The sequence below is a fragment of the Acinetobacter sp. HA genome (genome assembly GCF_000264725.1).
Lineage (GTDB): Bacteria > Pseudomonadota > Gammaproteobacteria > Pseudomonadales > Moraxellaceae > Acinetobacter > Acinetobacter schindleri.
In genome coordinates this window covers 1-57,671 of sequence record NZ_AJXD01000001.1, presented here as the reverse complement: position 1 = coordinate 57,671, position 57,671 = coordinate 1, and the positions used below count along the sequence as shown (strand labels likewise).

General features: G+C 41.9%; 47 protein-coding genes, 2 tRNA genes and 4 pseudogenes (1 of these 53 running past the window's edge). 20 read left to right on the top strand and 33 right to left on the bottom strand.

What is annotated here, in order from left to right:
* Positions 1-535, bottom strand: partial view of an NADP-specific glutamate dehydrogenase gene (gene gdhA, locus HADU_RS00255; RefSeq protein ID WP_004893590.1) — the 5' end (the start) only. It extends 809 nt beyond the left edge of the window; only the first 535 of its 1,344 coding nucleotides appear in the window; its start codon is at positions 533-535; the stop codon falls past the left edge of the window.
* 347 nt (positions 536-882) lie between these two features.
* On the opposite strand from gdhA, the gene HADU_RS00250 reads away from it, so the two are divergent.
* Positions 883-1,674, top strand: a complete 792-nt coding sequence (locus HADU_RS00250) for an RnfABCDGE type electron transport complex subunit B (protein WP_005221308.1) — start codon at positions 883-885, stop codon at positions 1,672-1,674.
* 4 nt (positions 1,675-1,678) lie between these two features.
* Positions 1,679-2,383, top strand: coding sequence for an endonuclease III (nth, locus tag HADU_RS00245; protein WP_034591925.1), 705 nt, complete (start codon positions 1,679-1,681; stop codon positions 2,381-2,383).
* Positions 2,384-2,448: 65 nt separating this feature from the next.
* Here nth and HADU_RS00240 read toward each other — a convergent pair whose 3' ends face one another.
* From HADU_RS00240 to HADU_RS00225, 4 genes are all read right to left on the bottom strand, one after another.
* Positions 2,449-2,661, bottom strand: coding sequence for a hypothetical protein (locus HADU_RS00240; RefSeq protein WP_005221304.1), 213 nt, complete (start codon positions 2,659-2,661; stop codon positions 2,449-2,451).
* 86 nt (positions 2,662-2,747) lie between these two features.
* The gene (adk, locus tag HADU_RS00235) at positions 2,748-3,407 is read right to left on the bottom strand and encodes an adenylate kinase (protein ID WP_004810758.1); all 660 of its coding nucleotides are present in this window, start codon (positions 3,405-3,407) and stop codon (positions 2,748-2,750) included.
* Between the two features lie 84 nt (positions 3,408-3,491).
* Positions 3,492-4,808: a membrane protein gene (locus tag HADU_RS00230; RefSeq protein WP_004810761.1), complete on the bottom strand. Its 1,317-nt coding sequence runs from the start codon at positions 4,806-4,808 to the stop codon at positions 3,492-3,494.
* Positions 4,809-4,874: 66 nt separating this feature from the next.
* On the bottom strand, positions 4,875-5,393 hold the full coding sequence (locus tag HADU_RS00225; RefSeq protein ID WP_008301943.1) for a hypothetical protein: 519 nt from the start codon (positions 5,391-5,393) through the stop codon (positions 4,875-4,877).
* 240 nt (positions 5,394-5,633) lie between these two features.
* On the opposite strand from HADU_RS00225, the pseudogene mrdA reads away from it, so the two are divergent.
* Both mrdA and rsmD read left to right on the top strand, forming a co-directional pair.
* Positions 5,634-7,681 (top strand): annotated as a pseudogene (gene mrdA / locus HADU_RS00220) (penicillin-binding protein 2).
* 3 nt (positions 7,682-7,684) lie between these two features.
* Positions 7,685-8,236, top strand: a complete 552-nt coding sequence (rsmD, locus tag HADU_RS00215; RefSeq protein ID WP_004810767.1) for a 16S rRNA (guanine(966)-N(2))-methyltransferase RsmD — start codon at positions 7,685-7,687, stop codon at positions 8,234-8,236.
* A gap of 85 nt (positions 8,237-8,321) precedes the next feature.
* On the opposite strand, the gene HADU_RS00210 is transcribed toward rsmD, so the two are convergent.
* On the bottom strand, positions 8,322-8,525 hold the full coding sequence (locus tag HADU_RS00210; protein ID WP_004810769.1) for a hypothetical protein: 204 nt from the start codon (positions 8,523-8,525) through the stop codon (positions 8,322-8,324).
* 246 nt (positions 8,526-8,771) lie between these two features.
* Between HADU_RS00210 and HADU_RS00205 the strand changes: the two are divergent.
* From HADU_RS00205 to HADU_RS00195, 3 genes and pseudogenes are all read left to right on the top strand, one after another.
* Positions 8,772-9,508 (top strand): annotated as a pseudogene (locus HADU_RS00205) (sulfite exporter TauE/SafE family protein).
* A 92-nt stretch (positions 9,509-9,600) separates the two neighbouring features.
* On the top strand, positions 9,601-10,362 hold the full coding sequence (locus HADU_RS00200) for a 3-oxoacyl-ACP reductase (protein WP_004810773.1): 762 nt from the start codon (positions 9,601-9,603) through the stop codon (positions 10,360-10,362).
* Positions 10,363-10,513: 151 nt separating this feature from the next.
* Positions 10,514-10,834: a hypothetical protein gene (locus tag HADU_RS00195; RefSeq protein ID WP_004810776.1), complete on the top strand. Its 321-nt coding sequence runs from the start codon at positions 10,514-10,516 to the stop codon at positions 10,832-10,834.
* Positions 10,835-10,901: 67 nt separating this feature from the next.
* Here the strand turns inward: HADU_RS00195 and HADU_RS00190 are convergent, their stop codons facing one another.
* The gene (locus HADU_RS00190; RefSeq protein WP_004810777.1) at positions 10,902-11,489 is read right to left on the bottom strand and encodes a 1-acyl-sn-glycerol-3-phosphate acyltransferase; all 588 of its coding nucleotides are present in this window, start codon (positions 11,487-11,489) and stop codon (positions 10,902-10,904) included.
* 191 nt (positions 11,490-11,680) lie between these two features.
* Between HADU_RS00190 and HADU_RS00185 the strand changes: the two genes are divergently transcribed.
* Entirely contained in the window at positions 11,681-13,036 is a 1,356-nt protein-coding gene (locus tag HADU_RS00185) for a hypothetical protein (protein ID WP_050977181.1), read from the top strand.
* A 46-nt stretch (positions 13,037-13,082) separates the two neighbouring features.
* Here HADU_RS00185 and HADU_RS00180 read toward each other — a convergent pair whose 3' ends face one another.
* Positions 13,083-14,237, bottom strand: a complete 1,155-nt coding sequence (locus tag HADU_RS00180; protein ID WP_008301939.1) for a helix-turn-helix transcriptional regulator — start codon at positions 14,235-14,237, stop codon at positions 13,083-13,085.
* A gap of 212 nt (positions 14,238-14,449) precedes the next feature.
* Here HADU_RS00180 and HADU_RS00175 point away from each other — a divergent pair, with 212 nt between their 5' ends.
* On the top strand, positions 14,450-14,932 hold the full coding sequence (locus tag HADU_RS00175; RefSeq protein WP_034591921.1) for a copper resistance protein NlpE: 483 nt from the start codon (positions 14,450-14,452) through the stop codon (positions 14,930-14,932).
* Between the two features lie 75 nt (positions 14,933-15,007).
* On the opposite strand, the gene groL is transcribed toward HADU_RS00175, so the two are convergent.
* Entirely contained in the window at positions 15,008-16,642 is a 1,635-nt protein-coding gene (groL, locus tag HADU_RS00170; RefSeq protein WP_004810785.1) for a chaperonin GroEL, read from the bottom strand.
* A gap of 71 nt (positions 16,643-16,713) precedes the next feature.
* On the bottom strand, positions 16,714-17,004 hold the full coding sequence (gene groES, locus HADU_RS00165) for a co-chaperone GroES (protein WP_004810787.1): 291 nt from the start codon (positions 17,002-17,004) through the stop codon (positions 16,714-16,716).
* 1,220 nt (positions 17,005-18,224) lie between these two features.
* Here groES and HADU_RS00160 point away from each other — a divergent pair.
* From HADU_RS00160 to HADU_RS00155, 3 genes and pseudogenes are all read left to right on the top strand, one after another.
* On the top strand, positions 18,225-20,054 hold the full coding sequence (locus HADU_RS00160; protein WP_004893548.1) for a phosphoenolpyruvate carboxykinase (GTP): 1,830 nt from the start codon (positions 18,225-18,227) through the stop codon (positions 20,052-20,054).
* 309 nt (positions 20,055-20,363) lie between these two features.
* Positions 20,364-20,560: pseudogene (locus HADU_RS15750) on the top strand (alpha-ketoglutarate permease); the annotation flags it as partial.
* 198 nt (positions 20,561-20,758) lie between these two features.
* The gene (locus tag HADU_RS00155; protein WP_008301936.1) at positions 20,759-21,181 is read left to right on the top strand and encodes a hypothetical protein; all 423 of its coding nucleotides are present in this window, start codon (positions 20,759-20,761) and stop codon (positions 21,179-21,181) included.
* 48 nt (positions 21,182-21,229) lie between these two features.
* Here HADU_RS00155 and HADU_RS00150 read toward each other — a convergent pair whose 3' ends face one another.
* Positions 21,230-21,898: a class I SAM-dependent methyltransferase gene (locus tag HADU_RS00150; protein WP_004893542.1), complete on the bottom strand. Its 669-nt coding sequence runs from the start codon at positions 21,896-21,898 to the stop codon at positions 21,230-21,232.
* Between the two features lie 261 nt (positions 21,899-22,159).
* Positions 22,160-23,008, bottom strand: a complete 849-nt coding sequence (gene folD / locus HADU_RS00145) for a bifunctional methylenetetrahydrofolate dehydrogenase/methenyltetrahydrofolate cyclohydrolase FolD (RefSeq protein ID WP_008301933.1) — start codon at positions 23,006-23,008, stop codon at positions 22,160-22,162.
* A 153-nt stretch (positions 23,009-23,161) separates the two neighbouring features.
* Here folD and HADU_RS00140 point away from each other — a divergent pair.
* Positions 23,162-23,235, top strand: a tRNA-Cys gene (locus tag HADU_RS00140).
* Positions 23,236-23,245: 10 nt separating this feature from the next.
* Positions 23,246-23,331, top strand: a tRNA-Leu gene (locus HADU_RS00135).
* A gap of 142 nt (positions 23,332-23,473) precedes the next feature.
* On the opposite strand, the gene HADU_RS00130 is transcribed toward HADU_RS00135, so the two are convergent.
* Together HADU_RS00130 and HADU_RS00125 are read right to left on the bottom strand one after the other, a co-directional pair.
* Positions 23,474-23,656 carry a hypothetical protein gene (locus HADU_RS00130; RefSeq protein WP_008301931.1) on the bottom strand — a complete coding sequence of 61 codons (183 nt, stop codon included), beginning with the start codon at positions 23,654-23,656 and terminating at the stop codon, positions 23,474-23,476.
* A 352-nt stretch (positions 23,657-24,008) separates the two neighbouring features.
* Positions 24,009-25,001, bottom strand: coding sequence for an NAD(P)H-quinone oxidoreductase (locus HADU_RS00125; RefSeq protein ID WP_008301929.1), 993 nt, complete (start codon positions 24,999-25,001; stop codon positions 24,009-24,011).
* Positions 25,002-25,259: 258 nt separating this feature from the next.
* Between HADU_RS00125 and HADU_RS00120 the strand changes: the two genes are divergently transcribed.
* Entirely contained in the window at positions 25,260-27,656 is a 2,397-nt protein-coding gene (locus tag HADU_RS00120; RefSeq protein ID WP_008301927.1) for a glycerophosphodiester phosphodiesterase, read from the top strand.
* 46 nt (positions 27,657-27,702) lie between these two features.
* Here the strand turns inward: HADU_RS00120 and HADU_RS00115 are convergent, their stop codons facing one another.
* From HADU_RS00115 to cysD, 5 genes are all read right to left on the bottom strand, one after another.
* Positions 27,703-27,960, bottom strand: coding sequence for a DUF2798 domain-containing protein (locus HADU_RS00115; protein WP_008301926.1), 258 nt, complete (start codon positions 27,958-27,960; stop codon positions 27,703-27,705).
* 32 nt (positions 27,961-27,992) lie between these two features.
* Positions 27,993-28,511: a PadR family transcriptional regulator gene (locus HADU_RS00110; protein ID WP_008301924.1), complete on the bottom strand. Its 519-nt coding sequence runs from the start codon at positions 28,509-28,511 to the stop codon at positions 27,993-27,995.
* 241 nt (positions 28,512-28,752) lie between these two features.
* Positions 28,753-29,019: a hypothetical protein gene (locus tag HADU_RS00105; protein ID WP_008301922.1), complete on the bottom strand. Its 267-nt coding sequence runs from the start codon at positions 29,017-29,019 to the stop codon at positions 28,753-28,755.
* 144 nt (positions 29,020-29,163) lie between these two features.
* Positions 29,164-30,777: a sulfate adenylyltransferase subunit CysN gene (cysN, locus tag HADU_RS00100; protein ID WP_004893527.1), complete on the bottom strand. Its 1,614-nt coding sequence runs from the start codon at positions 30,775-30,777 to the stop codon at positions 29,164-29,166.
* A 144-nt stretch (positions 30,778-30,921) separates the two neighbouring features.
* The gene (gene cysD / locus HADU_RS00095) at positions 30,922-31,836 is read right to left on the bottom strand and encodes a sulfate adenylyltransferase subunit CysD (RefSeq protein WP_008301918.1); all 915 of its coding nucleotides are present in this window, start codon (positions 31,834-31,836) and stop codon (positions 30,922-30,924) included.
* Between the two features lie 321 nt (positions 31,837-32,157).
* Between cysD and HADU_RS00090 the strand changes: the two genes are divergently transcribed.
* The 4 genes from HADU_RS00090 (at position 32,158) to pgaB (HADU_RS00075) (ending at position 37,088) form a co-directional block, all read left to right on the top strand.
* Positions 32,158-32,700 carry a hypothetical protein gene (locus tag HADU_RS00090; protein WP_008301916.1) on the top strand — a complete coding sequence of 181 codons (543 nt, stop codon included), beginning with the start codon at positions 32,158-32,160 and terminating at the stop codon, positions 32,698-32,700.
* 582 nt (positions 32,701-33,282) lie between these two features.
* Positions 33,283-33,918, top strand: coding sequence for a YqiJ family protein (locus HADU_RS00085; RefSeq protein ID WP_008301914.1), 636 nt, complete (start codon positions 33,283-33,285; stop codon positions 33,916-33,918).
* An 82-nt stretch (positions 33,919-34,000) separates the two neighbouring features.
* The gene (locus HADU_RS00080; RefSeq protein ID WP_008301911.1) at positions 34,001-35,707 is read left to right on the top strand and encodes a flotillin family protein; all 1,707 of its coding nucleotides are present in this window, start codon (positions 34,001-34,003) and stop codon (positions 35,705-35,707) included.
* A gap of 178 nt (positions 35,708-35,885) precedes the next feature.
* Positions 35,886-37,088: a poly-beta-1,6-N-acetyl-D-glucosamine N-deacetylase PgaB gene (pgaB, locus tag HADU_RS00075; RefSeq protein ID WP_034591915.1), complete on the top strand. Its 1,203-nt coding sequence runs from the start codon at positions 35,886-35,888 to the stop codon at positions 37,086-37,088.
* On the opposite strand, the gene pgaD is transcribed toward pgaB (HADU_RS00075), so the two are convergent.
* The 14 genes and pseudogenes from pgaD to sdhC form a co-directional block, all read right to left on the bottom strand.
* A complete protein-coding gene (gene pgaD, locus HADU_RS00070) occupies positions 37,066-37,647 on the bottom strand; it encodes a poly-beta-1,6-N-acetyl-D-glucosamine biosynthesis protein PgaD (protein WP_008301905.1) in 582 nt (193 codons plus the stop codon). The genes pgaB (HADU_RS00075) and pgaD overlap by 23 nt on opposite strands.
* A gap of 1 nt (position 37,648) precedes the next feature.
* On the bottom strand, positions 37,649-38,911 hold the full coding sequence (pgaC, locus tag HADU_RS00065; protein ID WP_008301903.1) for a poly-beta-1,6-N-acetyl-D-glucosamine synthase: 1,263 nt from the start codon (positions 38,909-38,911) through the stop codon (positions 37,649-37,651).
* Positions 38,908-39,213, bottom strand: a complete 306-nt coding sequence (locus HADU_RS15745) for a hypothetical protein (protein WP_008301902.1) — start codon at positions 39,211-39,213, stop codon at positions 38,908-38,910. Before HADU_RS15745 ends, pgaC begins: the two co-directional genes overlap by 4 nt.
* Positions 39,214-39,263: 50 nt before the next feature.
* Positions 39,264-40,661: a poly-beta-1,6-N-acetyl-D-glucosamine N-deacetylase PgaB gene (gene pgaB, locus HADU_RS00060; protein WP_008301901.1), complete on the bottom strand. Its 1,398-nt coding sequence runs from the start codon at positions 40,659-40,661 to the stop codon at positions 39,264-39,266.
* Positions 40,662-40,711: 50 nt separating this feature from the next.
* Positions 40,712-43,165, bottom strand: coding sequence for a porin (locus HADU_RS00055; protein WP_034591912.1), 2,454 nt, complete (start codon positions 43,163-43,165; stop codon positions 40,712-40,714).
* 149 nt (positions 43,166-43,314) lie between these two features.
* A complete protein-coding gene (gene sucD, locus HADU_RS00050; protein ID WP_008301898.1) occupies positions 43,315-44,205 on the bottom strand; it encodes a succinate--CoA ligase subunit alpha in 891 nt (296 codons plus the stop codon).
* 11 nt (positions 44,206-44,216) lie between these two features.
* A pseudogene (gene sucC, locus HADU_RS00045) lies at positions 44,217-45,382 on the bottom strand (ADP-forming succinate--CoA ligase subunit beta).
* 181 nt (positions 45,383-45,563) lie between these two features.
* Positions 45,564-46,994, bottom strand: a complete 1,431-nt coding sequence (lpdA, locus tag HADU_RS00040) for a dihydrolipoyl dehydrogenase (RefSeq protein ID WP_004893506.1) — start codon at positions 46,992-46,994, stop codon at positions 45,564-45,566.
* Positions 46,995-47,061: 67 nt separating this feature from the next.
* Positions 47,062-48,276 (bottom strand): 2-oxoglutarate dehydrogenase complex dihydrolipoyllysine-residue succinyltransferase, encoded by a 1,215-nt coding sequence (gene odhB, locus HADU_RS00035; protein ID WP_004810833.1) that lies wholly within the window; start codon positions 48,274-48,276, stop codon positions 47,062-47,064.
* Positions 48,277-48,294: 18 nt separating this feature from the next.
* Positions 48,295-51,117: a 2-oxoglutarate dehydrogenase E1 component gene (locus tag HADU_RS00030; protein ID WP_008301892.1), complete on the bottom strand. Its 2,823-nt coding sequence runs from the start codon at positions 51,115-51,117 to the stop codon at positions 48,295-48,297.
* A gap of 838 nt (positions 51,118-51,955) precedes the next feature.
* Positions 51,956-52,666 carry a succinate dehydrogenase iron-sulfur subunit gene (locus HADU_RS00025; RefSeq protein ID WP_004810837.1) on the bottom strand — a complete coding sequence of 237 codons (711 nt, stop codon included), beginning with the start codon at positions 52,664-52,666 and terminating at the stop codon, positions 51,956-51,958.
* A 14-nt stretch (positions 52,667-52,680) separates the two neighbouring features.
* Positions 52,681-54,579 (bottom strand): FAD-binding protein, encoded by a 1,899-nt coding sequence (locus HADU_RS00020; protein WP_004810838.1) that lies wholly within the window; start codon positions 54,577-54,579, stop codon positions 52,681-52,683.
* A gap of 12 nt (positions 54,580-54,591) precedes the next feature.
* Complete coding sequence (gene sdhD, locus HADU_RS00015) at positions 54,592-54,954, bottom strand: succinate dehydrogenase, hydrophobic membrane anchor protein (RefSeq protein ID WP_004810840.1); 363 nt, start codon at positions 54,952-54,954, stop codon at positions 54,592-54,594.
* Entirely contained in the window at positions 54,954-55,352 is a 399-nt protein-coding gene (gene sdhC / locus HADU_RS00010; RefSeq protein ID WP_008301879.1) for a succinate dehydrogenase, cytochrome b556 subunit, read from the bottom strand. Before sdhC ends, sdhD begins: the two co-directional genes overlap by 1 nt.
* 1,002 nt (positions 55,353-56,354) lie before the next feature.
* On the opposite strand from sdhC, the gene gltA reads away from it, so the two are divergent.
* Entirely contained in the window at positions 56,355-57,629 is a 1,275-nt protein-coding gene (gene gltA, locus HADU_RS00005) for a citrate synthase (RefSeq protein WP_008301877.1), read from the top strand.
* The last annotated feature ends 42 nt before the right edge of the window (positions 57,630-57,671 follow it).

The window sequence follows — 57,671 nt, the reverse complement described above, 5'->3', positions numbered from 1 at the left end:
CCATATAACCTACTTCACGGCCGCCTACACCAATGTCACCCGCAGGGATATCAGTATTAGAACCAAGGTGACGGTAAAGCTCGATAATTAACGCTTGGCAGAAACGCATGATTTCGCCTTCTGACTTGCCTTTAGGATCAAAGTCAGAACCACCTTTACCACCGCCCATAGGCAAAGTAGTCAAAGCATTTTTAAACGTTTGTTCAAAGCCCAGGAATTTCAGGATTGAAAGGTTCACAGATGGGTGGAAACGCATACCACCTTTAAATGGACCAATCGCTGAGTTGTACTGTACGCGGAACGCACGGTTTACTTGAGTTTGACCTTGGTCATCTACCCAAGAAACGCGGAACTGGATCGCACGCTCTGGTTCAACTAGACGTTCTAGTAAACCGTGAGCTGCATATTGTGGGTTCTTTTGAATGAACGGCCACAAGCTTGTCATCACTTCTTCTACAGCTTGAAGAAATTCTGGTTGATGTGCATCACGTGTTTTAACGTAATCTAGGAACTCATTAAGTGTGTTGTATTTCAACGCTTAATCCTCAGCAGAAAATGGATCAAAATTGGTCAAATTTACAATCAATGTTAAATTTTGGCGCAAAATATTAAATATCTTTTGTAACCAATCCACAATAGTTTTTTTGAAAAAATATGAAAATTAATTTTATAACAGTTATTTATATTTATTATGAATTAAATTTTTAGATAGCAAAATATCAGTGGAATCAAAGTCTAAATTCTTATTTATGCATGATAATAATGCATATTGGTTACCTTAATTGTGCACAAACAAGCCGATCAAAATATGCTAAAATTTGTAATTCTGACATATTTTGTTTCACCTCCTGAAATGCTCACTGTGAGCGGCTTTGAAATATCATGAATTCGCAGATTTCCCTCATCCAATCCATTGATGCGTTATTGCCACAGACCCAATGCGGTTTGTGTGGTCATCGTGATGGCTGCCTACCCTATGCTCAGTCCATTGCCGAGGGAGAAGAAGCTAACAAATGTGTACCCGGTGGACAGCCGGTGGCAGATGCCCTCGCCAGATTGTTAAATCGTCCTAAACTTAGTGCTGAGCCAAGTGTCTGGCCCATTCAGGCTGATGGGCGTCCTCAGCGCATGAAAGCAGTGATTCGTGAAGATGAATGCATTGGCTGTACCAAATGCATTAGTGCCTGCCCGGTCGATGCCATTATTGGCTCAGGCAAACTGATGCATACGGTACTGACAGATTTGTGTACTGGCTGCGAACTGTGTATTCCACCCTGCCCGGTCGACTGTATTGATCTAGTAGAAGATACCCATCCACTCATGTCAGAGGAACAGCATGTGCAGGAACAGAATGATCTGCGCCAACGTTACTATGCACATATCCAACGTGAGGAAAAACGCCGCATTGACCGTAAAGGTCCTGTGGTACGTGCTGAAATCAATACCGAACTATTTGCCGAGTTCTCTGCACAAAGTCGAAATGTACCCGTGATTGAAATGGTGGAAAAGCCAAATGAGGATGGATTGATCCGGGACGCCAAAACTACGATTGAACTGGCCAAACTGCGTACCCAGATCAAAAAGCTCGAAAAACAGCTGTCTGTACGCGAAGATACAGGTAAACGCACCCAGCTTGCCGAACTAATGCAGCAATTACAGGATTTACAGGGATAAGATGATGACAAGCATGAGCGGAAAGCCTGTAAAGAACATGACCAGAAAACAGATTCAGACTTTTTTTGAACGCTTACGTGAACAACGTCCGAATCCAAAAACTGAACTGAATTATTCTAATCCTTTTGAATTGCTGGTCGCAGTAACGCTGTCAGCCCAAGCCACAGATGTCAGTGTCAACAAAGCCACAGACAAACTGTTTCCAGTCGCCAATACGCCGGAGGCAATTTATGCTCTAGGTGTCGATGGTTTGAAGGAATATATCAAAACGATCGGTTTATATAATTCCAAAGCAGTCAATGTGATTAAAGCCTGTGAAATGCTGATTCAGAAGCACAACAGCATCGTACCGGACAATCGTGCAGACTTAGAAGCCCTGCCGGGTGTAGGTCGTAAAACGGCGAATGTAGTGCTGAACACGGCCTTTGGTCAACCGACCATGGCGGTCGATACCCATATTTTCCGGGTCGGTAATCGTACCGGACTTGCGGTTGGTAAAAATGTGCTGGAGGTTGAACACCGTCTGATCAAAGTCATTCCCAAGGAATTTATCATTGATTCACATCACTGGCTGATTTTACACGGTCGTTATACATGTATTGCACGCAAACCAAAATGTCATGAATGTGTGGTCGCTGATGTCTGTAACTGGCCGGACCGTTTTGACTTTGGTGCATTGAAACCAATTGCAGTTAAAAATACTGACTGATCCCTTAAATGAAAAAGCTGAACTCTGGTTCAGCTTTTTTTGTCTCGTTCAGCAGATAAGAATGCTTATTTTTGCTTTTCCTCTAACTGCTGTTGCATTTTTTTGCGCTGCTCTAATTCAGCCTGTAATTTCGGGTGCAATTGTCGCTCTGGGGTTTTGTCCCTATTTTCGATTTTTTCCTGCTTCTGCACTTTGTTTAGCATTCGGTAGCTCATGACCAGAAGGCCTGCTAGAACAACCAAGAACACCACCATGAGCAATAACAAACCAATTTTCACAGTCGCAATTCCTTTAAAGATGCAGAAATAAAAAGAGCCCTAATATGACTTAGGGCTCCCTGAATGTCAAAATTATCGTGAAATGATTATTTTGACTGATCCAGAATCGCGAACAGATCCGCTTGAACTTGTTCAATTGGACGTAGACCGTTCAATTTGTCATAAGTTGGTGCATTTTCACCTGATGCAGCACGGCCTTGATAGAAGCCAACCAGCTGTTCAGTTTCAGTATGGTAAGAACCTAAACGTTTACGAATGGTTTCTTCCTGGTCATCAGGACGTTGAACCAGATCTTCACCAGTTTCATCATCTTTACCTTCCACTTTTGGTGGGTTGTAAACAATGTGGTAAACACGACCAGAAGCCGGGTGCTGACGGCGGCCAGAAAGACGTTGCACAATTTCTTCGTCCGGTACATCAATTTCAATCACGTGATCGATGTTGATACCTTCGTTTTCAAGTGCTTCAGCTTGTGGAATAGTACGCGGGAAGCCATCAAAGATGCAGCCATTTACACAGTCAGGCTGTGCAATACGTTCTTTAACCAGACCGATGATCAACTCATCAGAAACCAAACCGCCATTGTCCATGACGCTTTTAGCTTTTAAACCTAATTCAGTTCCTTCACGAATTGCAGCACGGAGCATATCACCGGTTGAAATTTGTGGGATATTGTAGCGCTTACAGATCAACTGAGCTTGTGTACCTTTACCTGCTCCAGGTGGTCCGAGTAAGATAATGCGCATATATAAACATCCTCATTTTTTAACAATGTATAGGACACCAAATGTCTGGACATCCCCAAAGGTATCCAGCATTTCAGCGTCTCGTTATAAGAAAGCCACAAACAAATGGATTAAACCCGCGACAAAACCGGTTACTCCACCCAATACAATCAGAATCCACTCATCTTCCTGAAACGCAGGTCGTAAAAGATTCTGAAACTCCTTCGGTGTTAACTCGCGTATGCGGTCTCTAAACATTTGATAGATTTTCTGTGCACGGCTCGCATTAAACGCAGGGTCGCATACAGGCACCATCGTAATTTCAATTGAGCGATCGATCAAGTCTGTCTTGAGTTTTGCATACTCTCTTGGCCCCAAGGATAGCTGTAAAGAGGTGCGAACCAATGGAGTTTCCATAATTTCGTTAATGTGACGCTTGACGATCCGGCGGGTTTTTTCTTTCTTACCACCATACATCATTTCTGTCATGATCGATTTTAACGTAATCAGATCTTCTGTCACTACACTTGCGAAGACGTCAGAGACTTCTTCCTGACGTTTCATAAAAGCACCTTGTATGTTATAGGTGCCAATACGTGGAATAACCGGTTTGATCCATGGAAACTTGCGGCTCTGCGTGCGGGTGAAGAACTGCGGGTATTTCACATAGTGTGGTTCTATCGGATTGAAGACCATCCAGATGGCAATCCAGTTGGTCAGGAAACCCCAAATTGCTGCCCAGAATGGTACGGTCCAGTGCCAAGGCACCACGAACCATACGATCATCTGGAACAGACCAAAGAACATACCAATTAAAGCACTGATATGCCAGATAAAGTTAATTTCTTTCTGTCCAACCTTCAGGAACATACGTACCATCAGACGGCGGTCACCCTCCATTTGACTGACCACCATGTCACGCATATCCACAAGTGACTCGACGTTCATGGTCAGCTCAGTCACTAATTCGCGCAACACATCCGGCAACTGCTTGTGTGCCTGAGAATAAATACGGCGCTTGATGGAATACGGCAAGTTTTCCCACAAAACTGCATTACGGTCGATCATGACCTCATCAATCAGATGTTCAAGTTCGAAACCGACCTGTTCACCGATGATGCGTGCCATATCATCCGGGTCCATCGCCTGTAGAAATTCCTGGATCGATCCCAGTTTAGACAAGGTATTGTCTGTGATAATTCCTGAAATTCTTCCTGCTTTGCGTGGCACAATGCCCTGCCAGCCGACAGGCAATGGACCAATGTGGAATCCCCAGAACGTGATTGGATAGAACACCATTTTCAGGGCCATCCATACGTGTGCCCAGGTAACGAATGCAGTGACAGGAATGATACTGAGCACAGCCCAGAAATCTGGACGCATCAGAAAGGCTTGCCACAACTCGTTAACGTACTCAAGCATGTATAACTTCCATATTTAATTCTTTGTTCACAGAATACAATTTTCTTATCAAGTCGAATATTTTCTCTATAAACCGATACTTAAAGTATAGGAAAATTGTAGTTGAGGTTCGATTTCGGCCACAACATGTCCACTTCGGCTTTTCATTTCCTCACCAGTACCGATTCCAACACTGAAGGTACTGATTCGTTCTGAACTCAGCATGACATAGGATAAATCTACCCCGCCCCCCAGACGTGCTTCATATTCTCCATCTACCTTCTTACTCTGGATATGTCCGGCATAAGCCCCGACATAATACCCATTTTTATCTTTTCCTGTGAGGTGTGCCGGGTACCGAAAGCCAACTTGTGCACCAAATGGCTTGTCATCGTCCAGAAAAACACCACCTTTGACATATGCGATTCCATACGGATTCACCCACTCAGTATTCAGATGAATCATATTCCGGGTAAATCCTGCCCCCACATTCCAGGTACTTGCCTGACTATCGCTCAGTTTTGCTTCAGATCTATACGTAGAATCATCTGCATAAGCCGTATTTGCGATGAAAGCAAATGCCAGCAAAGGGTATAATTTATTCATTCCTTTTCACCAATATCCTTGATTCATTATAGTTTTAAGGTATCGTCCTTTTTTTATTCAATTTGGACTTTAGCAGAATTATCAACACAGTTGTATACAACTGCAGACAATTTTAATGTCTGCAAAGTCAACGTTTAGCAGATGGGTAGCCCACTCGTATTTCAATATCCAAACCAGGTCAGTTGGGTTAGAATAACGCACTTTCATTCCTATCCGTGTTCAGGTCTAAGTCGATCTCGTATGAAGCAGCATTTTCCATTAAAAAATGTACAGCAAGAAAAACGCATTTATCGCAATCGTGTGTTTTTCTCGATTGGCTTGGTCATCATCTGCATGCTGCTACTAATCAGCCGCTATGCCTATTTGCAGATTGTCAGCTTCGATGAGTTCAACACGGCTTCTGACCAGAACCGTATCCGCCTGCAACCACTTGCGCCTGCACGTGGCTATATCTATGACCGTAACGGCGTCCTTTTGGCAGATAACTATCCGGTATTTACCGCGACCTTAAGTCGTGCCGATGTTGAGGATATTGATGATACGATTAAGCGCCTGATCCCGATTCTGGAACTGAACGAAGAAGATATCGAGCGTTTTAATAGCCGGATTAAAACCGCAAAAAAAACAGAACGTGTTTCTATCAAACTGAATCTGACCGAAACCGATATTGCCCGCTTTAGTGAAATTAAGCACCTGTTCCCAGGGGTAAAAATTGATACCCAGATGACCCGTTACTATCCACATGGTGAATTGTTTGCACATGTGATTGGTTACGTGGGTCGTATTAATGACAAAGAATTAAAAAGTATTGATAAGGACCTTTACGCGGGTACCAACCTGATCGGGAAAATCGGGGTCGAAAAATCCTATGAGGAGCTACTCCACGGTGTTCCAGGAAATGAATCAGTCGAAGCAGATGCACATGGTAATGTGCTGCGTCATCTTGGACGTAAGGATCCAGTACGCGGGAATGACCTGTTTTTATCTTTAGATTATGGCCTGCAAATGGTTGCTTCCGAGCAACTGGCGGGACGTCGTGGCGCTATTGTTGCCATGGATCCAGGTACAGGGGAAATTTTAGCACTGGTTTCTAGCCCAAGTTTCAACCCGAACCTGTTTGTAACCGGAATCAGCACCAAAGATTATTCTTACTTACGTGATAACCTTGATCAGCCGTTGTATAACCGGGCGGTGCAAGGAACTTATCCTCCAGGTTCGACCATTAAACCGATGTTTGGCCTGGGTGGCCTTCATTATGGCCTGGTCGATTGGGATACAGCGATTTCCGATCCAGGTTATTTCACTTTGCCGGGTGATAGTCACCGTTTCCGCGACCACAAGAAAACTGGTCATGGTACTGTAAATCTGCATAAAGCCCAGGTGGTTTCCTGCGATACCTATTTCTATGTCATGTCCTATCGTATGGGTATTGAACAGATGAATGGCTGGATGCGTCAGTTTGGTTTTGGTGAAAAACGGGGGTAGATTTACCAAGTGAAAGCTCTGGTCTGTACCCAAGTCCTGAATGGAAAATGCGTACCCGCAAATCTAAATGGTCACGTGGTGAAACGATTTCTGTGAGTATTGGTCAGGGTGCCTTTACAGCAACACCATTACAGCTAGCGATGGCAACAGCAATTACTGCCAACCATGGCAATAAAGTCGTACCGCATGTCCTGCGCGAAAGCCGTGGCGCCAAAGCATTTAAAGTCCATAATGGTACCCATGGCAAGATCGATTTTAATGGTAAAGAAGAAGACTGGTTCAAAATGCGCGACGCCATGGTTGATGTTATTCAGTCGGGTACGGGTCGCGGTATTAAAGGCGGCCTGCAATATAGTATTGCCGGTAAAACCGGCACAGCACAGGTAAAAAGTATTGCCCAGGGTAAACGTTACAATGAAGCCCTGCTAACTGATCGCCAGCTTGACCATGGTCTGTTTGTCGGTTTTGCTCCTGCAGAAAAACCTGAAATTGCCATTGCAGTCATTCTGGAGAATGGCCGCGGCGGTAGTGCCGCCACTGCACTCGCTCGTCCTATTTTTGATTACTGGTTACTGCATAAAAATAAGAATCCGGTACGCCCACTCAATCATCAATTAAGTGGGGGACTGATGACCGCCGGTATTAAACCTGGCGAGCTACCAAGTGGTGCAAGTATGCTTAGCCCTGATGCTGCGGCAACACCTAACAGCACGGATGCACCACAAACTTCCTCAAACGCAACATCGAATACATCTCGTTCGAGCTCATCTGCAAACTCTGCACCAGCTGTAGAAGGAGATTAATATATGAAAAATCAGCTACGAATTATTGGTGGTGACTGGAAACGCCGTCAGCTAGCCTTTGCCAGTATTGACGGTTTACGTCCCACCCCAGACCGTGTCCGTGAAACCCTGTTTAACTGGCTGATGTGGGATGTACAGAATGCCAAGGTGCTGGATATCTGTGCCGGTTCTGGTGCTTTGTCCTTTGAAGCACTTTCCCGCGGTGCGACTAGCGTGGTGATGATTGAACCGGATCGTACTCAGGCACAATTTCTGAACCAGAATCTGGAGCTGCTTCAAGTCACCAAAGCACGTGCACAACTGAAAGTAACCACGGCGCAACAGGCTTTGCAAACTTTGAAAGATCAATTTGATCTGGTCTTTTTAGACCCGCCTTACAGCTTGGACTTATGGACTTCTCTGGCTGAACTTGCTGATCCGCTAATCAAGCCTGAAGGCCTGATTTATGTCGAAGCAGATCGGGATTTAAATACTTTGCAGCTCCCCTCTTCTTGGCAACTGATTAAAAATACCAAAGCTGGGACAGTACGTGCAGGCTTATATCAGAAAAAGTAAATGAATATTTGCACAATAAATATTAATAAAGGATTCCTGTATGGAATCCTTTTTTGTGAAATGTAAGTTATAAATAGCTGATCTCTTAACGGCGATCACGCCAGTCACGGTCTTCCCGATCACGTTTCCAGTCACGATGATCTCTATCTTTCCAGTCCCGGTCACCATGGTTACGGTCATAATGTCCATTACGGTCTCGATGGCCACGATAATCATCATCCCAAGGATCGACCATACAACCGGTTAAAGCCACTGCCAGCACAGATGACAGTAATATCATTTTTTTCATTTTCATCACCTCTTCCTTCCTGCACTCTGCCAGTATCAGGCGATTTCATGGAGAGTGCACGCAGCCATTGTTGCTCTCCTGTACCGATTTGTTTGCTTTTTATTCACCATCAAAACAATTCAACTATCTTCAAATAAATTATTTATCTGAAATTCGACTAAGCTGTGCACAAATACAGCTAAATATTAGCTTGGCTTTTTCAGCAATCTTTTGAATACTGCTGGCTTTATTTACTGACTGATCAGAATGACTTGGCTGTTATTTATTTTAGGCGCAATGATCGCAGGATTTGTACAAGGTCTTACCGGTTTTGCCTTCGCTTTAATTGCCATGTCATTTTGGGTATGGGTACTCAGTCCTCAAGTTGCTGCCCCCTCCTTGTGTTTGCTTCGATTTGGAGCCATGTCATTTCATTATCGAATGAAAAAAAGCATGTTCATTTGTATAAAGCACTTTACTTACCGTATTTAATTGCCGGACTGATCGGCGTCCCGCTCGGCACCTGGTTACTGAATATCATTGAGGCACATACTTTCCGTATCTTACTGGGTATGTTCCTCGTTATCTGGTGTCCACTCATGTTGTTGAATCCTCAGATCCGACTAATTCGACATTCAGGCAAAGCTGCAGATGCCAGTATCGGTTTGGTAGGTGGCATTTTAGGTGGCTTGGGGGGATTTTGTGGTTCCGTACCTTCTGCCTGGTTAATGCTCAAACAGCTCCCCAAAGATCAGCAGCGCTATATTTTACGTCATTTTAATTTCGCCATTCAGATGTTTACCTTGGCAGCCTATCTATATCAGGGCAATTTAAATCAGAGTCACTTGCCCTATATGGCTTTACTGATTCTTGCAGTCAGTATTCCTGCTATTTTGGGTACACGATTATTCCATCACATTTCAGAACTGCACTTTAAGCAAATTGTTCTTGGACTACTCTTCAGTTCAGGATGTTTCCTGCTGCTTAAAGAGTTGATCCATTAAACTGTTCCAAAAAGGCCAAAGCCTTGTCCTACTTTGCTTTCAGCCAGTTTACTGCTAAGGTAACTTGAATGATTTTTCTGTAGAAATGAGCTATGCAAATTCGTGATCAAATTGTACTTGTGACTGGCGGTGCACGTGGACTTGGCCTGGCAATTAGCCAGCTTCTGATTGAAGAAGGTGCACGTATAGTGGTGAACTATCTTAGTAGTAAAACGCAGGCTGAAGCTTTACAGAAGCAGTATCCCGATCAGGTATTTACCTATCAGGCAGACGTTACTCAAGTAGATCAGGTCAAAGCCCTGTTTACCGCAAGCAAAGCACATTTTGGTGAAGGCATTCATTCGGTTGTGAACAATGCCTTGGTACAGTTTGAATTTAATGGTGATAATCGTCCCAAGGTAGAAGATTTGTCTTGGGAGATGATGTCGCATCAATTCAGTGGTGCTGTTCAGGCTTGCCTCAATACGACTCAGGCGGCGCTAGAAGATATGAAACAGGCACATTTTGGCCGGATTGTGAATATCGGTACCAATCTGGTTCAAAATCCGGTGGTGCCTTATCATGACTATACGACTGCTAAAGCCGCGCTACTGGCATTTACCCGTACTACTGCGCAGGATCTTGGTCAATATGGAATTAATGTAAATATGCTTTCAGGCGGCCTATTACAAACCACAGATGCCAGCAAAGCCACACCTGATTTTGTGTTTGATCTGATTGCTCAGTCAACGCCATTACGCCGTGTCATTACCCCTGAAGAATTCGCGTCGGCAATCTTGATGTTCTTGTCTCCTTATTCACGCGCTGTCACGGGGCAAAACCTGATTGTAGATGGAGGCTTAGTCAAAGGTTAATCAACCTTGATACATGATCATAGAATCGTTCAATACTGAATCCGATTGTACGATGCCTCATATTTTAACCAACTGTTCAAAAAAAACGGTTTTGAAACTCGAAATACCTTTTAAAATATCGAAACCTTTCAAAACCGTTTGACTTCTCCCTATGAAAGCCTTAGCAGTATTGAGCCTGACTCTGCTACTGACAGCTTGTATGTCACATGATGCCCAAAAAGCCGAACACATTTTAAAACTCTTCCATTGTAAGGGTATTGAACCTTCACAAATGCAGCATAATAGTGTGACTCAATATTATGAGCATTCTCTGTATAGCTCAAAAAGCAAAGCAGAGGCTTATATAGAACAGTATAAAAATGGCGAGGAATCTTTTGAAATCTCGCTCTCTGAAATCGTGAATCAGCAATATGAACTATACAAATCGGCCTGTCAAAATCTGGGGGGCATTCCAGCCAAAGAAGCATTCTGATCTTTAAGGCAATATGAAATAAAATCTTAATGCTAAAAAAACAGGAGTATTCTCCTGTTTTTTCATTTTAACTCGCTTTGTAATATCGCTGATCTACACTAAATTCTTTAGGAAATTTGGCCTGGATGCCTGCATAGAAATCCATGATCTCAGCCATATCTTCCTCAAAATCCCCTGTGGGATGAATGATTTTTCCTACACCCGCCTTCTTTTGTTCATAATCCATATAAGCCAGTGCAATCGGGACGCCAGCATTTACCGCAACATAATAAAAACCGGTTTTCCATTGCTCCTGACGGGCACGTGTTCCTTCAGGTGTAACCAACATGACCAGTTCAGGATGCTGCTTAAACAGGTCTGTCATCACCTGAACCATACTTGGACGCGGCTCACCTGCCTGCTTGGGACGGCGATCAATTCCGATTCCCCCCATCGCACGTACAAAAGGACCCAATGGGAACTGCATGTAGCTGTCTTTAATGGTAAGACGTACATTGACACCTAATGCCTTCAGCGCTAGCCGTGCATATAATGCATCCCAATTACTGGTATGCGGTGCGGCAATCATGACACATTGGCTCAGGTTTTCAGGCCAGTGATTATCTGTTTCCCAGCCCATCAATTTAAGTGCTTTTTCAGCTAAATTCTTAAACACAGTTCAATCGCAAAATAAATAAAAAATTATGTGATAGTGTACCAATATTAGAGTTTAATTCGCTTTGTAATCGATTGTAAATACATTATTTGATGCACTTTTTATACAATTAACCTCCCAATATTGGGATATTCCTTAATCATTGGCTTCCCTAGACTCAGGTGGACAATTATAAACCACCCATGGGGTCAATGATGAAAAAAACTATACTCGCAGTAATGCTTTCCACCCTTGCATTAACCGCATGTAATGATGATGACGATGACCATCACTCACCAGGAAATGGTGGCAACCCACCTGGAACACAGCAAGGTATCTTGACTGATGGCCCAATTGAAAACGTCCGCTATGAAACATCAAGTGGTGTAAAAGGCTCTACCAATGCGGAAGGTAAATTTAATTATAATACAGGTGATACAATTAGATTCTTTATCGGAAACCTTCAGCTAGGTGAACAGGATGGAGTTCCAGCTCAAGCACGGATTACTCCGACAGATCTTTATGAGAATGATCCGGACATCCCTGGAAATGAAGATGAAGAATTAGAAGAAGCTTTAACAATCTTCCTGCAATCGATTGATGCAGATTATATTACACCGCCAACAGGTGCTCCCGCAGATTATAATGCTCATGATAATGGTATTCAAATTACTCAAGATGTCATTAATCGAATTAACACAGCTTTCACCTCTGCAACTACATTCGAGACAGCACTAGAGGATTCTGATAACAGTATAACAACCCTTATTCAAGACCAATTACAGCTTAGCGACGTAACTCCAGTTACTCCTGATGAAGCTGCAGCTAATATTCAAGAAGCTTTCTATAAAGATATTGCTGGCACATGGCAATTAGGCTCTGCAGATAAATCGGACAAAGTCATTCTAGTGGTTTATACCGATGGTAGTTACAAACTGGGCGAAGCTGATAATGCAGATGATGATGGAGAACCAGGTTATGAACTTGGGAATCTTCAGTGGAACTGGAAAGGTGGTGTTATCACACCTGTGATTGATGAAAATGGTGACACCAATGGATCATGGGGGCTTTCAGATTCAGAAGGTGACGAAGGTTATACCCTAACTTTTGACGGTACAAACTTAGTTCTTACTGAAACTGGTTTGGATGAAGATGATACCTCTACCCTTACACGAGTAGAAAATTCAACCAATGGCCTCGTAGGTACGTGGGAGCTGGATGATACTCATGTACTGGTATTCTTGAACGACGGCTACTACTTCCTGATTGATACTACAGGAGGAGAGGATTGTGGCCCAGAGGGTATTGAATATGGTCAATATACTACTTCGAACAACACCCTCACAGTCACCGATAACTTGTTCGATACAAATGAAAGTTGTGGTCTATATGATGGTCAAAACTCTCCATTCGTTCTTGGAACCTATACAGTTAATGCAACTACCATGACATTAACCCCAACAGGTGAACCTGCTATCACTTTCACTCGGGCTGATTTCCAGCGTGATCCAGAACCCGCTCCTGAGCCACAGCCACAGCCACAGCCACAGCCACAGCCAACAACGTAATATCTCTTGGTATAACTTTAAAAAGCCAGGTAATTAACCTGGCTTTTTATGCAATATGCTGAAACTGTAACGTACAGTTCATTAACTTATGTATCAGCTCAATCTGGCTATTCACTTCTAGCTTTTCATAAATCTTTTTCATATAAGTTCTAATGGTTTGAATACTGAGTTGCATCTGTTCAGCAATCTCTTCAGGTTTATAACCATTGATCAGGTATTCACATAATGCGATCTCCCGACATGTCAGCTGATAATGCTGCCTTAAATAACTTTGTGACAAGATGTGATATTGATTTCGATCCGTCAAAAATATTGCAACTTGATATCGTCTCGATTCTTCAATAGGTGTCATTGACTGTTTCGACCAAGGTACGATCGTCAGCATGATGCAATGACCTGTTGCATCCTCTACAGTCATTACTCCACCGATTTTACTTATTCCCCCACTCCCCTGCTGTAAAGACCCTCTGATAAGTTGTTCTAATTGCAGATGATAGGCTCTATTAAGCTTCAGATGATTGTACTGATCTATTTCAATTTCCTGATTCTGCCTCAGCATTTTTTTTGCTTCAATATTGGCAAACTTTATCTCGAAATTCTCAAGTAATAATACAATCCCGACCTTTAGAGCATTCATGGCCTGATAAGCATTGTACTTATCCTGAATAACTAAACTGAACTGACGATAAATCTGTAGCGCTCGCCTTAAATGAATACTGATACGCTTCAGAAAATCCAGTTGCTCTTTACCATAAGGGATGGCCTCAGGTGCCCGGTGAATTCCCAGTACTGCCCAACTAAAATCACCGCGATCCAGCAATACACCTGCAAGATGTAAAATACCGGTAGGCTTTAAACATTTTTCATAAAAGATATGCTCTTCCGAGCCTTTCATGGAGGGATAATGCTGACAATTGATCTGTAAAGCCTCTCCCACTGCAATCTCATTCCATAGCGGCAGGTGCAGCTTCATATCAATGACTTGAATACGTTCATCCCGATAAGCTGCTAGACCTTCATAAGGAATATTATAGGTATGGACAAAGTTGTAAGCTGGGTTGAGCTGATCCATCGCAGTAAAGATGGCTGTCTTACTTTGTGTGTATTCCACTAACTCATGCATAACCTGAGTCCATAACTGAGGATCCAGTGCTGCATCATAGATATGCGCAATAATGTTATTTTCTTTATCCAAATCCATCATTGCCCTCATTATTATTTTTTAAACCTGTGAAAGCACTATTTATTTGAGATGATAGTGATTTTATTTTTTATTATTTTAGCAATTCCTTTACCTCATCACACGTGCAGAGTGAATTTCACTTAATCAATACATCATTTACAAAGTTGTACTACCCTTATGATTTTTAAATTTTTATGTTGAATATTAGCAAATGCAAAACGGGCATAAAAATGAAAAAGTCTCTCCTTATCGTCGCAATGACCACAATCACGCTAGGTTTAAGTGCCTGTTCTAAAACCCAAGAACCCTCTAGCAATGAAAATATGGATTCAGAAAATTCTGCTCAGATGAATACGCCAGCGACATCACGCAGCTTACCTGCAGGCGATACTGCAGAAACTTCTCTTGACTGGGCGGGCGAATACGAAGGAACTTTCCCATGTGCGGATTGTGAAGCCATTAAAGTTGAGTTAGAACTTCATCCTGACAAAACTTATGAGTTGAAAGAAGAGTATGTTTCCGATACCAAAAGCACAGAAACCAAAACCAAAGGAAGTTTTAGCTTTGACCCTAAAATGACTTCAATTATTACACTGGATGAAAAAGGTGAAAATCGTAAATTCTTTGACGGTGAAAATTTCTTAGAAGCTCGAGATATTCAAACTGGCGAGAAAATTAACAGCAATCTGAATTACAGATTAATCAAACATTAATATTTTTAAGCTAACCTGAATGAAAAAAATCCCCGCAAATGCGGGGATTTTTTAGATCAATGACCGGTTGATGAATTACATCATGCCGCCCATACCACCCATACCGCCCATATCAGGCATAGCAGGTTTGTCTTCTGGGATATCAGTGATCATACATTCAGTTGTCAACATTAATGCAGCAACAGAAGCAGCATGCTCAAGCGCAGAACGTGTTACTTTTGCTGGATCAAGAATACCCATTTCAAGCATATCGCCGTATTCGCCAGTTGCAGCGTTGTAACCAAAGTTACCTTGGCCATTTTTCACTGCATTAATCACAACTGAAGGCTCATCACCAGCATTAGATACGATTTGACGAAGTGGCGCTTCAATTGCACGACGAAGAATGCTGATACCTACGTTCTGGTCATCATTTGCACCCTTCACACCGTCAAGTGCAGCTGCAGCACGTACCAGTGCAACACCACCACCCGCAACAACACCTTCTTCAACCGCTGCGCGAGTTGCGTGAAGTGCATCGTCTACACGGTCTTTCTTCTCTTTCATTTCAACTTCAGTTGCAGCACCGATTTTGATAACAGCAACACCGCCAGCCAATTTAGCTACGCGTTCTTGAAGTTTTTCTTTGTCGTATTCAGAAGTAGATTCTTCGATTTGCGCACGGATCTGTTGAACACGGTCAGAGATCTGAGCTGCATTACCAGCACCATCCACAATCACTGTGTTTTCTTTAGAAACTGTTACTTTGTGCGCAGTACCCAAGTGTTCAAGAGTCGTTTGGTCTAACTGCATACCGATTTCTTCAGAAATCACAGTACCGCCAGTCAGGATCGCGATGTCCTGCAGCATTGCTTTACGACGGTCACCGAAGCCAGGTGCTTTAACAGCACATACTTTAATGATACCGCGCATATTGTTGACAACCAGAGTTGCAAGCGCTTCGCCTTCAACATCTTCAGCAATGATCAGAAGTGGTTTACCAGTTTTCGCAACTGCTTCCAGTACAGTGATCAATTCACGGATGTTACTGATTTTCTTGTCAACCAATAGGATGTATGGATTTTCAAGTTCAGCAGTTAGCGTGTCTTGTTTGTTTGCGAAGTATGGAGAGATATAACCACGATCAAACTGCATACCCTCTACAACGTCAAGTGCATCTTCGAAGCCTGAACCCTCTTCAACAGTGATCACACCCTCTTTACCTACTTTTTCCATTGCTTGCGCAATCAGTTTACCAACAGTAGTGTCAGAGTTAGCAGAGATCGAACCTACTTGCTCAATTGCTTTAGAATCAGAAGCAGGCTGAGCAGTCGCCTTGATTTCAGCAACTAAAGTTTTCACTGCAATATCGATACCACGTTTCAGATCCATTGGGTTCATACCCGCAGTTACTGACTTGATACCTTCATTTAAGATTGCTTGAGCAAGAACAGTCGCAGTTGTGGTACCGTCACCAGCGATGTCATTGGTTTTTGAAGATACTTCGCGAACAAGTTGAGCACCCATGTTCTCGAACTTGTCTTTTAAAGTAATTTCTTTCGCCACAGTTACACCATCTTTAGTGATATGTGGTGCACCGAAAGAACGGTCGATGACAACGTTACGGCCTTTAGGACCAAGGGTAACTTTTACAGCATCTGCAAGGATGTTCACACCAGCGATCATTTTCGCACGAGCTGAATCACCAAATTTTACGTCTTTAGCTGACATATTTGACTCCGAGTATTTTTAATAGCTTTACAAAATCTGATATGGAATATGTAAGACTGTTTTAGCGAAGATTAACCTTCAAGAACCGCTAAAATGTCAGATTCTTTCATGATAAGTAGTTCTTCCCCGTCTACTTTTACAGTTGTACCTGCATAAGTGCCGAACAATACTTTGTCGCCAACTTTAACGTCTAACGCGCGTACGCCATTGTCAGTGATTTGACCATTACCAACTGCAATAATTTCCCCTTGCGCTGGTTTTTCTGCTGCAGAACCTGGAAGTAAAATACCGCCAGCTGTTTTAGTTTCTTCTTCAACACGACGAATAACAACGCGGTCATGTAATGGACGAATGTTGCTCATTTTTAACTCCATCAGACTAAGTCTTTTTGATTACTGATGACGACTTAGTTATTCCCTGGTCGTCATCAAAACTTTTAGATGTCACTTTTATGGAGATGGAATAAATCGCTTCAAGGGTAAAACTGAAAAAAAATTCATTTTTTTTATTTTTTTATCATGTGCATATACTTTTGCTGCTTTTTTCTTCAAGGCCAGTCTGAAATTAGAGCATAGCCTTCAGTTTTCAGAATTTTTCATCTTTCTATAAGCTTCTTTAAGAACGTGGTGAAGTATAATAGTGCTTATATTTGAACAGTCAGTAGATACAGCGCTACTCCTCTTTCCTATCTGATAAATAATTTAAAATAAGCAGTGCAAACACCTTAAACTCATCTTCTATATAAAGCTATTTCTTGGAATGACCTAGTTATATAGATAATTTTTTCCACATAATGAATACTATTTATATAGTGCTTCAGCCTTGTACAGGATGATCATTTCTATGCCCACATTCGTTGAAGATACTTACCTGGAGAATACTGTTATTGGCTTCATAGAGCTAAGCCTAAAAGATCAAGGTTGACTTTCTAATACCTACCAATCGTAAGTTACTAACCAATTAAAAATTAATCTTAAAGTGGTTTTTCTTAGGCGCTTTAAGAAAGCAGAAATTATAAATTTTATTTTTAAAATCAAAAATTTAAAATCACAATAAGCTATATAGCAAAGTTCAATCATGATCTTAAATAGAAATGACTCCAACATTCTATAACCACAGCCTTTTATGTGATAGAAATTAGATATATATGGTTTATAATAGTTCGGAAAATCATCAGCATTGATTATTTTTCTGGCAAACTGTCTAAATGCTAAACAGATGTCATTCAGTACTATGCAAAATTCAAATTACCCTCATTTATTTAATCAATGATAAGAGTCATTCCTAGAAAAATAATAAGTAAATGTTTTTTATAATTATATTTATTAAAAATATTAACCATAATTAAAATAAATACAAGATTACTCTGCAATGTTATTTTATATACTACTGTTTTTTAAATACTTATTTAAAATATTGCATTATGTGACAATTTAACTCTAACCCTGCTTTGGTCTTATTTTTTTTGTCATTTTATGCTTTAATACAGCCACTTTTTTTTCATATTTCATCTGGGCGATGTTTTCATCACCCAGACTATACTTTGTACATAGTTTTGTACACTTTTGAGATAGGCCTCACCATGACCCAAGTGAACGCACCAGAATTCGTTCGTCACCCTAAGCTTATTGCTTGGGTGGAAGAGATTGCTAAATTAACAAAACCAGCAAAAATTGAATGGTGTGACGGTAGCGCAGAAGAGTATCAACGTTATATCGACTTGATGATCGCTAACGGCACAATGCAAGCGCTTAACCAGGAAACTCATCCAGGTTCTTACCTTGCAAATTCTGATCCTTCTGACGTTGCTCGTGTTGAAGGTCGTACTTATATCTGTTCAGAAAACAAAGAAGACGCTGGCGCGACAAATAACTGGGAAGCTCCAGCTGAAATGCGTGCCCGCCTAAATGGCTTATTTGACGGTTCAATGAAAGGTCGTACTTTGTACGTTGTTCCTTTCTCTATGGGTCCTTTAGGTTCTCATATTGCACACATCGGTATCGAACTGACTGACTCTCCTTATGTTGCTGTTAGCATGTCTAAAATGGCGCGTATGGGTAAAGCGGTTTATGACGTTTTAGGTACTGACGGCGAATTCGTTCCATGTGTACACACTGTTGGTGCACCATTGGAAGAAGGTCAAAAAGACGTTGCTTGGCCATGTAACCCAGACAAATGGATCGTACATTATCCAGAAACGCGTGAAATCTGGTCTTACGGTTCCGGTTACGGCGGTAACGCATTGCTAGGTAAAAAATGTCTAGCTTTACGTATTGCATCTTACATGGGTCGTCAACAAGGTTGGTTAGCTGAACACATGCTGATCCTTGGCGTGACGAATCCACAAGGCGAAAAACATTACATCGCAGCTGCATTCCCTTCTGCGTGTGGTAAAACAAACTTCGCGATGCTGATTCCACCAGCGGGCTACGAAGGCTGGAAGATTGAAACTGTAGGTGACGATATTGCCTGGATCAAACCAGGTGAAGACGGTCGTCTATATGCAATTAACCCTGAAGCTGGTTTCTTCGGTGTAGCGCCTGGTACAAATACCAAAACTAACCCGAACTGTATGGCGACACTTCATAAAGACGTGATCTATACAAACGTTGCTGTGACTGACAACGGCGAAGTATGGTGGGAAGGTCTGACTAAAGAAGCGCCTGCAAACCTGACTAACTGGAAAGGTCAACCACACACTGGCGAAGAAAAAGCAGCTCACCCGAATGCTCGCTTCACCGTTGCTGCGGGTCAATGCCCTTCTATCGACGCTGACTGGGAAAATCCAGCAGGCGTTCCAATTTCTGCGTTCATCTTCGGTGGTCGCCGTGCGGACACAGTGCCTCTAATCTCAGAAGCATTTGACTGGGTAGACGGTGTTTATAAAGCTGCAACTATGGGCTCTGAAACTACTGCTGCTGCTGTTGGTCAACAAGGTATTGTTCGTCGTGATCCATTCGCCATGCTTCCATTTGCTGGCTACAACATGGCTGACTACTTCACTCACTGGTTAGAAATGGGTGAGAAAGTTGGCGAGAAAGCTGCTGCTGCTGGTAACAAGCTTCCAGGTATCTACAACGTGAACTGGTTCCGTCGTGATGCTGAAGGCAACTTCGTATGGCCTGGTTTCGGTCAAAACATGCGTGTTCTTGAGTGGATCATCGATCGTTGTGAAGGTCGTGCAACTGCTGTTGACACTCCAATTGGCCGTGTTCCAACTTACGAACAGTTGAACTGGACTGGTACCGACTTCTCTAAAGAGCAGTTTGACCTTGTAACTTCTCAAGATAAAGATCAATGGATCAAAGAACTTGAAAGCCATACTGAATTGTTCGAAAAACTAGGTGACCGTATGCCAGAAGCGTTGAAAAAACGCCAAGCTGAATTACTGGAAGCTGTTAAATCTGCATAATTGCTGGTTTAATTTAAAAAAGGTCGCATAAGCGGCCTTTTTTTATTGCTGGTTATTCATTAAATTTAAGTACTTTCATTTTTCCAATTTCTGTAGTTATTAGATCTCTCTAATACCTCTTAAATTATTCAAGAACAACATTTGATCAATAAAAATTATATTAAAAATCAATAATTTAATATAAAATTAAATAATTTAATGTTTTGAATTATCAAAACTATCTCTCTTGTTTTATTAAGACTCAAGTTCTATAAAAAATTAAAAACCACATCAGCATAAGACACTGTAATTATTTAACTTTACTTCGATAAAACATGTGTCAACTCTATTCTCGGTGGTTTCACAGGAAACCTGGTCGAATGCACGACTGGTATGTTTATGCAGCCTTTACTTTATATTTTGCTTCGTAAGTTTCCCCTAAGGACGATGACACCGTAAAGCTGTTGCTGTTTTACCTTAGTTTTTTTAATGCGCCGATTGGCGCATGGATTATGGGAATTTATGCATATTGCTGACTTATATCTTCATGAAAGACACTAAAAAATACAGCATGATTACTGATGACTAATTAATGCTTGAGCTGTTTAAGCTTTCTGAGTGGAAACATTCAGAAAGCTTTTTTATTGGATTTTTAAGTTTACTGCCATTTTGTCTTTTCAATGCTATGGCATACTTGCTGTATAAAAAAATGGGAAATCATCATGATGAAAAAAACAGTTTTTCTACTAGGTTTGGGTTTCGGCACTTTGGTGCTTACTGCCTGCCAAAGCACACCTCAACCTTATAACGGTCAATCTGGTTACGAAGTCATTGAGCAAAGTGCAAATACTGCAACATTGCGCTATACACTTTCTGGTCGTACCAGTCAGGATGAAGGAAAATTGCAGGCTGCTTGCAGACAGGCACTTGGTACTTCTAAAAACTGGAATGTAAGCGTACTCAGCAGTAATGAGATTAGTAATACTGCATTACCAGATGAACAGTATGGTCGCCAGCTCGGCAATAGCCGTACTCAAATCAGCTTAAGCAACACACCTGACCTGTACAATACTGAAAATCCAGGCGCGCGTGATGCCCTGAATGCCCGCCCAAGCACATTACGCGTGATTCAATTTACCTGTTCTTAATCTTTGAAATATAAGAAAGGGCTTAATGCCCTTTTTTTATTTTCCGATTCAAAGTGTCTTATAGAAACTGACGTTTCTGAATTCTGGAGATTCATCCAGATCCGGCCAAGTCGTAGCACTACGCTCATCCAGTTTTTCGTATTGGGGATGACTAAAGTTTTTCACGCGACTGTCTGCAACCCACACTTCAGGCGCAAATTTTAAAAACTCATCCAGAAAGAAACGGTTGCATTGGTCATAAAGTACGTCGGCGGCTAACAGGATATCCACCTGTTCTGCCTTATACAGATCATTCAAGTATTCAAGCTCAACACCATTCAACTCAGCATTGGCATGACATGCATCTAAACTCACTTGATCGATGTCACAGCAAATCACACGCTTAGCACCTGCCATTTTTGCTGCAATTGCAACGACACCTGAACCTGTACCAAAATCCAACACGACTTTATCTTTTACATGATGTGGTTCTGCCAGCAGCCACTGCGCCATCGCAAGACCAGATGCCCAGCAAAAGATCCAATACGGCGTATCATTCCAGATACGACGGATGACTTCATCATCCAGCTTATCAGTTGGAAATACTGGCGGAATTAGCCAAAGTGAAATAGGTGTATCCGGCAATTGCTGTGCATGCAGTTCACAATGTGGAATCACATCATGCAAGGCTTGTAGAAGATGCTCAGGAGCTTTAGGAAATTGGAAAGTACAGCTCATATAAAAGCCTTGGTGCAAAAAATCTTTTATTGGAATTTATAAATTAACCAGAATACATGACCATGTCATTCGCAGCTGTCCGAGGCCACCTAAAATTTGATTCGCTCTGTTTCTGCGACTTATTCATCGCTAAAGGAATAAGACGAGTTCTGCGAATGACAAATGGTTTTGGTTACTTTTGCCGAAACAAAAGTAACGATCGAGCTTCTTAAATCTGTAGTCACAATGGTAAGACTCCACCGCAACTACTTTTAATCTCAATTAACCTAAAGCTTTCTCAGCAGCTTCAACCGTTTGACGAATCAAAGTGGTAATGGTCATAGGGCCTACACCACCTGGAACTGGCGTGTAAGCAGAAGCAATTTCTTCGATACCAACTAACTGGATATCCCCTACACCACCGCCATCACGTGGATGGAAGCCAGCATCAACCACTACTGCACCTGGTTTGATCCAGTCTTTTTGAATCAGTTCAGCTTTACCTACCGCACCAACAATGATATCCGCTTGTTTCACAAATGCTGGCAGGTTTTGAGTACGTGAATGGCAAATCGTCACAGTGGCATTCGCTTCAAGCAGCATCGCTGCCATTGGTTTGCCCAGAATTGCAGAACGGCCGACAACAACAGCATGTTTACCTGCAATTTCAATATTGTTTTCTTTCAGAATGGTCATGATGCCAGCAGGTGTTGCAGAACCATATGCCGCTTCACCCATCGCCATACGGCCATAGCCAAGGCAAGTTACGCCATCAACGTCTTTTTCAAGCGAGATTGCATCGAAACAAGCACGCTCATCAATTTGCGCAGGCACTGGGTGTTGTAACAAAATACCGTGAACATCTGGATTGGCATTGAGTTTTTCAATTTCTGCAAGAAGTTGTTCAGTTGTGGTTTCTTTTGGAAGCTCAACTTTCAATGAATCCATACCGACACGACGGCAAGCATTGCCTTTCATACGAACATAAGTTGCAGATGCACCATCGTCACCTACCAAAATAGTCGCAAGAATTGGAGTACGACCTGATTTTGCTTTCAGCGCTTCCACGCGAGTTAACAAGTCAGCTTCAATTTGCTTCGCCAATGCACGACCGTCTAGAACTAATGCCACGGCACTTCTCCCAAGTGTTGATATGAATCAATTTTGCACATTCTACATGATAATTCTTAATATTTTCCGCCATATGCTGCTTTTATGCGCATATGAATGAATACACTATTGTTTTTTTTTCAGAGCTTGATAATATACGCATCAACAAGACGCGGCGGGGTGGCAGAGTGGTCATGCAGCGGACTGCAACTCCGTGGACGCCGGTTCGATTCCGACCTCCGCCTCCATCTTGTTAAAGCCCGAGTGGTGAAATCGGTAGACACAGGGGATTTAAAATCCCCCGCCCACAAAGCGTGCCAGTTCGAGTCTGGCCTCGGGCACCATTCTTCTACTACTGAAGATGGTGCAAATAAAGAATCCAGCGAAAGCTGGTTTTTTTATGCCTGAAATTTAGTGAAATCTATTTACAGCCGAAATCAATAAAATAGATTTGCCTTCTGCGAGGGTAAGATAGCTTGAATCGGCTTAACGACGTTTGCGTTTAGGCTTAGACAATTTGGTCATATAACTTTCAAGATTTAATAATGCCAAATAGAAAATTTTAGCCTGCTGTGTCGTAACCCGGTTAAATAATCTGGCTTGAATCACTTGTGTTAGTGCTCGAGTTTGATGGATCCTTTTAAATGGTCCTTTTGCAATCATCATCATTATTACTCTCTTGGATAAAGGAGAACAAGGTGACTATTGGATAAACAGTCTCTATAAGGATTGCAAAAACCTGACCATTTTTTACTTAAAGTTCAAAAACATAACTACCGTTCGTCGGAATTAATAAAACAGCTCCCAAATAAAAACCCTAAATATTTGTTATTTATATATTTTTATAAAAAAGACTTTGAGAAAATTTTCACATAAATAAGTATGTTTTCTTTCAAGTTTAAATGCTATAAATTTCAGCTGTTATTATATTGCTAAAAACTGACATACCTTGTCATTTTTTGCACAAAAAAGGGAGGGAAGCCATTAGCCCCCTCCTTTAAGTATTTTAATAATATGTGAACTAGATCACTTCTACCACAATTTTTCCGATATGTTCGCCTGTATCCATAGCTGCATGTGCATCCTGAATCTGATTAAATTTGAAAGTCTTATAAATCATTGGCAAACATTCACCTTTTGCCCATAAAGGTGCTACATGCGTTTTCAGACCTTGTGCAATTTCAGCTTTTTCCGCTGTGTTACGCGCACGCATGGTTGAACCGGTAATCGTCAGGCGCTTCATCATAATCTGACCCAGCTTCACTTCCTTAGCCTTAGCTCCCCCCAAGAATGCGATATACACCAGACGACCATCACGGCGTAACAGATTCAGGTTTCTCTCCAGATAGGGCGCACCAACCATATCCAGAATCACATCTACACCAGCATTGTCTGTCGCTTCATTAATTACCTGCTCAAAGTCCTGAGTTTTGTAATTAATTCCTGTGGTCAGATGTGAAATCGCCTGGATTTTTTCGTCACTACCTGCTGTGGCAAAGGTTTTAATACCCAGTGATTTACATAGCATGAGTGCCGTAGTCCCAATCCCACTGGTTCCACCATGCACCAGCACCGTTTCTCCTGCCTTGGCTTTACCCATCTGGAATACATTTGCCCACACCGTAAAGAAGGTTTCCGGAATAGCAGCGGCCTGAACAAAGCTTACGTTTTCAGGAATATTCAAAGTTTGGCTTTCAGGTACGACGCAATATTCTGCATAGCCCCCACCATTGGTCAGGCCACACACCTTGTCACCGACTTTAAACTGATTTACGTCACTTCCAACTGCAACCACTTCACCGGCTACTTCCAGACCTGGAACAGGCGTCACCCCTTTTGGCATCGGGTACAAGCCCTGACGCTGCAAAATATCCGGACGGTTAATTCCAAAGGCATGAACCTTGACCAGCACCTCATCGGCCTTCGGTTCAGGAATGACAACCGTTTCATAAGCGAGTTTATCCACTCCACCCGGTTCTGTAATGATGACGTGTTGCATAGTTTTTTGTGACATAGATCATTCCGCATGTATTAACTGTTTCCTAACCCTATTTGAACATAGATAATTCCAGCTTTAAAGCCAAGTCGGACTTATGTCGAAGACCTGGCCATCATTAAGAAAAATGCATGGCATTGAGATCTCACCTTATTCTTTAAAAAAGAAATTTTAATCTGTAAGAATTATTTTCATTTATGACAAATCCATATAAATGTCATGTTCTGCTTTTAATTTCTCAAATTCAAATATAAATGACTTGAGAATATTAAAAGTATGAAACCTGCTCATCTCTACCTGTCTATTTTGCTGTCCTTGGGCCTCACCGCATGTTCTGATGATGACGACAAGAATTTAGGCTCCTCACAGCCACCGGTAACCCAGCCAGATCAGCCGGCTCCTGAGCCCAATATTCCTGATGAAGAAGTTCCCATTCCAGAGGTTCTACTGGATGAGAATTTTGATAAATGGGCGGCTCTTCCTGGCGACTGGATACAACCTAAAAATAACGCGGGCCAGGTATATCTTGAAAATGGCGACTTGTATATCGATGGTCGTGCTCATAGCACACAAATGACAACCCTGCATCTGCCAGAGAAATTCCAGCAATTACGCAATTACCGTATCGATATGGAATTTTCATTTGAAGAAGCACTCAATGAAGCCCGCTGGGGCAGTATCATCTACCGAGGCGCAGATCAGTTCGCTGATCCGTCTTTTACCCCCTATTATCAGTTTGCCATGCGGGTTGCTACTACGAGTGCTAGCGGTCTGGAACTATCTTTACGCATGCCGACCAATAGTTGGAATGTGCTACAGAAATCTGCTCATAGCGAAGATATTGGCCTTCAGAAAACTCATAAGGCCAGCGTTGTAGTGTATGGAAATCGTGTACGGCATTATCTGGATGATCAACTGGTATTGGATAGCACCTTGCCTTATAACCTGGCTCAAGGCAGCATTGGTTTATCTAGTGCCGGCTTATTGATGAAAGTAAGCCACCTCAAAGTCACTGAACAACTCGATGCCTTGCCTGAATCCAATAAAGTCACTGACATTATTGACCAGCAACTCCCGGTTTCAATAGCACCGACTTTAGCCCAGGCTGCACCGCTTAATGGCCCAGTCTCGACCGCGGCTACCCATGTTGCTTATCAGCTTGATGCAGATCTTAATTTACTAAGCAACAATCAGAAAGTAAGCCACCTGACTGATTATCTTAAAGATACCCAGCGTCGAACTTTACCTTTACTCACTATCCAAAATTCGGCAACCGTTCAGGCACTGAAAGGACTGACAGAAAATTATAATCTGGCTGATATCACCCTCATTTCCGATAATGTAGATTTACTGCGTCAGGCCCGTATTGATTTACCGATGCTCCGAACAGCTCTGGATTATTCCAAGCAGACCGGGCTGGGTTATAACAGCAAAGATATCGTGACCATCGCCCACAATACCAATGTAGCGCTGTCCAAAATCGTCATCTTGCCACCACAATTACTAACACGTGAAGCAGTTAGTCATCTACAACGTTTATTGATTACGCCTTGGGCCAAGAGTGACAGTGCACAGGTCTTAGACGCAGCAAAAATTCTAGCTACAGGTGTTAATGGAATTTATAGCAACCATCCTGACCTATATAAAGAAATTATGCAGCGCATGGCACCCAACACCCTGTTGCGTAAGCCGCTGATTACCGGACATCGCGGTATCCCGGCGCAAGACGATGAAAACACACTGGAGGGGACTCTCAAAGCGATCACTGTAGGTGCTGATGCAGTAGAATATGACGTGTATCTGACTAAAGATGATCATGTCATTCTTATGCATGATACCTCTGTGTTACGCACGACTGGTGTCAACCGCAACATTGAGGATATGACACTGGCAGAAGTACGTGAGCTCAGAACACTGAACTATAACCGTCAGATTCCTACCATGGATGAAGTGCTGGCTGAGGTGAAAAAATATCCACATGTCACCAACTTCATTGAAATTAAAAGCTACAAGCCTGAGATCGTACCAAAGATCAAAGCACTGCTAGATAAACATGATGCCTATGATCAAGCTATTGTGATCAGTTTTAGTGGCGACCAGATTTTACAAATGAAGAATGTGCTTCCAGGTGTATCAACCGGTTTCCTTACCAGTACTCCAGCCGCACAAAGCGATTTGGTCAATACACGGCGAATTCTGGATGCAACTCAACAGTATTCATCCACTTTCAATCCGTCTTTTAGCGGCTTGAGTGCGAATTTAATGCGTGCTGCCTCCCAGCGCGGAGTCACTTTCTGGCCGTGGACATTCCGTTTAAACAAGGATGATTTTAATCGCATGTATGTCCAAGGAACACATGGTCTTACCACAGATTATGCACATGATGCATCCAATTTTGTGGTAAAACTGAATACGCCAAAACAGCTCAATGCTACAGCAGGTCAAGCTCTGGAAATTCCAGGTGAGATTCAGACACAAGTTGGCAGTAAATCCTCTTATATCTTTAAAAATATGCTGGTTCTGCCTGGCTCGGCTAAATATACGCAAAATGGTCAGAATGTAACATTTGTAGAGAAAGGCACAGCTTATGTGATGCCGCGTTATGACTATACAATCGCTCCAAATTATACATACACCCTGTATGCAGAACCTGTAACTGTCACTATCCAATAATCGTTTTATAAGCAAAACACCCAATTCACGAATTGGGTGTTTTCATTTAAAGATTTCCTTTAGGCACATCCACGAATTTCATTAGGGTACGACGTACTAAGGGCAGCACCACCAAAATTAATGGAAATGCCATCAGCCATGACATGCTCCAGGCATGCAGCCATAATGAAATAAACTGATCACTCCAGCCTTTATTCAGCAGCATGTTAAAGCAGGAAATTGCACCACTCATAATGCCGGAAAGGATCAAGGGCATGAGCCAATTCAAATGTTTGGCATGAAATTTGGGAACTATTTTTTTCATCATTTTACCTGATTTTTAAATCGTGAATCGGATTACAGACGTGTGATGTTTATGGCTGCTTGATCAATCTGTTCTGCAATTTCACGTATTTGGATTTCATTAAGTTTGCTATGTTGAATCTTTAAACGCAGTGAGGTTTTTAAATTTTCCATCGCATGTTTAATATCAACATATTGTTCATTCGATTGAATTTGTTTACGCGTATTAAAACGGTCTAGTACCTTTTGTAAGGTTTGCTGACGTTCTTTGAGATGTGCCTGACCTTTTTCAGTAATGTGATACTGCTTGCGCCCATCAGCACGCATAGTCATTTGCGTATATTGCTGTTCTTCCAGATAATTAATGGTTGGGCAGATTGTGCCGGTGCTCGGCTTGTAGTTTCCGCCCACTAAAGCAGCCACTTCTTTGATAATGTCGTAGCTAAATTTGGGCGCTTGAGCAATAAAATGCAGCACCAGCAATTTCATTTCACCTGCTTCAAACAGGCGTTTGCGAGGTTTTGGAGAGTTCTCTTGTTCTTCTGTTAGGACAGAATTAGGAATTCTAGACATAGCAAAGATATATCTTAAAATTAATTAAGATATATCTTATCATACTTAAGCAAAGCGATAAAAGTCAGATTTAAAGATAAAGAAATTGGACAAAAAATGTTTTTTGAAGAACATCAATATACAGGCTCATTCCTAGTTAAGATCAATATTGAAAAATTAATGGAAAACCCACAATGTGTATTGTTACCGCCTTATATGAATGCTTAAATGTGGATGATTGATAATCTCACACATTAGAATTTTAACGTTTATATTCCCTTACCATCCGGTCACTTACATCCTCCGGATAACAAAGTGGCGCATATCCACCCGCTCGGTTATAAGCACTACGCTTACCACAACGACTACCATTACTCGCTGTATTATAAGGACATGGGCAATTGCCCGAATAACTCTCAATTGATTCTTTAATAATCTTCTGCTTGATTGCTTCAACGCTTTGGCTACTCTGTTTGGCTTCAACTCCAAAAGTCATACACAAGCCAGCCAGCAATAATAATTTTTTCATAAATCCCCCATCTAGGGAGAATTGTATTTAGTAACTAATAAATTGAAAGATCACATTTTGACTAATTGAGCGATTTTCATGCAAACAAAATTTATGCAATAAAAAACCCGCTTTTCAGCGGGTTTTTCTAAAATCAGTCCAGTCTTATAGACGAACCAATTCCACAATTTTCTCAGCAAGTTCTTCAGCAGATTCCTGAGCAAAAGTCACATCTGTACCTTCAGTTACCTCAGTCACCACAACCACACCAGTTTCACGAACCAGCGCAACTTGATCAGCTGAAAGACCGACTTTCGCAATCGCAACCACACCTTGCTGAATTAACAGGCTTTCAAGTGCTTGAGCATTTTCAAGCGCTTTAGCAGATACAGATACCGCAGCTGGTTTTTGACCCAAACGTGCAGCACGATCTTCAGCAGTCACAGGATTGGTATGTGCAGTCCATTCGATTGCATCTTCAATCATGCCCGCACCAACAGTGACGTTGCTTAAACGGTCAATGAAGATAAACGAACCAGTATGACGGCTTTCACGGTAACGGTCGAATACCACTGGCGCATCAAACTCGATTTGAACATCAGCAATTGCGTTCAGATCCAGCTGCTCTACCTGAGTTTTCTCAAGTGTATTGACGTTTACACGGTAGTTGATCTCTGCAACTTTTGCAGGAACCGTTTGCGTACCTAGCTTAACGTTATACAACTTACCTTTAACCAATGGCTGGTCATTCATCCATACCACAGAAGCACGAACCGAACGTGAAGCTAAAGGCTGATCACCCGCTTTAACCAGCATATTGCCGCGAGAAATATCAATCTCATCGTTCAAGGTTAAAGTCACTGCCTGACCTGCAAATGCACGTTGCAAATTGCCGTCAAAAGTTACAATTTCCTTAACTGTAGATTTCTTGCCTGATGGTAAAGCAACAATCTCATCGCCTACAGCCACTTCACCCAGCGCTATAGTACCGCAGAAACCACGGAAGTCGAGGTTAGGACGGTTAACATACTGAACCGGGAAACGGAATTCTTCCTTATCTGCGCTGTGGGTAATTTCAACAGTTTCCAGAGTACCCATCAGGGTCTGGCCTGTATACCACGGCGTATTTTCAGACTTGTTCACCACGTTATCGCCATTCAGGGCAGAAATCGGTGTGAAGATAATATTCGCTGGCGTACGGTCACCTAACTGGTTCACGAAGTTAGTATAGTCTGCCTTGATCTCGTTGAAGCGAGCTTCAGAGAACTCCACTAGGTCCATTTTGTTGATCGCAACAATAATGTTCTTAATACCCAGCAGGCTGGCAATAAAGCTATGACGGCGAGTCTGAGTCTGTACGCCATAACGTGCGTCAATCAGGATAATTGCAAGATCTGCAGTAGACGCACCTGTCGCCATGTTACGGGTATATTGCTCATGTCCCGGAGTATCCGCGATGATGAACTTACGTTTTTCAGTAGAGAAATAACGGTAAGCGACATCAATGGTAATCCCCTGCTCACGTTCCGCTTGCAGACCATCTACCAGCAAAGCCAAGTCAGGTGCATCGCCAGTCGTACCGACTTTTTTAGAATCACGTGTTACAGCTTGCAACTGATCTTCATAAATCAATTTTGAATCGTAAAGCAAACGACCGATTAAAGTAGATTTACCATCATCAACGTTACCGCAAGTCAAGAAACGCAGTAAGTCTTTATTTTCATGTTGTTTTAAATAGCTCAGGATATCCTGGCTGATTAATTCAGATTGATGAGACATCGCTCAAACTCCACAAATGCTTAAGAAATCGGTTTAATCTTGAATTCCTCTAAGTCTCCCTCTGATAAAGGGAGATTTGGCTCCGTTCCGTTGGGAGTTCCCCTTCTTTATCAAAGAAGGGGTTAGGGGAAGATTTGAAGATGCTTAGAAGTAGCCTTCCTGCTTCTTCTTCTCCATTGAACCTGCCTCATCATGGTCAATCATACGACCTTGACGCTCAGAGCTGGTTGCAAGCAACATTTCCTGGATAATTTCCGGCAAGGTGTTGGCAGTGGATTCAACTGCACCCGTTAATGGGTAACAACCTAAAGTACGGAAACGTACCGATTTCATTTGTGGAACTTCACCTTCTTTTAAAGGCATACGCTCATCGTCCACCATAATCAGCGTACCATTACGCTCAACGACTGGACGTTCAGCAGCTAAGTACAATGGAACAAGTTTGATATTTTCTAGGTAAATATATTGCCAGATGTCCAGCTCAGTCCAGTTAGACAATGGGAATACACGAATACTTTCGCCTTTGTTCACTTTACCGTTGTAAAGGTTCCAAAGTTCTGGACGCTGGTTTTTCGGATCCCAACGGTGTTTCGAGTCACGGAATGAATAAACACGTTCTTTGGCACGTGATTTTTCTTCGTCACGACGTGCACCACCAAAAGCAGCATCAAACTGATATTTGTCCAAAGCCTGTTTCAAGCCTTGGGTTTTCATAATGTCAGTATATTTAGAGCTACCATAGTCGAATGGGTTTACGCCCGCATCACGACCTTCTTTGTTCTGATGCACGATCAGATCAAAGCCATGAGTTTTTGCCATGTTGTCACGGAAGGCAATCATGTCTTTGAATTTCCAGCCCGTGTCTACATGAAGTAGCGGGAATGGAAGTTTTGCAGGGTAAAACGCTTTTAATGCTAGATGCAGCATTACCGCGGAATCTTTACCAATCGAATAAAGCATGACTGGGTTTTCAAACTCGGCAGCAACTTCGCGAATGATGTGAATACTCTCAGCTTCAAGCTGTTTAAGATGAGTAAGTCTTTCCTCATTTAATGACATGGACAACCTGCGTATTACACGTGTACTTATTACACTTTATAAAATTTATATTCATTATAGTGATTAAGTTTTCATAACGTTTTCTTGTTTTGTGCTATCCATATATCAAAACATCATATAAAACTTCACTGATATCTATTATTAGTTTTATTCAATCTAGTGATTTTTAATGCTTTGAATTTTAGTATTTTCTTCTATTTAGCTTTTTAAACCTACTATTTTTTAGCAATAACTTCATAGATAAATCATCTAAAGTACCTGTTCCCAACGGTAGCAAAACCATCTAGAGTAATCCTAGTACCTATGGATCTAAATTTAGACATGCCATTTACTCAATATACCTTAGACACTTTAAAGACCCGTCTTGAACAGGCCAAACTGGCTGGCTATATCTATCAGCATCAACAGCACATGCTGGTATTACAAGAACCCTTTGCTGATGATGGTAATGCTTTAAACGTCTATATAGAGCATGAACTGACTGCAGATCAGATTGGTCTACAGTTCGGAGTGCGCCTGCAAGACAATAATGCTGAATACGTTATCGGCCTGACGCATAGTAACCAGAATCCGAAATATGAAATTGGTGCAGGCAATCTGAAAGGTGACCAGAAAGCCTTCAACCTTTTATATGCTTTTTATAACTACCCTAAAGCATTTTATCTGGTTGCCCTGCCTTTAGCCGCAAATAGCCAAACACTTGAACAGACACTTGAAGACCAGCTATTTAGCAAACCTGAACTAGAGTTCCTTAATACAGCGGTGAAAACCAACCCTATGGGTGAACAGGTACAATGGATGAAAGCGTATATTCTTCAGCAAGCTTTAGATATGAAAGTACGGATTCAGACGTCATCGTTGTAACTCTACTTAGGCTAATTGAGTTAAATATAGAGTCGATATACATGCGATCAACTCGATTCAATTTAGCCTTCTTTAGGCAATCCCTATGTCAAAATATTTATATAAATCAAATATTTTAAGATCAGTAGGACAGACATATACTTTTAAAAAGAAGGATGAATATTAAAAATGTTTAATATTGTGCTTTCTCGCATTCATTACTACATACCTCCTATCCGATACTAGAAAGTGCTTATTAAGATATCCTTCGATCAAATAAAGTCATTGTCACTGACCTAAATGCCTGTTTCATTCGAATTTCAGCTTCAACAAAACTGTGACCATGTTAATTTTTTATCCATTTATTCATAAATTTATTAAGATATTGTCATATTTTTGAAGCTATTGTTTTCTAAAATATTAATTTGATAACTCATACAAGAATTCAATCTAATTTCCAAATATTTAAATTTTTCAAGTTTCATATCCGCTACTTTTGTGTGTATTTAGATTGCAAAATGTATAATCAATGTTATCTTTTTATAAGTAAGAATTATTGTTACTCATTTTGCCAAACATAATTATAGATAGAGACCCGAAGGAATGTGGGAGCTTTTTACCGAACCGTCGAATGTTGTTTTCAGTATCAGTCTTAGCCTGATGCTGATGTTTGCAGCGCTGGAATGTATATTGCTGTTTCTGGGTGGTGGTTCACAAAGTGTTTTTGACCAACTCTTACCTGAAGACTCGCATCATGTAGACCTTCATCCTGCCAATAACCCCAATATCTTTAGCAAGGTATTTGACTGGTTGTATCTGGGACAACTTCCTCTCTTTATCTGGCTGATCATTTTCCTGACCACCTATGGCTTAAGCGGTCTTTTGATTCAAGGTATATTTGAACGTTTTACTGGCCATTTAATTAATGGCTGGATCATTTCTCCCGCCTGCCTGTTCCTGTGCATGCCCTTGGTCCGTTTTAATGCCAAAATAGCTGAAAAGATCCTGCCAAAAGATGAAACCACTGCGATTCATATCGAAGAACTGATTGGCCGAACTGCAATCATTATCCTCGGCGATGCTCGTGCCAACTCACCAGCACAAGCCAAAGTTCAGGATCAGTATGGCCATACCCATTATGTGCTGGTCGAACCTGCCAATGGTGAAATCCTGAAACAGGGCCAATCTGTAATTTTAATGGATAAAACCCGTAATGGCTTCCAGGCCATGAAAGTCTAAATACTTATTCTCTCTTACTTTATATTTATTATTTAATCCAAAATTATATTTTCAAATACGCTAAAACAGAGAACAAACAACAATGCTAAATTTTGATTTATATAACATTTTAATCATTACTGGGGTTATCTTTGCCGGCCTGATCACCTTTGGTTTGATCATCGCTCGCCTTTACCGTCGTTCAAGTAAGGAAATTTCTTTTGTCCGTACCGGTTTTGGCGGGGAGAAAGTCATTCTAGGCGGTGGTGCGTTGGTTCTGCCGGTATTGCATGAAATTATACCGGTAAATATGAATACCCTGCGTCTGGAAGTTCGCCGTGCTGATGATCAGGCACTGATTACCCGCGACCGTATGCGTGTCGATGTTATGGCCGAATTCTATGTCCGGGTTAAACCAACCGCAGATTCAATTGCAACGGCAGCACAAACCCTTGGTCAAAAAACCATGTCGCCGAACGAGCTGAAAAATCTGGTAGAGGGCAAATTCGTGGACTCGTTACGTGCCGTAGCTGCTGAAATGGCGATGGAAGAACTTCATGAAAAGCGTGTCGACTTTGTACAAAAAGTACAGCAAGTCGTGTCGGAAGATCTGCATAAAAATGGTCTTGAACTTGAAACTGTTTCTTTAACAGGTCTGGATCAGACTGGCTTCAAATATTTCAATCCACAAAATGCTTTCGATGCTGAAGGTCTGACCAAACTGACTGAAACCATTGAAGACCGTCGCCGTAAACGCAACCATATTGAACAGGATACTGACCTGGCAATTAAAACCAAGAATCTTGAAGCTGAACAGGCACGCTTACAGATTATTCGTGAAGAAGAATACGCCAAGCTGCAACAGGAACGTGAGATTTCGATTCGTCGCGCTGAACAGCTGGCTGAAATTGCCGCCCAAGAAGCTGCTAAAAGACGTGAAGCAGAGGAAGCACGTATTGCGGCTGAACGCGAAGTAGAATTAAAACGTATTCTGGCTGCCCGTGATGTCGAAAATGAAAATATCCAGAAAGCACAGATTATTCAAAAAGCTCAGGTTGAACAAAAGAAAACCATTGAACTGGCTGAACAGGACCGTGCGATTGCGATTGCTGAAAAATCTCGTGCCGAATCTGAAGCCAAAGCACAAGCAGATCTTGCCCGTGCTCAAGCAGTAAAAGCTGAAGAAGAAGTCGTAACAGTACGTCAGATTCAGCAGGCAGAACGTCAAAAAGCAGTTGAACTGGTGGCTGCCAAAGAACAGGCCGAGAAAGATGCAATTGCGATTACCGTGGCTGCTGAAGCAGGTAAACAGGCAGCGGCTGATGATGCAGAAGCGATTCGTATTGCCGCTGAAGCAGAAGCTGAAAAAGTTCGTTTAAAAGCCAAGGGGGAAGCAGATGCTAAAGTTCTCCTGGCTCAGGCAATGGAGAAACAGTATCAGGTCGATGCTGAAGGTACCCGTGCAGTGAATGAAGCTAACAATGTACTGTCTTCAGAGCAGGTAGAAATGCAGATCCGTCTGGCAATGCTCAAATACCTACCTGAAATTATCCGTGAAAGCGTTAAGCCAATGGAAAACATTGATGATATAAAAATTCTTCAGGTGAATGGCCTTCACGGAGCACATACAGGTTCTTGTCAGGCAGATGCCCATCATGAAAGTAGTAATGTTCCTCTCTCTGACCAAGTTGTAAATAGTGCTCTACGCTACCGTAGTCAAGCTCCGCTCATTGACAGTCTGATGAGTGAGTTAGGCATTCAGGGTGGTGATATTAATGGGATGACACAAAGTTTAAAAACGAAAACCTAAAAATTTATCGCTAAAATTTTTAAAACAAAAAAGCTTCCAAGATGGAAGCTTTTTTCAAAAATTACACATATATTTTCAAATAAACATGCTATCAGTAAAGAAAGCGAATAAGCATCATTCTCATGATGGATTATTAAGATAAGAAAATTTATAACAACGATAATTACTGGATAGCATAATGAAAAATACAACTCCTTCCAGAAAATCTGCACTCAATATAACTTTAAGCTTAGGTTTAATTACCTCTTTAAGTTTACTTAGCACCTTTTCTAGCTCGTCAAATGCCCTGACCAAACCTTTATCTTTTTCATCATTAATTGAAAGGTACCAGAAGAACCAACAATTAGAGATGTCAATTATGCATCTTGATTTAGACTATATTTATGACCCTGATCCACGTCAGATGACACGTAATATTAACCAGTTAATCAAGCGTATAGAGACTGTCCAGCCTAATACTATTTTTTTACAGGCTTATGCTGATGAGGATGCTAATGGTTCAGCAAATGAAGTGTATTTCCCTAACCCACATATGCCTGTCAGGGAAGATTTATTTAAAAAAGTCACTGAACAGATTCGAAATCGCACCACTGTTAAAAAAATCTATGCCTGGTTACCCATGTGGGCTTGGGAACTGCCAAAGCACTACCGGGCAAATTATGTAGAAACTACAAATCAGAACATAAAAGGTTATATTCGCCTGTCGCCATTTGATCCAAAAAACTTTGATTATGTCTATGATATCTATAAGGCATTAACAGATAAAATAACTGTGGACGGTATTTTGTATCATGATGATATTACCTTGAATGACTATGAGGATAGTTCCCCCTCTGCCATGCAAGTATATAAATATTGGGGATTTAAAGATGCTGAAAAAATATTACGTCATCCTCAACATCCAGAACAAATGAAGTTTGCTAAAGCTAAAACCGCCTATTTAGATAACCTTGCTTTAAAATTGAGTAATAAGCTTAAAATCACCCATCCCTCCCTCAAATTCGCCCGAAACTCTTATGCGCCTGTGATGTTAAATCCTGAAAGCGAGAAATGGTTTGCACAATCAACCTCAAGTACCCTACAGCATTATGATTATAATGCTGTTATGGCTATGCCCTATATGGAAAAAGCTCCGGACCATTCCAAGTTCTATCTTAATTTGGTAGAAAAAGCACGGCAGTATGACCCTACTCTATCTCGGACCATTTTTGAAATTCAAACCATAGACTGGAATACACAGCATAAACTTTCAAATGAGGAGTTATTAGAAACGGTACATCTATTAAAAGAACAAGGAGTGCAGCATATTGGCTATTATCCAGAAGATCCTTTTATGCCACACCCACATGCAACGATTTTTAAGCCAAAGAAATTTTCATAGGCCTACCTTGTATGTCGTACTGCTCTAATCTCCCCTCCTGATTATAGTACAGGGTCAATTGTTTGGCCTGTACCATTTCCAGTAGAGCATGCTTTTCAACCTCAAAGCTATAAGCAATCTCCTGAAGTTCAACCGGTCTAGGTGCCGAACGCCGATCTACTCGATTGAATCGGATCCAGTTATAACACGCCCATAACAGCAAGCTTGAAAAAGCAATAATAATCAGTAGGGCCAGCTCAAGTAGCGTCATTCCCTGATAAGGTTTATGGTCTATTAACACATGATCAACAATCAGACTCGATTCAAACCACCATAAACCCAGGGAGGCCAATGGCATAAATAACCATATCCACGCCATCCAGCCTAGTGCCATCAGGCTATAACCACTCGTTCGACCACTTACATATTCTGGAACATCGATATACTCCGGAATATCGAGTTTAGATTCTTTAACAGTTGCTGCGACACTGAGTTCAGAAAGTTCAACAGTTGTTGGGAGCTCCATATACTCGGCAATTTTAACCTGCGGCTTGGCAGGAATATTTTTATTGTTTTTCACCTTATTTTACCTCTGTTTCACCACGGAAGCCTCGGTCTGGACTGATCCACCGTGCACGGGTTTGGGTTTTAAAAATGGTCTTCGGCAACGATACAACGGTCGTTAACATGGTTAAAATCCAGAAAAATAGTGGGTACCAGATTACCCAGAAATAACTTCTAAACATTCGACCTTTATCATATCTGCGGTCAATCCATAGACTGACCATGAACTGAATCAAACAGCTTGCGCCGAGAATCACACCATACCACTGCGGCAACAGAGAATTGATATACCACTCTGGGGCCACAGGAAAGAACAAACCATAAAAGAACAAGACAAATACACCAAACATGGTATATGCCCATAACACGCTAATCACAGATTCCAGTGCGATCGGCCACATGCGGCGCAAACGCCATTTAAATATTTTAGGAATATAGGCAAAGAGTACTTCAATACCACCTTGTGCCCAGCGTAATCGCTGCTGCCACAACCCTTTAAAAGTTTCGGGCATATAAATATAGGTGAGTGCTTGAGGGACATACTGCACATCCCAATGATCAAACTGCAAACGCCATGACACATCAATATCTTCGGTAATCATGTCATCACGCCAGTAACCAATACGATCCAGAGCAGTTTTTCTAAATCCGGCACAAACACCAGAGACAGTGAAAATACGACCATAAGTACGTTGTGCCCGCTTAATCAATCCGATAATAGAAGAAAATTCTCCAACCTGGACTTTGCCTAGTATGCTGGAGCGATTGATAATACGCGGGTTACCCGTTACCGCTCCGACACGCGGGAACATGGTTAAGTGGTGCATCATCCAGAGTACACAATGTGGATGCATTAAAGCATCGCCATCAATACAGATCAGGTACTCATAACCACTTACCATTGCGCCTGCACGTAGTGCATACGCTTTACCCTGGTTCTCTGCCAAATGTACTACACGTAATTTTGGATATTTTTCTGCCAGTTCATTTAGAATCTCTCCAGTCTGATCCGAACTGCCATCGTTAATCGCAATCACTTCAAATTTTGGATACTGACTTTGCATGGCATAGCGAATAGTTTGCTTGACCTGTTCAGCCTCATTAAAACAGGGAATTAAAATACTACAACCTGCTTCTTTGGGTTCAGGTAATGCTTTCTGATTCAGTTCGCGTTTTATAAAAAACCAGATTCCGCCAGCAATCCACATCCAGGCCATAAACAATGGATAGAAAAAAGCAAAGCCAAAGATGACATCATGTAAACTGATACTATTAATCATTTACGTTCTCCCTGCTGAGCCTGAAAGGGATCACGATAAACGAAAGGATTACTGTTTAAGCTAATCGATGCATAAAGTCTCTGTTGAACCTGCCCGGCATTTTTAAAGTTATAATTTTCAAGCGAAATCTTCTGGATACCTTGTCTACGTAAATTCGCAATACTATTAGTAATCCATTGATCTTGTTCTGATTGACCTGCCAAATCAAAACCGATCATCAAACGTTGTTTTTGTACGGAGGTCAACTGCTGAATATTTTTGAGCAACTGGTTATGCTCAGCTTTGCTGGTTTTTTGATCCAAAACCAGATAGATATAGTCTGAATCATCTGCTAAGGTTTCAAATAAGGCCTTCAGCCCATAGTTTTATGGGTATTTATTTTCAGTACTGCCAAATAGACATTACTGATATTGGCATAGTATTTGGCACGTCGACTCGTATTTTGTTTTAAGTTAATAACTCGCTCAATCTGTTTCTTACATTCAGCCGACCACTGTGTACTCTCTACAGCACAATTTAACTCTTGGCCAGCATCTATCACCAAGCCTTCCAGATTGCTGTTATATTTGAATATATCTTCAACCAGCTGGACCATATTATAGCCCTGATTCATCATACTGAGCGGTAACTCTGCATAAACACGCTGATACGTACGGGTACGTGCTTGCCATAAAGTACGGTTCAGTAAATCCTGTTGCATTTTTAACTGGCTGTTCGGGAAGTAAGCTACATCAACCGTGCCATTACCATCGAGATCGGCAACAGGTTTCAAGATCAGCTGATTGGTTTTCAGCGCATCTAACTGGTTGAGGAACTGACCGAGTTTTTCATCAGCCTGTTTTATACTGGGCTGCGCAAGATCTTTCAAATTAAACTGAATAAAGCTCTTCTGCTCCAGATAGGGTTGCTTGGTGTGATACAAAAACTCAGACATTGCCTCTTTAATTTCTGCCAGGTTCGGGTTATTCATAATCAAGGCACGCTGATAAGTTTTTACTGAATCAGCCAATGGCGCCATAGTCCCGAGGCTAAAAGACATGCTTAGTCCTGCCTGCTTAGCAATATCTTCTGTTTCTGCTGTTACAGCACCATAGGGCCAGAAAATAGCATGAGTCGGTACTGACAATTCCTGTTCCAGAATGGCTTTAGAACGCTTTAAGTCTTCCAGCACACGCTGCCTATAAGCGAGGTCAGATTCATAACGTGCCTTTGTCAGATCATATATACGTGCAGTTGCAGCAGGCTGCATATTTCTTTGTGGATTCGAAATAACTCCACGATGCAGATTATGTGAATGCGATACAAACTCGACCAAGCCACTATTTTGCATTTCCCGCATCTGGTCCCAATTCATCAGATTATTTGCCCCATAGGACTCTATGGCATCTTTATGCTTGGTACCAATCCAGCTGGTTGGAATAGCAAAAACGGCATGTAATTTATATTGCCTTAATAAAGGAAATACTTGGGTATATCCGCTTAGTGCCCCATCATCGAAGGTCAAAAGTACCGATTTTTCTGGTAATGGAATTTTTTTCTCACGGGCACGGCGGATATCTTCCAAAGAAATAGTTTTCCAACCTTCACGTTTTAACCAAGCAAAATATTGCGCCAAATATTCAGTACTAATTGCATATTGATCACGATCACCCTGACGTGCTACATCATTCCTGACATCATGAAAAGTGAGTGTTACGAACTGGTTTTCAGGCAGATCCATCGCTTTATTTTCAGCATGAGTATATGCCATAAAAAGAGTTAAGCATCCTAATAGAGCGAGTGTATTTTTTATTGTTTTCATTAGAATCTCCCTTCAAATCCAAAACTTGCTTCGAGTCTATTTTCATCTTCACCGTCATAAGGGTGTTGCCCATAGGACACCCCATAATTCAGGGACCAAGTTCTGGTGATTTGCCAGAGGTGTTGATATTTCGCCAAATAAATCAGGCCTGAGTCATAATCTTCCTGGTCAAATACACCAAGATTTAATGAAAAACGTTGAGTCAACGACTGATCATAACTACGCCAGGTTACCCAATCATGTTCCAGACCTGCTTCTGCACTCCAACTTGAAGATGGATTGAAATAGGAAGTTTCTACATCATCTTTATTCGATGCCCAAAATCCATATAAGTTCAGATGGGTTAAATGATGTGGAGACTGGAAAATACGTTGCTTGAAATAGGTACCTAGTTCCTGACGCTCATTTCCGTCATCAATATCAGTAAACTGATAGCTCAATCCAGCCTTTGTAGATTCATGCTGTTGCCAGTTTAAGTCGAAACGATAAGACTGCCCTTCATGTTCATCCTGTATCTGCAATGGAATCTCTGCCTGGCTGTTATAAGCCAGACCATAATTCCAGTGATCACTTAACCAGTGATTCCAGGTTATATTCACACCAAAGCGATCACCCTCGGTCGCTTGTGAAAGTGCTATAGTGGCATACTTACGGTTATCGACCCATTCCAGTCCTACACCGATCCGTTGATCATCTCGCTTACCTTCTTCATACTCTCCACTACGGTACTGATGCTCCACAAAAGCACGGTAATAATCCGAAAACCATGGGGTATTGAGTCGCGTCCAGCTTTGTTTCTCACGAGAACCATTCAGATTATTGACCAGATCTTGATCATCCGTTTCACTTTTCGCATAAAGACTATTATGTGAAATGGTAAACCGCTCACGATCTTTGAGCTCCTTATGACTACGTACTACCCCGGTATCAGTTCCTGCCCGCTCTAAAAGATCAGTATTGCTACTACGCCATGTCTGCACATCAAAGACAGCTTGTGCATTTTGCATGCTATTAATTCGGGTGGCTTGTGTTGATGGCTCTGTACCATTGAGTAAGGAAACTGTTGCCTGTGCTTGCAAAGGTTTTTCACGCCAACGCTGTATAGTCGCAAGATAATTGATGTAATTACGATTTCCTGGAGATTTATTTACCAGGTCCTGAAAATACAGTTCTGCCTTATCCAGCTGGTTTTTATAACTATAATGAAGACCTCTTAAGATCACATACTCATCCCGGTCCATATGAATCGTACGGTCTACACCTTTAGCCTGACTATAGAAGAAGATTGGTAAGCGCTGATCCATTTCCTTAATTACTTCATCAGCGGCTTTAAATTTTTCTTGTTCAATCAAGCTATAGTACAGACCTGCATAGACGTCATAGTCCACATAGTTCTTTTCTTTAAACAGACTGCGGTACAATATTTCCGCCTGCTTTGGTTTATGGTTGCGCAAATAGCTATCAGCTAGTGCATGTCTGGTATAGGCAGGCATCTGTTCTACCGGCTGATTGATTTTAGCCAGTTGGGCCAAAGCTTCAGCAGAACGTTGCCGTGCACTTAAGGCAAAAATATATTCATAATAAAATCTTTGACGTAACTCGGGATATTGGGCTAGCTCATTTTCATAAGCCTGCATTTCCGAAATCACCTGATCCAGCTCTGTATAGGCAATTTTGCCCTGATCCTTTTCACTTTGTACTTTATAGAAATCAATGGCATTACGAATATGTTGACTAAACTTGATCAGCTGTACTTCATGTTTGAGACGACTTTGCCCTTTACCCTCCTGCTGTAAATAACGGTTTGCACTGTCATAATCAGCACTGGCTGCCAAAGCCAGCACATACTGTTCCTGCACACTTTCCGAACGACTCATCGATAAAGCGCGAGTTGCGGTATTCAGTGCCTGTATAGGTTGTCTTAATAAGCGATAGGTATAAGCCAATTGTACCAGCTGATCAGCATTCAGCTGTTTCTGGTCAACTTTCCTGATTTGTTGCTCTGCCTGCTCCAACTGACCACTTTCCGCAAGCAACATGCCACGGTATAAATCCCATGGAATATCACTTGTGCTGTTTTTCTGAAATTTTGCTGCATATTGTTCAGCCAGCAAAAATTTACCCTGATCACGCAATAACATCACCAGAGGCAGTTGCCCATAGACTGGATATGTTGAAATTTTTAAGTGATTCAGATTGTAATCTTGCTGAATTAGGGGGGAATTATATTGTCGGCTTAACAAAATAAAGTCAGCCAGCAGGTTCATGTTCGCAGGATCTTTGCGTACCATTTCTGCGAGTATTTTAAGACCTTTTTGGGTATCCCCAGACTTAATTTGCTTGACCACCTGATGCCTTTGCGTGTCTGTAATAGCTGCATATAAAGGATTCAAGCTGATTCCTGTAGCAAGCAACACATAGGCGATTGAGTAATAGTTATTGTTATTTAGCATTGGCATTTGTCTTGTTATGTATTTTATTTATACAAACATTATAACAAAGTGCGATTTAGCTCACAATTTCATCCTGTCAGACCAAACTATTATGTATTTCTTCTAAAAAAAGCCCTCAATAAGAGGGCTTTATGTTGGACTTTTATTGTTTAGATTAAGCCTTTATCTTTCAGCAACTGATACATGGTCGAACCAAGCTCAGCAGGACTACGGGTATAAGCCATGCCAGCACGTTCAAAGGCTGCAAATTTTTCTTCCGCGGTGCCTTTGCCACCTGAAATAATCGCACCGGCATGTCCCATACGTTTTCCTTTCGGTGCTGTCACACCCGCAATATAACCCACCACAGGCTTAGTTACATTAGACTGAATATATTCAGCAGCTTCTTCTTCAGCTGTACCACCAATCTCACCAATCATGATAATAGCTTCTGTTTCAGGGTCTTCTTCAAACAGTTTCAAGCAGTCAATCTGGTTCATACCTGGAATTGGATCACCACCGATACCAATACACGTCGATTGACCTAGACCCAGTTTAGTCGTTTGCGATACAGCCTCATAAGTCAGAGTACCTGAACGAGAGATAATCCCGATCTTGCCTTTCTTATGGATATGGCCTGGCATAATTCCGATTTTGCATTCTTCAGGCGTAATAATACCCGGACAGTTTGGGCCAATCAGACGCGTGCCATTACCATTGGTTTCCAGATAGCGCTTGGCTTTTAGCATGTCCAGTGTTGGTACACCTTCAGTAATCACTACAATCAGCTCAATACCTGAGTCAACCGCTTCCACAATAGAGTCTAATACAAATGGTGCAGGTACATAAATTACAGAAGCATCGGCCTGAGTTTCTGTTACCGCTTCACGCATGGTATTAAATACTGGCAGATCCAGATGTGATTGACCACCTTTGCCCGGTGTTACCCCACCGACCACTTTAGTACCGTAAGCAATTGCCTGCTCGGAATGAAAAGTTCCGTTTTTACCAGTAAAACCCTGAACTAAAACTTTGGTGTCTTTATTAATTAATACGCTCATTGTGATACTCCTTAAGCTTTTACTGCAGCAACAATTTTTTCTGCAGCATCGGCCAGGCCATTTGCAGAAATTAATTTCAAACCAGATTCATCCAGTAATTTGGCACCAAGCTCAGCATTGTTCCCTTCAAGGCGAACCACAACCGGCACAGTGACATTTACTTCTTGAACTGCTGCAATAATTGCTTCAGCGATCATGTCGCAACGTACAATTCCACCAAAAATATTAATCAACACACCTTGTACAGAAGTATCTGCCAAAATAATTTTGAACGCCTCAATCACCCGCTCTTTGGTTGCACCACCACCGACATCGAGGAAGTTAGCGGGCTGACCACCATAAAGCTTGATAATATCCATGGTGGCCATCGCAAGACCTGCACCATTGACCATACAACCAATATTACCTTCCAAGGCAACATAGTTCAGATCAAATTCAGAGGCTTTTAGCTCACGCTCATTCTCTTGTGATTTATCGCGTAGTGCCGCCACTTCAGGCAAACGATACAGCGCGTTCGAATCGATCCCTACTTTGGCATCGACACAAAGAATGTCGCCATTTTCACGGACTGATAGCGGATTGATTTCAAACAGAGCAAAATCATTTTCCAAAAAGGCTTGATAAGCTGCAGTCATGACTTTAACAAATTGATTGATTTGTCCATCTTTAAGGTTTAAAGCAAATGCAACTTCACGTGCCTGGAACGGCAATAAACCAACGAGTGGATCAACTTCAACTTTAATAATTTTTTCAGGCGTTTCTTCTGCCACTTTTTCAATTTCAACACCGCCTTCAGTCGATGCCATAAAGGTAATACGGCGAGTTGAACGGTCTACCACAGCACCCAGATAAAGTTCACGCTCTACCGGATAAACATCTTCAGAGACCAGAATGCTGTTGACTGGTTGACCATTGGCATCGGTTTGATAAGTCACTAAACGTGAGCCAATAATTTGATTGGCATATTCAGCGGCTTCGTCGGCAGATTTAACTACCTTTACCCCACCCGCCTTACCACGCCCCCCGGCATGCACCTGGGCTTTTAATACGGCAAATTTTCCGCCCAGCTGTTGAAAAGCCTGCACTGTTTCTTCAGCATTTGTCGCAAGAATACCTTCCTGAACTGGCATGCCATATTTTTTAATAACGCTTTTGCTTGATACTCATGTAAATTCATTGATTGACCTTTTACTACTTTTTCACTTTGTTATTACTGCGTCCAATATCCTGTGGCGCTGCAACATCGATATTGGAATTTATTAAAACGATGTTTTGATTCTTATCTTTATTTTTAGATGATTGTTCTAATAAAAACAACCATCAAATGTAAAAAGAGCGGCCTAAGCCGCTCTTTTTTATTACTTACGCTTACGCTGGATCGCGTGAATTGCACGACCATCCACTGCCAGAGCAGCTTCATGTACGACTTCAGAGAAAGTTGGGTGACCGAAAGTCATCAACTGCAAGTCTTCTACTGAAGATACAAATTCAAGTGCGATCATACCTTGGTGAACGATGTCAGACGCAGCAGGTCCAATCACGTGCATACCAAGTAGACGGTCTGTTTTCGCATCAGCAACAAACTTCACGAAACCAGCATTTTCGCCAGCAGCCATTGCACGGCCGTTCGCAGCGAAACCGAATTGACCAGTTTTCACCTCAATGCCTTTTTCTTTCGCTTGCTCTTCTGTTAAACCTACCCACGCCGCTTCTGGATGTGTATAAATTACAGAAATGATCGTGTCGTAGTTGACTTGTGCAGCGTGACCGTGAATACGTTCAACTGCCATTACGCCTTCTTCCATTGCTTTATGTGCAAGCATTGGACCACGTACCAAGTCACCAATCGCGTATACGCCTTCAACAGAAGTTGCACACCAATCGTTTACTTCAACTAAACCACGTTCAGTCAATTTAATACCTGAATCTTCAGCCAATAGACCTTCAGCATAAGCACGACGACCTACACAAACGATCAACTTGTCGAAAGTTTGAGTTTTGTCTTCGCCACCTTGAGTGTACTGAACAGTAACTTCACGGCCATTCACTTCAGTACCAGATACTTTCGCACCAACACGGATATCCAGACCTTGCTTCGTCAATACTTTTTGGTAGTCTTTTGCCAATGCTTTATCAGCCATTGGTAAGAATGCATCCATTGCTTCAAATACAACAACTTCAGCACCCAGACGACGCCATACTGAACCAAGTTCAAGACCGATTACACCTGCACCAATTACACCTAAACGCTTAGGCACTTCCTGGAATTCAAGCGCGCCAGTAGAGTCAACAATAATGTCTTGATCTACAGGAGCAACAGGAATATTTACCGGCACAGAACCAGTTGCAAGAATCACGTATTTAGGTTCTAAAACTTGAGTTTCGCCTTCATGTGAAACAAACTCAACTTTTTTGCCAGCGAGTAATTTACCAGTACCTTTTAACCATTCAACGCCATTGCCTTTAAGCAGACCGTCGATACCCATGGTCAATTGGTTTACGATTTTATCTTTACGCGCAAGCATTTTAGACAAATCAAATGCGACTTCACCAGTCGTAATACCGTGATCATCTAGATGATGAACAGTATCTTCATAACGGTGAGAAGAATCCAGAAGTGCCTTAGAAGGGATACAACCTACGTTTAAGCAAGTACCGCCTAGAGAAGGTTTACCTTTATGAATACGTTTTTCGATACACGCAACTTTAAAACCAAGTTGAGCTGCACGAATAGCAGCTTCATAGCCGCCTGGACCACCACCGATTACAACTAAATCAAACTGAGACATTTGTATCTCCAAAAACGAGTTCAAAGGATCGCTTCGAACTTGCTCTGATTATTCTTAAAAACTAAAATTATAGATCAAGGATAAGACGTGCTGGCTCTTCTAACAATTCTTTGATTGTTACAAGGAAACCTACAGCTTCTTTACCATCGATTAGACGGTGGTCATAAGAAAGCGCAAGGTACATCATTGGCAAGATTTCAACTTGACCATTCACTGCCATAGGACGTTCCTGGATTTTATGCATACCCAGAATCGCAGTTTGAGGCGTGTTCAAGATTGGAGTTGAAAGCAATGAACCGAAAGTACCACCGTTGGTAATTGTGAAAGTACCACCAGTCATGTCTTCAATTGCAAGTTTACCTTCACGCGCCTTACCAGCGTATGCACGGATACCATTTTCAACTTCAGCATAGTTCATGCGGTCTGTATCACGAAGTACAGGAACCACCAGACCACGGTCAGAAGAAACCGCTACACCGATGTCATAGTAACCATGGTAAACGATGTCGTCACCATCGATAGACGCATTCACTGCTGGGTAGCGTTTAAGCGCTTCAGTCGCTGCTTTAACGAAGAATGACATAAAGCCAAGACGCGCACCATGACGTTTTTCAAACGCATCTTTGTACTGGTTACGCATTTCCATGATTGGTTTCATGTTTACTTCGTTGAACGTAGTCAACATTGCTGTTTCTTGAGTCGCAGCAAGCAGACGTTCAGCAACACGTTTACGTAGACGAGTCATAGGTACACGTTTTTCGATACGCTCACCAACTGCAACGCTCAGCGGTGCAGCAGCAGGTGCTGCTGGTTTCGCTTGGTGGTTTGCAACATCTTCTTTGGTGATGCGACCGCCACGACCTGTACCAGATACGTCAGATGCAGCAATACCAGATTCAGTTAAAGCTTTACGTACTGCAGGTGCCTGGTCAGCAACTTGAGTACGCTCAACAATCGGCGAATTACCCGCTTCAGTTTGTGCAGCAGCTTGCTCAACTTTCTCTTCAGATTGAACTGCTTGAGTTTGTGTAGCGCCAGAAACAGCACCTTCTTCAAATTGAGCAATCACTTCAGCAGAAAGCACTGTGTCGCCTTCATTTTTGATGATTGATGCAATTGTACCGTCAGCAGGAGCAACAACTTCTAAAACAACTTTATCAGTCTCAATATCACAGATCACTTCATCACGTGATACTGCTTCACCTGGTTGTTTGTGCCAAGTTGCGATCGTACCGTCCGCAACTGACTCTGGAAATACCGGTGCTTTAATTTCGGTTGCCATTACTTAGAATCTCCTGGATTATTCAGCATCGATCGCTAGAGCGTCGTTAACGAGCTGAGCTTGTTGTTTTGCATGCAAATATGGTGAACCACACGCCGGTGCAGCAGAAGCTTCACGGCCAGCGTAGCTAATACGAACCTGTTTACCAGACTTCATTACGTCGTCATACAGACGTGGCGCGATGAAGAGCCAAGCACCTTGGTTCTTCGGTTCCTCTTGAGCCCAAACCAGCTCTTTCAGGTTTGGATACTGAGCAAGAACTTCAGCAAGACGTGCTTCTGGGTACGGATATAATTGTTCAATACGAACAATCGCTGTATTGTTCAATTCTTTTTCACGACGTTTTTCAACTAGGTCGTAGTAAACCTTACCACCACACAGCACCAGACGAGTTACGTCTGATTTGTTGATGTTATCTACTTCATCGATCACAGTCTGGAATGTGCCGCTTGCAAGTTCATCAAGGTTAGACACAGCTAACTTGTGACGCAGTAATGATTTTGGCGACATGATGATCATTGGCTTACGGATTGGGCGGATTGCCTGACGACGTAATGCATGGAAGATCTGTGCAGGTGTAGTTGGAGTCATCACTTGCATGTTGTCTTCTGCACATAACTGCAGGAAGCGCTCAAGACGTGCAGATGAATGCTCTGGACCTTGACCTTCGAAGCCGTGTGGTAGAAGCATAGTCAGACCACATACACGTTCCCACTTGGTTTCACCAGATGAGATGAACTGGTCGATCACAACCTGTGCACAGTTCGCGAAGTCACCAAACTGAGCTTCCCAGATGATCAAGCTCTTAGGAAGAGTCGTCGCATAGCCGTATTCAAATGCCAATACTGCCATTTCAGACAATAATGAATCATAGATCGCAACGCGTGGCTGATTCTCTTTGATATGACAAAGTGGAATATAGGTTGAGCCATCTACCTGGTTATGCAGTTTTGCATGACGGTGTGAGAAGGTACCGCGACCCACGTCTTCGCCAGTTAAACGAACCAAGTAGCCATCGTCTAGAAGCGATGCATATGCTAGAGTTTCAGCAGCACCCCAGTTCAATGGCATTTCACCAGTCTGCATTTTCAGACGGTCATCAATCACTTTAGAAACCTGACGCTGCATCACGAAGCCTTCTGGAAGCTCACGCATTTTACGACCAAGTTCTTTAAGACGTTCTAGATCACAAGTTGTATCCCACTCGTCTGTGTAGTCGTGACCTAAGTACGGAGACCAGTCTACGAACATTTTCTTGTTCGGCTCTAATACCAAGGCATTGGCAACGTGTTTACCTGCTTCAAGGTCTGAACGATAGTTTTCAACCATTTGATCTGCAGTTGCGCGGTCAAGGATGCCTTCTTGAACAAGTTTGTCAGCATACAAAGTACGAGTCGTCGCTTTCTTGTTGATGACTTGGTACATCATTGGCTGAGTTGCAGCTGGTTCATCCGCTTCGTTGTGACCACGACGACGATAACAGAACATGTCGATAACCACGTCTTTACGGAAAGTATGACGGAAATCATGTGCAAGCTGAGCAACAAACAATACAGCTTCCGGATCATCACCATTGACATGGAAGATCGGTGCCTGAATCATTTTCGCGATGTCAGTACAGTATTCTGTAGAACGTGCATCACGTGGATCAGAAGTGGTGAAACCAACTTGGTTGTTCACAACAATGTGCACTGTACCACCAACGGTGTAGCCACGCGTTTGTGACATCTGGAAGGTTTCCTGATTGACACCTTGACCTGCAAATGCTGCATCACCGTGAACGATGATTGGTAATACGTCATCACCACCGATGTCTTTACGACGTACCTGACGAGCACGTACCGAACCTTCAACTACCGGTCCAACGATTTCAAGGTGTGATGGGTTAAACGCCAATGCCAAGTGTACTTCGCCACCTGGAGTCATTACGTTAGACGAGAAACCTTGGTGATACTTAACGTCACCAGAACCTTTCTTATGAAGAGACTTACCTTCGAATTCGCCAAACAGGTCAGCCGGGTTTTTACCCATGATGTTAACCAGAAGGTTCAGACGGCCACGGTGTGGCATACCGATTACAACTTCTTTACAGCCAACAGAACCTGCACGTTGAATCACTGCATCAACCATCGGAATGAAAGACTCACCGCCTTCAACACCGAAACGTTTTGCACCAACGAATTTATTACCTAAGTATTTTTCTAAGCCTTCAGCTGCAGTCAAACGTTCAAGTACATGTTTTTTCTGTTGTGTGTTGAAACCAAACTGGCCACGTGCACCTTCAAGACGTTGTTGAATCCAACGTTTTTCCTTGGTGTCAACGATGTGCATGTATTCTGAACCAACAGTACCGCAGTATGTAGACTCTAATGCAGCAAGAATTTCAGCAAGCGTTGCTTCTTCTTTACCGATCGCAAGATTACCAGTATTGAATACTGTGTCTAAATCAGACTTGGTTAAACCATGTGCATCCAGTTCTAAGTCAAATGCTTGTTCGCGTTTTGCAAGACCTAATGGATCTAATTTAGCTTTCTGGTGACCACGGTTACGATAAGCCGCAATGAGTTGTAATACGCCAATTTGACGACGCTCGTGATCAGAACTTACTGTCGCTTGAATGACAGGCTGAACACGGCTTGAATTACGACCTAACAGTAGGAATTGCTCACGTACATTGCTGTGTGGTTGGTCACCTTTAGGGAACTTACCGAAGTATTCCTGCCAGTCAGCACCCACTGAGTCTGGAGCGGTCAGATACTGCTCATAAAGTTCTTCAATATACGCTGCACTATCAGCGCTAAGTTCAGTGTCAAGACGCAGAGCGTCAGCAACTTCTTGCATTTGTGGACCCATTTCCTATTGCAAAAACATTTTCAGGATGCTTTTTAAGCAAAACCCAGGATTAGTAATGTCAAATTGGTAAGATGACATTAGTCCCCCATAAGGCATAAGCCATGAGGCGCTATCACCACACCAAGAGCAACTCTTGATATGTTTAATGAACAATAACGCCCCTCAGCGGCATCATCACTCATCGAATACCCGATAAAAACCGAGCAATTTTTTTGCAAATCGACTTAGAAAAAACAAAGGCTTAAGCTGTATTTTTTCTAAAGCGACTCTAACTTACCTTTATATACCAGTCGCAGGTTTTTCCGTGTTTAAAAAGTGTACATTAATCCTTACATTTTTTGGATATAATCTTATGCTAAATGCTATCACGATCTCGACTAATCAATTGATTTTTTTGACGAGAAATGTGTGTTTTTTAGTCAAATACATCAACCAGAAATTACTCTAACATAGGGAGCTTTAAATGAAAAATACAATCTCCGTAGACTAAAGTCCTACATCCATCCACCATACCACTGATAAACAAAAAGAGAGTAAATCTTCCAATCCACTCCCTTTGCAATCTTGCGTTATATAATAACATTATCGGGAATCTTTTTCAGGTCAGTTTTACATCTAAAAATCATAAATAAATCGAACTACATCATATTAGTGCACAAACCTGAGTAAAATGCTCTGAAATGATTCATCACCCTTTATGATTGCACCAGAACTCCTGCTGATAACACCTGCTTTTCGACTAGTCTTACCCTTTTCAGCGCCCCTATAAAGCAAAAAGCACACCAAGTGGTGTGCTTTTTTGACAAACTGTTATTCGCAGTCTGAATTAGCCAGCCATATCTAGAAGCATGTTACGGATGTGACCGATTGCTTTGGTAGGGTTCAAGCCTTTAGGACATACAGATACACAGTTCATGATGCCTTTACAACGGAACAGCGAGAATGGGTCGTCAAGACGAGCCAAACGCTCTTGAGTTGCTGTATCACGTGAGTCAATGATGAAGCGGTAAGCATTCAACAATGCTGAAGGACCCAAGAACTTATCAGGATTCCACCAGAATGACGGACATGAAGTTGAACAGCATGCACAAAGAATACATTCGTACAGACCATCAAGATGTTCACGTTCTTCAGGAGACTGTAGACGCTCTTTAGGCGGTGCAGGCTGATTATTGATCAAGAACGGATGAATTTTGTTGTACTGATCGTAGAACTGATTCATGTCTACAACAAGGTCTTTAACTACTGGAAGACCTGGCAGTGGACGGATTGTGATTGTTTCTGGTAAATCATTCAGGTTCCACAGACATGCAAGACCGTTTTTACCATTGATGTTTACACCATCAGAACCACAAATACCTTCACGACATGAGCGACGGAACGTTAAAGATTCGTCTTGTACTTTTAATGCCAGAAGTGCGTCAAGCAACATACGGTGCTTGTCAGTCAATTCCAGTTTAAAAGTTTGCATGTACGGTGCTGCATCCTTATCAGGATCGTAGCGGTAGATATTAAATGTACGAGTACCTCTACTCATCTTACTTCTCCGAATTAGAATGTACGTGGTTTAGGTGGAATTGCATCAACTGACAATGGACGGTAACGTACTGGCTTATACTCAAGACGGTTGTCCGCAGAGAACCATAATGTGTGCTTCATCCACTCATCATCACGACGACCGTATGGGTATGCAGGATGGTCAGGAGACTCTTCAAAGTCTACTACCGTATGTGCACCACGGCATTCTTTACGCGCTGCAGCTGAAATTAGAGTCGCTTTAGCAACTTCATACAAGTTTTCAACTTCAAGTGCTTCAATACGTGCTGTGTTGAATACTTTAGATTTGTCTTTCAAGTGAATGTTGCGCACGCGCGGTTCAATTGCAAGAATCTGTTTCACACCTTCTTCAAGAAGTGCAGATGTACGGAATACACCAGCGTGGTCTTGAACGATGTCACGAATCGCATCAGCAACTTCTTGAGCATTTTCACCTGTCGTTGATTCGTCAAGTTTACGAATACGTGCAACAGTTTGCTCAAGTACAGTGGTAGGAAGCGGTTCATATTCATCACCGTGGTGTTTAGTCACATAATCGATGATGTGCTGACCGGCAGCCTTACCAAATACAACCAAGTCAAGCAGTGAGTTTGTACCTAGACGGTTTGCACCATGTACAGATACACAAGAACATTCACCAATCGCATAGAAACCTTTCACTGGTTTAGTGAAGTTACGGCCTTCTTGGTTAGTAGAGTATGTATCAGTGTTTTTGTCGTAGTGAGTAACCAGTGCTTCAGTTTCTGGAGACTCTGGAACAACAACCTGACCATGAATATTCGTAGGAATACCACCCATTTGGTAATGGATTGTTGGCACTACTGGAATTGGCTCTTTGGTGATATCAACGTTCGCGAATTTCTTACCAATCTCAAATACAGATGGAAGACGTTTCATGATCGTATCCGCACCCAGGTGCGTCATATCAAGAAGGATATAATCACCTTTAGGACCACAGCCACGACCTTCTTTGATCTCTTGGTCCATAGAACGTGATACGAAGTCACGTGGTGCCAAGTCTTTCAAAGTTGGAGCATAACGTTCCATGAACGGTTCGCCATCTTTGTTACGAAGGATTGCACCTTCACCACGACAACCTTCAGTTAGCAATACGCCTGCGCCCGCAACACCTGTAGGGTGGAACTGCCAGAATTCCATATCTTGTAATGGAATACCTGCACGAGCTGCCATACCAAGACCGTCACCAGTATTGATATACGCGTTAGTAGATGCACGGTAAACACGACCCGCACCACCAGTAGCAAATAGAGTAGCTTTCGCCTGGAATACTGCAATTTTACCAGTTTCCTGATCGATAGCAGTTACACCAAGTACATCGCCAGCTTCATTACGGATCAAATCAAGTGCGATCCATTCCACGAAGAATTGTGTACCCATTTTCACGTTGCTTTGATAAAGCGTATGAAGAAGTGCGTGACCTGTACGGTCAGCTGCAGCACATGCGCGAGGAACCGCTTTTTCACCGTAGTTTGCAGAGTGACCACCGAATGGACGTTGGTAAATCGTACCGTCTGCGTTACGGTCAAATGGCATACCTAAATGTTCTAATTCATATACCACTTGAGGTGCTTCACGCGTCATAAACTCGATCGCGTCCTGGTCACCTAACCAGTCAGAACCTTTAACTGTGTCATAGAAGTGGTAGTGCCAGTTATCTTCTTGCATATTACCAAGAGATGCACCAATACCACCCTGTGCCGCAACAGTGTGTGAACGTGTCGGGAATACTTTAGTCAGTACAGCAACTTTTAAACCAGCTTGAGCAAGTTGGTAAGATGCACGCATACCTGAACCACCGCCACCCACGATGACAGCATCGAAAGTTTCATGTGGAATATTTGTGTAATCTTCTTTAGGGTTAATTGCGCCCATGATCTCTTCCTATCAAGCCCAGAAAATCTGGATTGCCCAGATTGCGTATGCTAATACAGCGATAATCACTGCTGAAGTCAATACAATGCGTAAACCTGATGCTGATGGACCCATTTGACGAGTAGTCACATAGTCAGTGAAAACCTGCCACATGCCAATCCATGCGTGTGCAACAAGAGAGAATACTGCCAATAAAGACAAAATCTTCATTGGTGTAGTCATCATAAAGCCGTACCACTGTTCAAAGTTGAAGCCACCATTCAGTAGAATCCAACCCAAAACGATAACAGTATACACAGCTAGAACCACTGCACTCACACGTTGAAGAAACCAATCGCGAGAACCTGAACCCGTTAAACCAGTAGCACTTTTCATTAGAGTACGATCCATACAAATGCTGCAACAATACCGATCGCAGACAAGATTAATGAAATAGTAGCTGCAGTACGGCCGCTTTGCAGTTCTTCTGCAACGCCAACATCTGCAAGTAAGTGCTTAATACCAGTAAACGTATGATAAATTAAGCCGGCTACAAATACCCATACAACAAAACGCACGATGAAACCGTTAAAGATTTCTTGCACTTGAGCAAAACCTTCAGGCGAAGACAATGACTTGTCTAAAATCCATAAAAGGACCGGTACGAGTAAGAATACGATCACACCAGAAAGACGGTGTAGAATTGATGCAATAGCCACAGGTGATTTTAAGTTTACTTCTAAAACTTGACCCATGGACAAATTGACAGGTCTGTTGCTTTTCACAGCGGGCATCCTGTAGTTAAAAACTCCATCCGGAGTTTGTTGGAATTAATTCGAAGGAAAGCTGGCATTGATTAGACAAATACATGCCTAAACGTAAAACGACACTGAATTATAAAACGCTCACTATCAAAATACAAACAACTCTCATAAGCTTTTTGGCTAAAAATCCTTTAAATAAGAATCATTAACAATAAGATTAATCTGCAATAATTTTATAATTGCCTTCTAATCAATACTTATATATATGTTTTTAAATAATAAAGCCGATTAATTTAGTCCGATATGGAGATATAATAGAAACATTTGTTCTTTAGACTAAAGGTGAAGATTCAAGCACTTAGCGCTCGATTGAAAATATCACTCAAACTATACAGAACCCTCTATTTTTTAAAGATTTATGATAAGCCAAATGGTAAATACAAAACTATCTTTGTAATAGTTGAATGAATACGTCACTTAGGCAGATAAAACGCATTTCAGTACTGATCTATGCTATTCAACTTAAAAATGTGAAACAGGTCTCCAAATAAATCAAATTAGCATGATTTAATCGAGCAAAAATAAGTCATTTTTTAATCAAACAGACATTTCCAAATATTTTATTAAGTGCTTTTATTTATAAGACCTGACAAAAACTACCAACCCTTGAAAAAGCTGTAAGTAGTGAAATTTATATAGTTTTAGCCACTTTATCATTATAAACCTAATCATTTTAAACATTTTTTTACGATTAAAAGATGATGATTATTGCTGCAAACAATGCATTTTTTTCTGCACCTCCTGCATGTTTTATCTTATTATAGCGCGTTGATGCTGTGATTTTAATAAAGCTTTTTATACAGAGATTATGTGACTAAGCCGCTGTGTAACGTCATTTTTTATCCATAAGTATAATTGACAAAATTTCAGTACTCACTAATCTTATAGCAAATTTTTGATCCGTCCGTTTTGTACATTAAAAGATTGATAGACAACTCGGATAAACATTCACCAGGACAGGAGATCTATTGAATGTCTGAAGCAACTGGCAAGAAAGCCGTTTTACAGCTTGATGGCAAAGAAATTGAATTACCAATTTACAGCGGCACATTGGGCCCAGATGTAATCGACGTTAAAGATGTGTTGGCTGCAGGTCACTTTACTTTTGATCCTGGTTTTATGGCAACAGCTGCATGCGAGTCTAAAATCACTTTCATCGATGGTAATAAAGGTGTTCTTTTACACCGTGGCTACCCAATTGACCAGTTAGCAACTAAAGCTGATTACCTAGAAACTTGCTACTTACTTCTTAATGGCGAGCTTCCAACAGCTGAGCAAAAAGAAGAATTCGACGCTAAAGTTCGTAACCACACTATGGTTCACGATCAAGTAAGCCGCTTCTATAACGGTTTCCGTCGTGATGCTCACCCTATGGCAATCATGGTTGGTGTTGTTGGTGCGTTGTCTGCGTTCTATCACAATAATCTGGACATCGAAGATGTTAACCATCGTGAAATCACTGCGATTCGTTTAATCGCTAAGATTCCTACTTTGGCAGCTTGGAGCTACAAATACACTGTTGGTCAACCATTCGTTTACCCACGTAACGATTTGACTTACGCTGAAAACTTCCTGTACATGATGTTTGCTACTCCAGCAGACCGTGACTACAAAGTAGATCCAATCCTTGCGAAAGCAATGGACCGTATCTTCACACTTCACGCTGACCACGAACAAAATGCTTCTACTTCTACAGTACGTTTAGCTGGTTCTACTGGCGCTAACCCATATGCATGTATCGCTGCTGGTATCTCTGCACTTTGGGGTCCTGCTCACGGTGGTGCGAACGAAGCTGTTCTTAAGATGCTGGATGAAATCGGCACTGTAGAAAACGTTGCTGGCTTCATGGAAAAAGTGAAAACTAAAGAAGTTAAACTCATGGGCTTCGGTCACCGTGTGTACAAAAACTTCGATCCACGTGCGAAAGTAATGAAAGAAACTTGTGACGAAGTTCTTGGTGCTCTTGGCATCAACGATCCACAGCTTGCTCTTGCTATGGAACTTGAACGTATCGCGCTTTCTGACGAATACTTCATCAAACGTAACCTTTACCCTAACGTAGACTTCTACTCAGGTATCATCCTTAAAGCGATTGGTATCCCAACAGAAATGTTTACTGTGATCTTTGCGCTTGCACGTACAGTTGGTTGGATCAGCCACTGGTTAGAAATGCACAGCGGTCCTTACAAGATCGGTCGTCCTCGTCAGCTTTATACTGGCGAAACTCAACGCGATATCGCTCGTTAATTCGAATCGCGTCGAAAGACCCAAAAAACCGCCCTTTCGGGC

Excerpts from the sequence above, each read along its gene's own strand:
- HADU_RS00175 (WP_034591921.1), top strand. The coding sequence starts at position 14,450 with ATGAAAAAGTCTCTCCTTATCGTCGCAATGACCACAATCACGCTAGGT.
- pgaB (WP_008301901.1), bottom strand. The coding sequence starts at position 40,661 with ATGGCATATACTCATGCTGAAAATAAAGCGATGGATCTGCCTGAAAAC.
- adk (WP_004810758.1), bottom strand. The coding sequence starts at position 3,407 with ATGCGCATTATCTTACTCGGACCACCTGGAGCAGGTAAAGGTACACAA.
- HADU_RS00130 (WP_008301931.1), bottom strand. The coding sequence starts at position 23,656 with ATGATGATGATTGCAAAAGGACCATTTAAAAGGATCCATCAAACTCGA.
- gltA (WP_008301877.1), top strand. The coding sequence starts at position 56,355 with ATGTCTGAAGCAACTGGCAAGAAAGCCGTTTTACAGCTTGATGGCAAA.
- HADU_RS00125 (WP_008301929.1), bottom strand. The coding sequence starts at position 25,001 with ATGTCACAAAAAACTATGCAACACGTCATCATTACAGAACCGGGTGGA.
- HADU_RS00025 (WP_004810837.1), bottom strand. The coding sequence starts at position 52,666 with ATGAGTAGAGGTACTCGTACATTTAATATCTACCGCTACGATCCTGAT.
- HADU_RS00080 (WP_008301911.1), top strand. The coding sequence starts at position 34,001 with ATGCTAAATTTTGATTTATATAACATTTTAATCATTACTGGGGTTATC.
- pgaC (WP_008301903.1), bottom strand. The coding sequence starts at position 38,911 with ATGATTAATAGTATCAGTTTACATGATGTCATCTTTGGCTTTGCTTTT.
- cysD (WP_008301918.1), bottom strand. The coding sequence starts at position 31,836 with ATGTCATTAAATGAGGAAAGACTTACTCATCTTAAACAGCTTGAAGCT.
- sucD (WP_008301898.1), bottom strand. The coding sequence starts at position 44,205 with ATGAGCGTATTAATTAATAAAGACACCAAAGTTTTAGTTCAGGGTTTT.
- rsmD (WP_004810767.1), top strand. The coding sequence starts at position 7,685 with ATGAAAAATCAGCTACGAATTATTGGTGGTGACTGGAAACGCCGTCAG.
- HADU_RS00160 (WP_004893548.1), top strand. The coding sequence starts at position 18,225 with ATGACCCAAGTGAACGCACCAGAATTCGTTCGTCACCCTAAGCTTATT.
- HADU_RS00085 (WP_008301914.1), top strand. The coding sequence starts at position 33,283 with ATGTGGGAGCTTTTTACCGAACCGTCGAATGTTGTTTTCAGTATCAGT.
- nth (WP_034591925.1), top strand. The coding sequence starts at position 1,679 with ATGACAAGCATGAGCGGAAAGCCTGTAAAGAACATGACCAGAAAACAG.
- cysN (WP_004893527.1), bottom strand. The coding sequence starts at position 30,777 with ATGTCTCATCAATCTGAATTAATCAGCCAGGATATCCTGAGCTATTTA.
- HADU_RS00115 (WP_008301926.1), bottom strand. The coding sequence starts at position 27,960 with ATGAAAAAAATAGTTCCCAAATTTCATGCCAAACATTTGAATTGGCTC.
- HADU_RS00110 (WP_008301924.1), bottom strand. The coding sequence starts at position 28,511 with ATGTCTAGAATTCCTAATTCTGTCCTAACAGAAGAACAAGAGAACTCT.
- groES (WP_004810787.1), bottom strand. The coding sequence starts at position 17,004 with ATGAGCAACATTCGTCCATTACATGACCGCGTTGTTATTCGTCGTGTT.
- HADU_RS00225 (WP_008301943.1), bottom strand. The coding sequence starts at position 5,393 with ATGAATAAATTATACCCTTTGCTGGCATTTGCTTTCATCGCAAATACG.
- HADU_RS00020 (WP_004810838.1), bottom strand. The coding sequence starts at position 54,579 with ATGGGCGCAATTAACCCTAAAGAAGATTACACAAATATTCCACATGAA.
- HADU_RS00210 (WP_004810769.1), bottom strand. The coding sequence starts at position 8,525 with ATGAAAAAAATGATATTACTGTCATCTGTGCTGGCAGTGGCTTTAACC.
- HADU_RS00230 (WP_004810761.1), bottom strand. The coding sequence starts at position 4,808 with ATGCTTGAGTACGTTAACGAGTTGTGGCAAGCCTTTCTGATGCGTCCA.
- lpdA (WP_004893506.1), bottom strand. The coding sequence starts at position 46,994 with ATGTCTCAGTTTGATTTAGTTGTAATCGGTGGTGGTCCAGGCGGCTAT.
- HADU_RS00030 (WP_008301892.1), bottom strand. The coding sequence starts at position 51,117 with ATGCAAGAAGTTGCTGACGCTCTGCGTCTTGACACTGAACTTAGCGCT.
- HADU_RS00180 (WP_008301939.1), bottom strand. The coding sequence starts at position 14,237 with ATGGATTTGGATAAAGAAAATAACATTATTGCGCATATCTATGATGCA.
- HADU_RS00120 (WP_008301927.1), top strand. The coding sequence starts at position 25,260 with ATGAAACCTGCTCATCTCTACCTGTCTATTTTGCTGTCCTTGGGCCTC.
- odhB (WP_004810833.1), bottom strand. The coding sequence starts at position 48,276 with ATGGCAACCGAAATTAAAGCACCGGTATTTCCAGAGTCAGTTGCGGAC.
- sdhC (WP_008301879.1), bottom strand. The coding sequence starts at position 55,352 with ATGCCCGCTGTGAAAAGCAACAGACCTGTCAATTTGTCCATGGGTCAA.
- HADU_RS00105 (WP_008301922.1), bottom strand. The coding sequence starts at position 29,019 with ATGAAAAAATTATTATTGCTGGCTGGCTTGTGTATGACTTTTGGAGTT.
- pgaB (WP_034591915.1), top strand. The coding sequence starts at position 35,886 with ATGAAAAATACAACTCCTTCCAGAAAATCTGCACTCAATATAACTTTA.
- HADU_RS00195 (WP_004810776.1), top strand. The coding sequence starts at position 10,514 with ATGAAAGCCTTAGCAGTATTGAGCCTGACTCTGCTACTGACAGCTTGT.
- HADU_RS00200 (WP_004810773.1), top strand. The coding sequence starts at position 9,601 with ATGCAAATTCGTGATCAAATTGTACTTGTGACTGGCGGTGCACGTGGA.
- HADU_RS00155 (WP_008301936.1), top strand. The coding sequence starts at position 20,759 with ATGAAAAAAACAGTTTTTCTACTAGGTTTGGGTTTCGGCACTTTGGTG.
- HADU_RS00250 (WP_005221308.1), top strand. The coding sequence starts at position 883 with ATGAATTCGCAGATTTCCCTCATCCAATCCATTGATGCGTTATTGCCA.
- HADU_RS00150 (WP_004893542.1), bottom strand. The coding sequence starts at position 21,898 with ATGAGCTGTACTTTCCAATTTCCTAAAGCTCCTGAGCATCTTCTACAA.
- sdhD (WP_004810840.1), bottom strand. The coding sequence starts at position 54,954 with ATGAAAAGTGCTACTGGTTTAACGGGTTCAGGTTCTCGCGATTGGTTT.
- HADU_RS00185 (WP_050977181.1), top strand. The coding sequence starts at position 11,681 with ATGATGAAAAAAACTATACTCGCAGTAATGCTTTCCACCCTTGCATTA.
- groL (WP_004810785.1), bottom strand. The coding sequence starts at position 16,642 with ATGTCAGCTAAAGACGTAAAATTTGGTGATTCAGCTCGTGCGAAAATG.
- HADU_RS00055 (WP_034591912.1), bottom strand. The coding sequence starts at position 43,165 with ATGCTAAATAACAATAACTATTACTCAATCGCCTATGTGTTGCTTGCT.
- HADU_RS00090 (WP_008301916.1), top strand. The coding sequence starts at position 32,158 with ATGCCATTTACTCAATATACCTTAGACACTTTAAAGACCCGTCTTGAA.